The sequence below is a fragment of the candidate division WOR-1 bacterium RIFOXYB2_FULL_36_35 genome (assembly GCA_001771505.1).
Lineage (GTDB): Bacteria > Margulisbacteria > WOR-1 > XYC2-FULL-46-14 > XYC2-FULL-37-10 > XYB2-FULL-36-35.
The window spans coordinates 1-57,671 of the sequence record MEUA01000033.1; the positions used below are offsets into that span (position 1 = coordinate 1).

Genomic DNA, 57,671 nt, shown 5'->3' on the forward strand with positions numbered 1-57,671 from the left:
TTGTCCCTTCATTACCTCTCCGGTACTGCCGTTTAAAGAGACCCAGTCTCCTTCTTTAATAACAGTTCCGCCAACTTCAAATTGTTTTTCTTTGTAGTTGATATTTATCGCGCCGCAGCCTGCGACGCAGCATTTTCCCATGCCTCGGGCAACTACAGCCGCATGAGAAGTCATACCGCCGCGCGCGGTCAATATTCCTTGCGCTGCATCCATTCCGCCGATATCTTCAGGGGAAGTTTCAATCCTTATAAGAATGACTTTCTTCCCGTCTTTTGCCAGTGCTTCGGCTTCATCGGCGTGAAAAATTGCCTGTCCTGTTGCGGCTCCGGGGGAGGCGGGAAGTCCTTTTGCAATAACTTCTTTTTTTGCTTTTGGGTCAAACATGGGGTGAAGAAGTTGGTCTAACTGGTCGGGAGAAATTCTCATAAGCGCTGTTTTTTGATCAATCAATTTTTCTTGCACCATGTCTACCGCAATTTTAAGGGCGGCGGCGGCTGTTCTTTTTCCTGTTCTTGTCTGAAGCATCCAAAGTTTCCCTTTTTGGATTGTAAACTCAATATCCTGCATTTCTTTATAATGCTTTTCAAGTTTTTTGTAGATAGCTTCAAGAGTTTTATATGGCGTTGGCATTACATCTTCCAATGTTTTTTGGTCAGCGGAAGATTTTGTCGATTTGTTTATCGGTTGGGGAGTTCTGATCCCCGCGACAACGTCTTCTCCCTGCGCGTTAATCAAATATTCTCCGTAAAATTTTCTTTCTCCTGTTGCGGGATTTCTTGTAAAGGCAACTCCGGTTCCGGAATCGTCGCCCATATTTCCAAAAACCATTGCCTGCACATTAACAGCTGTTCCCCAATCATGAGGAATCTTGTTGATATTTCTGTATTTTATAGCCCTATCTCCCATCCATGAGCCAAATACCGCTTCAACTGCTCCCCAAAGCTGTTTCCATGGGTCTTCAGGGAAATTAATTCCTTTTCTTTCTTTGATGGCTGATTTAAAACGTTTTACTAATTCTTTTAAATCTTCTGTCGCAAGCTCAAGATCGAGCTTTACGCCTTTTTCTTCTTTTACTTTATCCATTATCTCTTCGAAAGGATCGATATCTGTTTTTGTTTGAGGCTTAAGACCAAGAACGACATCTCCATACATTTGGACAAACCTTCTGTAAGAATCCCAAGCAAACCTTTCATTCCCAGACATTTCAACTAATCCTAAAACGGTTTCGTCGTTTAACCCTAGGTTTAAAACAGTATCCATCATTCCAGGCATCGATATTCTTGCGCCGGAACGGACAGAAACAAGGAGAGGATTTTTCTTGTCTCCAAATTTCGCTCCCATTGTAGCTTCAATATGCTTAATCCCTTCTTTTATTTGGGCATCAAGCTCTTTTGGATATTTGCGGTTCATTTTATAATAAACCGTGCACATCTCTGTGGTAATTGTAAATCCTGCCGGCACTGGGATTCCAAGTGATCCCATTTCTGCAAGATTTGCCCCTTTACCACCGAGGAGGTTTTTCATTTTTGCGTCACCGTCTGTCTTCTTCCCGCCGAACCTATAAATATACTTTGTGTTCTTTCCCGATTTCTTTGCCATTTTTACTACATCTCCTTTTATACATCAATACTAATTAACTTTTACCAGAAGCGCTCCTTTCTTAATATATTATTAAAATAAATTTTGATTATAATTCTCTGCCGATAAAATACAAGTTTATCATGAAGGAAAGCTTAGTTTCAAGAGAAGCGCTGGAAGTTAAGTGTGAGTAGTTAGTATTTAGCTCTAAGTAATTTGTAATTAGCAATTGTAATTTGTATTTGGTTTTTACAAATTACAAAATACTAACTACAAACCACAAAAACTGGAGCCGAGGGGGATTGAACCCCTGACCTCTTGACTGCCAGTCAAGCGTTCTCCCAGCTGAACTACGGCCCCGTATAACCTAAAACCATTAACAGATGACTTATAACAAAATCATTAATGGTATATAATAGCTTTCTTTCCCCACAATTCTTCAAGATTATAGTAACTTCGTTCTTTTTCAAGCATTATGTGGACAATGACCTCTCCTAAATCAAAGATTATCCATCCTGACTTTGTACTCCCTTCCCATAAAAAATCCTTAATCCCTGCTTTTTTTAGTTGGGATTCTATCTCTCTTGCAATGGCTTTAACATGTGGATCTGCATCCCCCGATACCACAATCATATAATCGGTCATTCGATCCAGAAAACTTAAATCCAGGGTGATTGGATTTATTGCTTTTTTATCTTCAGCCCACTTTATTATAAGTGATAAAAGCTTTTCAGTCGATATGTTTTTTGACATATTTTTTGTGCAAGTTTATTATAAACTTATAATAAAAATTCCTCTACAGATTCTTTGATTTTTTCGGGGAATGGTTCCATGTAATATATTCCGTTTATTATATCATCATAACCTGGAAGCGATGTCATCTTTATTTCGCCGTAGTCATAAATTTTTCTCATGTTAAGAGCTAATCCCATAATTTGTTTTGTAGAAAGATTTGTGTCAAGACAACTGAAAAGTTTTAATATCAGTTGTGGAGATTTCATAAAGTTTTGCTTGCTTGTAAGTTGTTTGGCAAACGATCTTACAAATTCTTGCTGTCTTTTAATCCTTTGTAGGTCTCCGCCGTCTGATCTGTACCTAAGATACAAAACAGCATCTTTCCCTGAAAGTTTTTGTAGCCCCGGTTTTAAATCTACAAAAAGATTTTGTGAATGGTCAACATAGTACATTCTTTTCTCAACGTTTATTTCAACCCCGCCTATTTCATCTATTATTGTTTTTAAACCCGGGAAATTAATTGCTATATAAAAAGGAATCTTTACATTTAAAAATTGTTCTACAGTTGATTTTGCAAGGGAGACCCCTCCATATGCAAAAGCGTGGTTTATTTTGTCGTTCCCTCTTGCGGGAATATTTACTCTTAGGTCTCTTGGTATGGAAATTATTCCTATTTTGTTTTTTGACGGGTCAATATTTACTACCATCATTGTATCGGATCTTTTAGCGTAGCCTTCCTGATCAATCCCCAAAATTAAAATGTTTGTTTTTCCGAGAAGTTTTTCTCCGGGCATTAAAGTTAACATGGTTTCAAAAAGCATAAATTTTGAAAATAGTGCGACACCCAAACCGAGGAGGGACGATAAAAAAACGACCAAGAATATTAAAACCCCTATAAAAATTTTTCTTAAAATATCCTTGTGTTTTTTTGGGGTGTTGGGATTAGATTTTTTATCAAAAGTTTCTTCTTTTTTGTATATTTTTTTTATAAGATCAAACCCAGGATCATTATTTTTTTCATTCATTTGTTTTCAAATAATAATTGCGAGTTTTTACAGTTTCGCAGGCAATTGGAAGTTTTTGAAGGAGAAGATCTCTTATCATTGAGCTTGTGCATTTAAATATTGCTTTATCCATATTTTTGAAGGATAACTCTCTGATTGCTTCTATCCCTTTGTATTTTCTTTCTGGTTCTGTATGATCGGCCAAGTATATAATCTTTTCAAGAAGGGACATCTTTTTTGATCCTACAGTATGTTTTTTAATGGCCAGTAAAATTGACTTCTTTTGTACGCCAAATTTCTTTCTTGATAAAACAAAACTTAAATTTGCATGAATTGTGCCAGGATGAGCTTTTTCTTCTGAATTTATCGGAATCTTTAACTTTTTTGCTTCTGTAAGTATTTTTTCTTTTGAGACATATTTCCCGCAATCGTGCAAAAGGCCCGCAATAGATGCGTCCTCTACATTTGCTTTGTGTATTTTTGCCAGCTTAATAGCGGTTTTTTGGACTCTTACGGAATGAGCAAAACGGAGCGGAGAAAGCCATTTTTTTAATTTTTTTTTAATCTTTTCTTCATCCATTTTTTTCTTTTCTTTTAGCTTCGTTAATATTGATTGTTCTTCCTCCTAAAGTAGCTCCATTTAAATTTGTCATGATTTTTTCGGCATGCTCATCATTTACCTCAACAAAACCATATCCTTTAGATCTGCCGGTCTCTTTTTCTTTTATTATGCGTGCGGCAATAACTGGCGCATGTGGTTCGATAAAAGAGCTCAACTCTTCTTCATTTGTTTTCCACGGCAAGTTGCCGAAATATAGCGTTTTTGCCATTTTTTCACCTGCCTCTCTTTTTTAAATAATAAGACTTGGAGCCACGGTTAAAACAATAATTTTCTTTCAATTTAGAACTTTTAAATGATAACGTATGCCGCAATGCTTTGTCAAGAATTTGGAATAACTGAACCCCGATTTCCTAATCGGGGTGAATAATCGGGGCTAATACTTTTCTTTCTACAATCTCATATAAATGATATAATTATTGCCAATGAAAAAAACAGGATTAATAGGATATCCTTTAGGGCATAGTATCTCTCCTGCAATGCACAATGCTGCTTTTAAAGCTTTGGGAATAGATGCTGAGTATTCTCTTTACGAAGTTCGTCCTGAGGAATTAGGAGATGAAGTTGATGATTTCAGAGGGAATGATTATCTGGGTTTTAACGTTACTGTTCCTTATAAATGTGATTTAATGAGATATGTTGATGATGTTACTAAATTGGCCGATCTTATAGGGGCCATAAATACTGTTGTAAATCGTGATGACAAACTCATAGGTTATAATACAGATGGGCCTGCTTTTATTCAATCTTTGAATGAAGACGGAAATTTTGATCCAAAAGATAAAATTGCTGTTGTGTTGGGTGCTGGTGGAGCTGGGCGGGCAGTCTCTGTCATGCTTGCCGAATCTAAAGCTAAAAAAATAATTATTTCTGATGTTATTTCTGAAAAAGCTGAGGAGCTTGCAGGTTATATTAACGCTGAGTTGCATTGCAAATGTAAATTTATCCCTATTGACGGGATAGGAGGGATAATAAAAGAGGCTCAGCTTTTAGTAAATTCGTCTCCGATTGGAATGTATCCAAAAGTTGAAGAGATCCCTCTCCCTTACGATTGCGAATTGCATTCCCATTTAGTTGTATATGATCTTGTTTACAATCCAAGAGAGTCACGGCTTCTTAAAAAAGCTAAAGAGGCTGGCGCAAAAGCTATTTCAGGGCTTGGAATGTTGGTTAGACAAGGCGCGCTTGCTTTTTCTATATTTACTGACGAAGAACCCCCCATTGAAATTATGTGGGAAGCTGCTGAAAAAGCCTTGATAAACCGATAATCTCCTTCTCTTTTTTGAAATCTGTCCCTTTTTCACCTTGATTATTCATACTCGAGTAATGTTTGACAATTTGTTGGTTATTGATTCTGACGTGAACCCCGATTCTCCTAATCGGGGTGAATAATCGGGGTTCACGGGGCGTGTTGCGAAATTAGGCTTAGCCTTTGTAAAAACAAGTTAGTTCTGACGATTTTTTAAACATTTTTGACGAATACCCGCCTTGTAATACCAAATAATTCCTTGGTATGAAAATTGCTAGTAAATATTTGAAGTCACAAATTGCGACCTCAAGTTGGAGCAGGAGAAGAATCTTATGGCGTCGCCTGAAAAGCCAAAAACAAAAATAGGATTTATAAAATGAAAAATTTAATACCCGTGGAAAGAATAGAAAACAAAATTTATTTAATAAGAAATCAAAAAGTAATATTTGATTTCGATTTGGCAGAATTCTATGAAGTTCCTACTAAAAGATTAAATGAACAGGTTAAGCGAAACTTGGACAGATTCCCCGATGATTTTATGTTTCAACTTACTGAAGATGAGTGTGCGGTCTTATTATCTTCGGCGTTTGTTGTAAGTGATAAAGAAAGGGATAAATTGAGGTCGCAATTTGCGACCTCAAAAAAAGGAGGAAGACGATATTTGCCATATGCCTTTACTGAACAGGGAATTGCAATGCTCTCTTCAGTATTGAAAAGTAAAAGAGCAGTCCAGATGAATATATTCATAATGAGAGCTTTTGTGAAATTAAGGGAAGTTTTAGCCACGCATAAAGACCTTGTCCAGAAGTTTAAAAAACTTGAGATGAGAATAGGTAAGCACGATAGAGAGATAATAATTATATTTGACGCAATCAGAAAGCTTATGGCGCCGTCTGAAAAGCCAAAAACAAAAATAGGATTTATAAAATGAAAAATTTAATACCTGTGGAAAGAATAGAAAACAAAATTTATTTAATAAGAGGACAGAGGGTTATGTTGGATAAAGACATTGCTAATCTTTATGGAATTAAAACTTTTGTTCTCAATCAAGCAGTAAAAAGAAATTTAAAAAGATTCCCTTCTGACTTTATGTTTAAATTAGGCAAGATTGAGGCAGAATGGCTGGTATCACAAAATGTGATACCACACAAAAAATATTTTGGCGGACATTTGCCGTATGTTTTTTCAGAAAACGGAGTTGCAATGCTTTCTTCTGTTTTAAAGAGTGAAAAGGCTGTTGAAGTAAATATTCAAATAATGAGGACATTCACAAAATTAAGAAATATATTGTCCGAAAGCAAGGAGCTATCCACAAAACTTGAAAAATTAGAAGAAAGGATTAATTCTCATGACAAAGAGATAGTAGTTATCTTTGAAGCAATCAGAAGACTTATGGCGCTGCCTGAAAAGCCAAAAACAAAAATAGGATTTATAAGCCCCACATCAAAATTCTTTGATAGTGAGGGCAAAAGAATAAAACTTAAATTAATCATCTTGATTTTATTATTTCCGTTTTTTCTTTCAGCCTGCAATCCTTCCGATTCGCAGGTTGATGACAAAGAGAAAAAGAGAGAGGCTCTTAACCAGGAAAATGAGATAGTTGTTGATCAACCGTCAGAAGAGACTGTTTCTCAAAAACCGGTGTTTTTGTATTCTAAACAGATGGGGAATATTATCTCTTTAAAGAGCGAGCCAGTTGAAACACTTCTCGGGTTTGCCCGTGTTGCTGGGGTTATATACGGCACTCCCTCCAGGGCTCTCATCGAAATAGGTGGTAAGGGGGCTTTGGTCGCTAGGGGGGAAGATATTGGCCCGTATAAGGTTGAAAGAATTTCTGAAAAGGAGGTTATTTTATGTTTGGGGAAATAAAAGATCACAATGGGGCTGCGATTAATTACATCTTTACCTTAATAACCTCCTTCTTTATAATTATTTTTTTGTTGATGGGGAATTGTTTTGCGGAAGATATAATTAGAAAAATTGATTTTGATAATGCTAATGTTTTGGATGTTGTAGGAGCGCTTGCTCTTCAGGCAGGATTGGATATTGTTCTTCCATCAGATCCATCCTCGCAGAAAAAGGTAACTCTTCATCTAAGAAATGTTAATCCTTCTGAAGCAATAGATTATATTTTAAAGACAAACGGATTTACTTGTGAAAAGAAAGGAAATTCAATACTTGTATCAACCCTCCCTCAAGATTTGTCACAAACAGGATATGAACGGGTTTACGGGGCTATTGAATTAAAATACCTATCTGCTGATAAAGTTTCTACCATCTTAAACAAGATACTTCCCAATCTCTCTGTTATCGTGGGGGGGATGTCTAATCGTTTAATAGTAGGAGGGAAGGAGAGCGAGGTTTCTGATGCAAAAAGACTTATCCAGAAAATAGATCTCCCTGTTCCCCAGATATTGCTTGAAGGGCAGGTTGTAGAGATATCGAAAAGCGATTCCGTACGAATGGGGGTTGATTACAATAATGGAATTTTTAGATTTATAAATGAAGATTGTGAGGATATAAGGAGTACAATTAACGCTTTAATATCAAAAGGTGAAGCCCATGTTGTAGCTTCTCCTCGAATTGCGACACTTGATAACTGTGAGGCTGTAATAAATATAGGGAGCCGAATCCCTTATGCTGTACCGGTCTCTTCGACCTCTACCTCTACTCAATGGACGATAGAATATATAGATGCGGGAGTAAAACTTAAAATTACCCCTCAGCTTGGAAAAGATTCCCAAATTGTAATGACTCTTGCGCCTGAGGTCTCTTCAATCTCTGAGTGGAGGACTACCCCGGCAGGAGAATTTCCTGTAATTTCGACGCGCAACGCATCTGCGACACTCAAAACCAAAAATGGGGAGATGATTGTTGTTGGCGGGCTCGATTCAGAAACAGAAAGGACAAATGTTGCAAAAGTTCCTATTTTGGGTCAAATACCAATTTTGGGATTATTGTTTCAAAACAAAACAGTTGAGAAAGCAAAGACAGAGATTGTGTTTATGATAACACCGTATGTGATTTAGGTTTGTATGTCGCAAATTTTTATCAAGAGCCTGATAGCCTTAAACTGCTTGCGATATTCGCGTTCTTCACCCCGATTATCCTAATCGGGGTTCATAAGGCATAGAGATGTTTTTTACAAAACACCTTTAGTTGAAGGGATCCCCTTTTTCCGCGGATTGATCTTACATGCATTGGAGAGGGCTACTCCAAATGCCTTGAAAAGCGATTCAATTTTATGGTGTGTATTTTTCCCGCGAATAAGGTCGATATGCAGGGAAATCCCGGCCTTATAAACAAACGATTCGAAAAATTCGCGGAGCATTTCAGGATCTAAAACAAGGTTGATATTCTTTTTTTTGAATTTTGCGAGCAATATTTCCGGCTCAAACTTAACTTTATAGGTTAAATGTGGCCTGCCGCTTATGTCAATTGCCGCTTTGATATCAGACAGCGATTCGTCCATAGGGATTATCGCGTGCCCGTATCTCTCAATCTGTTTTTTATTGCCAAGCGCTTTGGCGAAAGCCTCTCCGAGGCAAATCCCAGTATCTTCAAAGAGATGATGTATGTCTACATCTATATCTCCTGTCGCTTTGAGAGCTATGTCAAAAAGGCCGTGTTTGGCAAAGAGGGTAAACATGTGAGAGAGAAAGGGGATAGGGTAATCGATTTTACTTTTGCCGGTTCCGTCAATCGTAAGTTTTAGGCTGATATCGGTTTCTTTGGTTTTTCGTTTTATTGTAGCGGATCGTTTTTTCATGATTACCCCTTTTTACTTATATTTATTTCTTGAGAAACCATTTGTTTTACGGCTCTTTCGAGCAATTGTTTATTTGGCAATGATAATTTGTATTTTGAAGCAAATAGTTTATTTGAGATGCCACCTAAAGCAAATTCTACAAGCACATGATCTTTTTCCGCACCTAAAACTATGCCTATTGGTTCGTTGTCATCTTTTGCCATCTCTTCTTTATTGAAGTAATTTAGATATAAATTCATTTGTCCTATATCTTGGTGTGTTACATTTCCAACTTTTAGGTCTATCAATACAAAACATTTTAATATTCGATGATAAAACACAAGGTCTACATAAAAATGTTTATTGGCTAAAGATATTCTAAATTGTCTGGCGACAAAAGAAAAGCCTTGTCCTAATTCGAGAAGAAAATTCTGCATGTTATCTATTATTTTTTCTTCAAGTTCTTTTTCTGAAAACTTATAATCTTGAGGGAGACCTAGAAACTCCAGTACATAAGGATCTTTTACTATGTCTTCTGCTTTTTCTATCTCTTGTCCTTTTTGTGCGAGCTTTAGTACTCCTTTTTTATCCTTACTAAGAGCTAGTCTTTCAAACAGCATTGAGTTTATCTGACGGTCAAGCTCTCTTGTGCTCCATTTTTGGATAATACATTCTTTTTCATAAAAAGAACGAGCTAACACATCACTTACTGAAATTAATGATACAATATGCGTCCAAGACAAAAATCCAGGCATTGACTGGATTTTTGGATATGCAAGATAAAATCTTCTAAAATTAAATACATTAGATCTGCTAAAACCTTTGCCATGATTTTTTCTTAAATCGTAGGATATTTTATCTAATAATTGTGAGCCATAATCTGCTTTTTCGTTGGTTTTTTGCTCATAAGTTACGATATGCTCTCCTATTTCCCAATAAGTTTTTACTAAAAAAGTATTTATTTGACGGAAAACATGACTTCTGGCTCTTTTTAAGAGAGAGTCTATTGAATTTAATAAGGTTTTATAGGGTTTTTCTTTTATTTTTTTAGTAATTAATAATCGTTTTTTCATATTATATTAAGGTTCAAGGCTTCGATGTGTTGAGGGATCAAGAAAATCAAAAAATGAAAACTCGAAACCTTTACCCCGATTATTCACCCCAGAATCAATAACTAACAAATTGTCAAACATTACTTACGGGGTGAATAATCGGGGTTTATATAATTTTATCATTAAGTTGAGGGGAAAAATAGCTGAAATTTTTGTGGAGGTGGAAGGATAAAGGATAAAGAATAAAAAAGGAGATGGATATAATGACATTAGTACGAGCAGGAGGGGCTACAGCAGGGAGAGTTTCGGGTTATGCATCAGTGCTTGGTATTCTTTATAGAGGGCGCTATGAAAGCATAAAAATTTCTAGTCGAAATATTACTCCGAAATTATGGTGTGGAGAGTATAAAACAGGGGTAAAAGCCCAAACACTTTTACTTGAAACAAGAAGTATATTGGCTTTAAGTAGAAATGTTTCAGATTATAATATTTTGTCTTGTCTTTATAAAGAACGTTTTTCCAGTAATGATAGAAACTTTCTTAGGGATTACTTTCAAACTTGTCCTCGTCCCTGGTTGAGAGTGTTTTATAGTGATGATTATTCCAGACATTTAAGTGTGGAACCTCATGCTCATCAAAGGGGTCGGTTTGTTGTTGACCTGCTTGCATTTTTTATAAGCAACGGGATTAATGTCACATCTTTACATGATAGAGAAAAAATAAAACTTCTTAAAGCTGTTTCAGACGCAGAAATTACGAATGTGGTTTATGATAAGGCTACATGTGAGCATGCTGTAAAAAGAGATTCTTATGGAAGTTTCTCAGCTACTGTGGCAGAGCTGTATGGAGAAAAAATAAATACTTATTTAAGCAAGCTTGTTGCTGATATGAACCGTGTTTTGAATGGTTCGGGGCATATAGTTTTGACGGATTAGGCTACAACTTTACCCCGATTATGATAATTGGGGTTTATTTAAATATTTTTCAGCTTTGTCTGACAATTTAATGCCGTTGTTCTTGAAATATTGCAGGACTTTTTTTAGGTTCTCGACATTTAGTAAATTAGCGGAAAAAGAAAATGGGGAATCGGCGAAATTAAATCTTATATTTTTTATTCCAATTAATTCATAACAGTCGATGCTCTCTATCTGATCAAGGTTTTTTTTGTGTTTAAGGATAACCCTGTATTCTATTTTGTCGGGAAATATTTTTAAAAAAGGATTGAAAGTGTTGCGCGCTATTGCCCAATAAGGGATATCTTTAATTCCGGTATAAGCTCCAATTATAGGAATCTGCAGCCCTTCCGGAGATAAATTTTCTATAGGCTGAATTTGAACTAAAGCCGGTTTAAATATTTTTTTGTATAACAGAAACAAAATCAAAGGGACTGTAATTAAATTGAATATAAAAACTATTATTACAATAATGGTAATGTCTATATTTTCCATAAAAAGCTCCTTTAAAATAATTTTTCCGCAGTAAAAAGCTCTTTTTTCGCAACAAGACCTAAATGCTCATATGCTAGGGCTGTGGCAACTCTGCCCCTTGGAGTTCTGTTAATAAAACCTATCTGCATTAAGTACGGTTCGTAAATGTCTTCTATTGTATCTGTCTCCTCGGCTATTGAGGCGGCAAGGGTTGAAACTCCGACTGGCCCCCCTTCATATTTTTCTATAATTGTTTGCAAAAGTTTTCTATCTATACTGTCTAGCCCCAGATTGTCTATTCCAAGACTGTCTAGGGCCTCATGAGCAATATTTATCGTTATTATTCCGTCCGCCTTAACCTGCGCAAAGTCACGGACGCGGCGCAACAGCCTATTTGCGATGCGAGGAGTTCCTCTAGCCCTCCTTGCAATCTCTTTTGCGCCATCAGGTTGTATTTGGATTTCCAAAACCTTTGCCGCGCGCATAATTATCTTTTCAAGTTCTGATGACTTGTAAAATTCAAGTCTTCCTAACATTCCAAACCTGTCACGAAGAGGAGAGGATAAAAGTCCAGCTCTTGTTGTAGCCCCAATCAGAGTAAATTTTGGAAGTTCAAGTCGTATGCTCCTTGCGCTTGGGCCTTTACCAATGACAATATCAAGTGCAAAATCTTCCATAGCCGGATACAAGACTTCCTCCACAACCTTGTTTAATCTGTGGATTTCATCTATAAATAAGATATCAAATTCTTTAAGATTGGTTAAAATCGCAGCCAGGTCTCCTGCGCGCTCAATCGCAGGCCCTGATGTCACTTTGATTTCAACTCCCATCTCTTGCGAGATGATATGGGCGAGTGTTGTTTTCCCAAGCCCCGGCGGGCCATAAAATAGAGTATGCTCCAAATGCTCACCCCTGTTTTTAGCTGCCGAAATTGCGATTGTGAGGTTTTCTTTAAGCTTCTTTTGTCCGATAAAAGAATCGAGCCTTTTGGGACGGATTGAGCTTTTGTCTAAGTCTTCTTCTCTTTTATCTAAAGATACAATTCTTGCTTCTTCAGTCATAAATCCTCTTGTATTGATAATAGCTTCCCATTACTTTTTGGACATAATAGCGTGTTTCACGGATAGGTATTTTTTGCACAAATTCGTCAATGTCTAACTTTCCCATATCTCCGCCATACCATTCATTTATCCATTTTTTTACCCTCGCAGGGCCACCATTATATCCTGCCAAAGCCAAAGAGAGATTTCCATCAAATCGTTTAATTAAGTTTGACAAATAATAGGTTCCCATTTCTATATTAAGTCCCGTTTCATACATTTTTCCTCGAGAAAAAGGGCTTATTTCAAGCTGTTTTGCAATTATATTCCCTGTTGAAGGAATTATTTGCATAAGTCCATGGGCCCTGGAACTTGACAATGCTTTTGGGTTAAATCTGCTCTCTTCTCTTATCACAGCAAGGGTAAGATATGGGTCTACACCATACTTGTTTGATGATGCTACCACTTTTTCCCAAAAACCTTTTGGATATGCGATTTGCCAAATATCTTCGGACAAACTGTCAGCATTTCCAGCCAAAATGGCGTTTGAAACTCTTTTTTCCACATATTTCAAAGGGGTTGAAACCTCCCCTGATTTTTGCATTATTTTTGCAAGACTGTATTGTGCCGACTCTTTTTCAAGCCCGTCCGTGTGAGATAAAATATATTTTGCCTCTTGTGCCGCAAACTTTGTAAGTCCAGCGTCTATCAGCATTTTGTATCTTTGTATGGAATCGGAGATCTCCTTCTCACCCAAAAGATGATTATTCCTTTCCTGCCAGTTGTCCATAATTTCTGTAAGTTCGTCTTCTTCGATATCTTCATCGGTTAAAATTTTCTCTTTCCCGTTTTTCTCTTTATTAAATGAAGATTCAGGGGATTTGTATCCAAGTTCGGTTAATTTTTCTTTTGCTCTGTACGCCTGGTATGTATGATCAAACCTTTGTGCCAGATAGTAATAAATTCCCGCAGCGTCTTTTGGGTGACCGAGTTTTTCTGCCAACTTTCCCCACCAGAACAAACATTGTGGAGTTTCACTCCCTACAGGATGATTTTTTGCCTGGGAATAAACCAGGTAGGATTTTTCATAGTCTCCCATTTCGTAATAAATATGTCCTGCCCTCAAAATCGCGCCGTCAACATAATAACTGTTTGGATGATTTATAATCAGTTTTAAATAATAATCTAGAGCAGACTTTGGACTGTCATATTTTTCGCAATACATGCCAAGGTAATATAATGATCTGTCTTTATACTTGCTGTTTGGATAGTTATCAATTGATTTTTTGAGCAGGCTTATCGCTTTGGCATATTCTCTTTTTTGACCGTATTTCCTTCCAAGTTTGTACAGTTGCCATGCTTGTGAGGAGTCTAGGATATCCGGATAATATTGTTCCGTGGAAGAGACGATTTTGTCTGATGTACTTTCTATCTCTCCAAGTTTTATTAGAGCTTTTTTAGTGTAAGCATGTTTTGGGTAGTCTTTTGCAAGTCTGCTAAAAAGCTTTGCGGCGCTTTCATAATCTTTCTGCTTATAAAAAGACATCCCTTTTAAATAAAGTTCTTCCGGAGAAGCTTTGAAGTTTAAATTTTTGTCTTTTTCCGAAAGAGTTTTCATCTCTTCGCGAGCCAATTTTGCCGAATAACTTAGAGGATAGTAAAGGTCCGCGCTATTAAAAGCGGCATAAGCGTTTTGCCAATCTTTTTTTCCCTTAAAAATTTCTCCCCTTATAAAAAACATCCTGCTACCCCATGAGCCATTGGGAAACAAATCGATGTAATTTTTTGTCTGGGTTAACGCATAATCGTCCCTATTCCCTTTAAAGTAACTCTCTGCAAGATAGTAGTTTGCGTCTTCAAAAAGAAGGCTCTCTTTGTATTTTTGAATAAAATCGGCAAATTCAAAAGCGGCACTATCATATTCTTTATTCTGGTAATATGCCTGCGCTAGGCCAAAGAGGGAATAAGGTTTTAAGGGAGCAAAAGATTCTTCAGTGCTGGTTTCCGCCTTAAAGAAGAAATATAAAGCCTCCTTTGGATTCTCTTTATTTAAAAGCTCAAACCCTTGCGCCAGGTCTTGTTCTGTCTGCGCTTCTGCGATCAAGGTTAAACAAAAAAGAAGCATTAAAACGGAGATAAAAAACTTCATTGGATTTAAAATTTTAACACATTTGGAAGAGATATGCTAGAATATTCCTATGCCGGAACTCAGACAAAATCCAGCAACAAAAGAGTGGGTTATAATTGCGACCGAGCGGGCCAGACGCCCCGAAGATTTTCCCCAAAAACCGCCTGAAACAGAAACTCCCGGGCAGATAGAAAAATGTCCATTTTGTGAAGGACATGAGGGTGAGACACCCCCTGAAATATTTGCTTATCGTGCGTATGGAACAGCTCCAAATTCTCCTGGCTGGTGGATTAGGGTTATTCCGAATAAATTTGCGGCTCTTGTTCGTGATGGTTTACCCAAAAGAGAAAAAATAGATCATTTTTTCCGTCGTATGGATGGGGTCGGTGACCACGAAGTTTTGATCGAGCATCCGAAACACGATTTTACAATTGCTACAATGGAGCAGAAACAGGTTGAAGAGGTTTTTTTGGTTTATCGTGAAAGATATTTGGCTTTGTGCAAAGATCCAAAATTTGAGCTCGTAATGATATTTAAAAACCATGGACAGGCAGCGGGGACATCTGTCAGACATCCACATTCGCAGATTATAGCAAGTCCTGTAACTCCCCAGCATTTGCGCCACAAACTTGAAGAGGCGATGAGGTTTTTTGACGACAACGGCGAATGTGTTTACTGTATGATGATCCAAAAAGAACTTGCAGCCAAAGAGCGGATGGTTTTAGAGACGGACAATTTTGTTGCCTTTGAGCCTTTTGCGTCACGTTCTCCCTTTGAGACTTTAATAATTCCTAAAAAACACAGTTCTTCCTTTCAGTTTATAACCGCAGATGAAACAAAAGAACTGGCATATATTGCAAAGACAATCCTTTCCACACTTTATAAGTCACTAAAAGATCCCGATTATAATTATGTGATTCATTCTTCTCCGTGCCACGAGAAGGAGCTTGAATACTATCATTGGCATATTCAAATTTTGCCGAGGATTACGGCGCTTGCCGGATTTGAACTCGGATCCGGTATTTATATAAATACTGTTATACCGGAAAAAGCTGCGGAATTTTTGCGGAATGCATAAAGACTAAAATGCCCATAAAGGTTTAGTATCCTTAGGAAAGAAAATGAACAACTACCTGATTATTTTAGGGCTAGGGATGTGTTTGGGCTTAGTAGGCTTCTACTTAGCATATAAATTCTTATCTAAAAAAAATTCTCTTTCACAGATAGATTACAACTCTAAAGAAGCCGAATCTTTCCTTGAAAAGAGAGGATTTCAAATTATAGAAAAAGGGAGACAATCGTCTGTTGTAATTTATGTGGACGGCAAGGGACATTTGGGGAGTGAGAGAGCTGATTTTATAGTTGAAAGAGAGAGAAAGCGTTATGTTGTAAAGGTCGTAAATGAAATAGGAATTGATCCTGTGGAATCTGCTATGCGTAGGAAGTTGGTTGAGTTTTCAAAGCTTTTTCCCGGCCTTGAAATTTTGTTTTTAGATTTAAATGCTGGAGAACTTCATGAAATAAAATTCAAATTCCCAAAATCTGAAAAAGAGATTTTGTTTATGGTTTTCGTGGGGGTATTTATTATTGCTGTTATTAGCGTTATTGTTGTATTATTAATACAGATGGGATTGTTTTGATTTTATGAAAAAAGTGAGTATTGTTTATAAAAAAGAAGATAAATTAATTGCGGGAACTGCGAAGCAGCTTGCACGAGAGCTTCCTTCTGTGTTTCAATTTGTTGCTGACCCCAAAAAGGCCGATTTTATAATAACTTTAGGCGGTGATGGAACTGTTTTACGCGCGGCTCATATTATTTCAGGGCAAAATATTCCATTGTTAGCAGTTCATTTGGGAGGGCTTGGTCTTTTAACTTCGTCTTCCTTGGAAGAACTTCCTTGTGCGTTGGAAAGTATTAAAAATAAAAAATATCAGATAGATTCTAGATTAATGTTAAGGGTTCAAGTTGTTAGAAAAAATAAAATCTTTAAAGAGCTTGTCGCTTTAAATGATGCTGTTGTTTGCAAAAATGATATTGCGCGCATTATAAAACTTAAGGCTTTTCTGGGTGAGGAAAAGTTGGGTGATTATGCTGCAGATGGAGTTATCGCTTCCACTCCGACAGGGTCAACAGCTTACAACTTTGCGGTTAATGGTCCGATTTTGCCCATTCATTCGAAGTCTTATATTTTATCGCCTATTTGTCCCCACAGAGCGACTGATCGTTCAATTGTTCTGGAAGATGACATTACAATTAAAATTGTAAAAGGAAAAGATGTTTTGTTGACTGTTGATGGGCAGCAGACTTTATCATTAACTTCCGATGATGTTGTCAAAATTGGTGTTTCCAAAGAAAAAACAAGTTTTATCCGTTTTAAAAAGTATGATATTTGGCAGCTTTTACGTGATAAGTTGGGGTGGGGTTAAGTTGGTTGCCCATAATGGAGGTTTCCTCCAAAACAAAATAAGGGAGGGGTAGGTGTTGGAGGCGGAGGTTCTTCTTTGGGGAGTTGCGGTTCAGCTAAAAGAGGTTTAGCAAAAGGTGTTTCTACTTCTACGGATTTGATTACGATGCCCCAATTGGATTTTTTAGGGCTTATGCCATCTATTCTATCTGCTAATGCTTTAAGTAATCTTCCTATTTCTAGATCATTTGCTTTGCAAGTCAACCTTAACGTTATCGTCCTTTTTCTTTTTGGTTTGGCAGGGGTTATTGATTCTATTTCTCCAAAGGATTTAATGTTATCAAAAATAGATGCTAAAGCCTCTTTCATGGGGAGTTCTTCTGATCTTGATTTTATTATCAAGCTTATAGTTCTTGTTGGGAGATCTTTTTCTACGCGTTTGAATCTTAGTTGAGGGCTGACAGGTTTTGCTTTAGCCCTTAAAGAGATAGAATGTGCTCCTACTTGCGGCTCATAGGGAGTAAATATCATAAACTTAGTTTTTATTCCTGACAATTAAATCGCTTACAACATCTAAATTGAGTATTTCAGCAAAGTAGACTGGCATTGATATGTTTGGAGCTCCTGTAATTGGGAATGTTGGGAATAAAACAATCTTTCCGAATTTGACCTTTGTTAGTTGTTGAACATAATCTGTGATTAGGTGATTACTGATATACATTATGGCTTTTGATTGATTTTCCATTTTTATCATCCTCTCTTTTGCTAAACAGCTCTGTTGATTTGTTTTCCTGTTTCTATTGGGCTTGCTTCAAATTTTTTTGATAGGATGTCTACAAATTTTCCGGGAGCATCTGCCGTGCTTTTGTTAAATGCTTTAACGCCAAAAATTGCTTGTGCAAATGTCTCTGTTTTCCCTTTTCTGCGTAAGGTGCAAATATCTTTGGCTTCGCTAGGGTTGTTTTGATTTGTTGTTACTGCCATTTTTTGCTCCTTTCACATATATATCGAAATTTTTTTTCATAAATTTCAGCTTAATTTATGATGAAAAATATTTCTGTGGTAAACTTTTTAAAACGTTGCTACAATTAACCCCGATTATCCTAATCGGGGTTAAAATTATAAGAGAATTCTCTTGGGGGAATTTTATATGACACATTATATACAAGTATTAACAACTGTCAAGCATAGGAAAGAGGGAAGAAAAATAGGGAGAAAACTTGTTAATGACAAACTTGCTGCATGCGTTCAGATTTTAGGCCCGATTTCGAGTATATACGAATGGAAAAGTAAACTGGAAGAGACAAAAGAGTGGATATGTGTAATCAAGACGAGGGGAGATCTGTATCAAAAAGTCGAAGCAGCTATAAAAGAGATGCATTCTTATGAGATGCCTGAGATTATAGCAATGCCGATAACCTGCGGAAGCAAGGATTATTTTGATTGGGCAGATAAGTCAACCCTCTAATTTGTGTGTCTAAAATTCAATCATTAGGGTATTGGATGTTTGATTTTATAATAAGTATTCTTTCCTTTGCCAAACTTTGCAATAAGCTCCATTTTTATGAGTTTGGCAAAATCTATATTGCGTGATGCTTTTGATCTTTTTGTTGCTTTAGAATATTCTTTATTTGTGATACTTCCGTTTTCTTCTATATAGTTTAATAGTTTTATTAAGTGTTCTGGCAGCTTTATATCAGGAGTTTTTATCGCTATTTCCAACTCTTTGCCAACCCTTAAAAGCTCATCTATTATCCCGTCTGTAAAATATTCAAGCCATTCCGTAAAATCTATTTTGTCTTTTATGTCATAGTAATTGCCAAAAACGCCTACTTTTTCAAAATATTTTGAAACATTTTTATTGTAATAATTTTCAAAGCTGAATAAATTAAAAGTGTTAAGCCCCATATCTGCGAGAAGGGCTTTTGTAGCAAGCCTCGATGTCCTGCCATTCCCATCTATAAATGGATGAATTATTACAAATTGCTTGTGAAATATGCCGGCAAGAATTAAAGGATCAATAAAGCCTCTGTTTTTTGATACAAATAAAATTAAACCATTTATAAGTTTTCTTACATCTTGCTGATCCGGAGGGAGATATATTGGCCGCTTGAGCCTTGGATCATTTACAAAAACAGGCTCAACCCTTAGCCTGCCGCATCTGTGTTTTTCAATTAAGCCGATAGTTATTTCTTTTTGGATGCTAAGGATGAGCTTTAAATTAAAAACCGCGTTTTTTCTTGTAAGCTCCTCATTTAGTTTTTCAAGGGCATTATTATAATTTAAAACTTCTTTTTCACTGTCTCTTATATTCTTGGGGACAGATTTTAATATTTTTTTAACTTCCGTCAAGGGGAGTGGATTTCCCTCAATACTTGTTGAGGAATAAGAGGATATTTCACGCGCGCTTCTTTCCATTTGAACCAAAACTAATTTTGAAGGCTTTTTAAGATTTGCAGTTGCCGTAAGGCAGGCAATCTTTTTTATGTTGGCCAGCAATTTTTGCGTAATACTATATTTCGGCTTAAACATTAGACGAATATTAGACGAATATTAGACGAATGTCAAGGGGCTGAATTTCTCAGCAAAACCACATTCTCAATGTGCGGCGTATGGGGGAACATGTCGATCGGCTGAGTTTTTTCGATATGATATCCACCTTCTGAAAGCAGATTAATATCTTCTCTCTGAGTGTAAGGATTGCAGGAGACATAAACTATCTCTTTTGGTTTTGCTTCGACAATCTTTTGTAGTACTTTTTTGTGAATGCCTGGCCTTGGAGGATCTAAAATTATCTTGTCGGATTTTAAATCGAGGCTTTTTATAATATCTTCAATCCTCCCTGCTATTGCAGAGAAATTCTCTATATCGTTTAGTTTTGCATTTTCCAAAGAGAGCTTTGCTGCCGCCTCATTTTCTTCTATTCCTGCAACCTCTTTTGCTTTATCGGCCAGAGAAAGACCGATGCTTCCTGTCCCTGAATATAGATCAAAAACTTTTTCATCTCCTTTTAAATTTGCAAATTCTATTATTATTTGAATTAGCTTTTCCGCCTGTCTTGTGTTGGTTTGAAAGAATGATTGGACTGGAATTTTAAACTTTATTCCGTTTAATGATTCCAAAAGATAGTCCTGTCCGATGCTTTTTTGTATTTCACCATAAGACCTGTCGGCAGGGGAGAGGTTGTGGCTCCATGTGATGCCTTGTATGATATCTTTTAATTCTTCCCACAATTCTTCAAGAGGAAATTCACCCTTATCAGAAGTTAAAATGTTAATGACGGTATTTTTTATATTTTTCCCTTCACGGATAACAACGTGCCTCATTATTCCTTCGGGATAGCTTTTTAAATCTCTTGATTTTACAAATTTTCTCAAGCGGTTTACAATTTCATTGCTCTCTTCAGATAGAAGCCAGCATTTTTCTATGTCTAAAGTTTTGTTTTTATCATCTTTTAGTCCGATTAAAAAATCAGGACCGAATGCAAAGTCCATCCTGTTCCTGTAGAAAAATTCTTGGGGGGCGGGGATTATAGGTTCGCAAAAACCAAAAAGTCCTTTTATTTTGGCTTCTTTTATTTTAAGCTGTTCATCATATCTCATCTGTTGCCAAGCGCAACCCCCGCATTCTCCTGCATATTTACATGGGGCTTTATGGCGAAGAGGAGATTCCTTGACGACTTTTTCTATTCTGCCAAGCTTTTTTCTTTTGCTTACAATATAGCCTTCTATCGTATCTCCGGGGTAAGCAAAACGGAAGATTATTCCTTCATGGCTTACTCCTCCCCCTTTTTTATCAATATCTATTATTTCAAACTGCATAATTTCATTATATAATGTAGAGCATGAAACACCAAATGACTGTAAGAATTGTTTATAAAGATACAGACGCGGGTGGGGTTGTCTATTACGCTAATTATTTGGGATTTTTTGAACAGGGGAGGACAGAGTATATTCGCAACCTCGGGTTTTCCCTTAAGGAATATGAGCAGAGAGGAACCTTGTTTGCAGTCGAGCATGTGGATTGCAATTATAATTCGCCGGCTTTTTATGATGACGAAATTGTAATTGAAACGGAAGTTGAAAAGACAACTGGAGCAAGAATTGTATTTTTGCAGAAATGTTTTAGGGGAAATCAGCTACTTGTTACCGCGAGGACTACTTTATTTGCGATGGACGTAAAAAATCTAAGGCCAATGAGAATTCCACAGGAGTTTTTGGATAAGATTGATGGCGTTTACGGTAAGGGATGAACCCTATATTTTACAGATGTTTTCCATTGTTTTATTTTTTGTGTAAATTTGAGATAGGGCCTTCAGGAGAATTTCGTGATGTAGATTTTTAAGAAAATTCGAAACTAATCCCTCCTACACATTGAATCTAAAACTCAAAATATCCCCGTCTTCGACTAAATAATCTCTCCCTTTAAGATGAAATTTGCCGAGCTCTTTTAGCTTTGTTTCAGAGCCTGCTTCTGTAAGATCGTTGTATTTAAACATTTCGGCTTTTACGAACCCCTTTTGAATATCTGTATGAATAGCGGCCCCTGCCTCCGGCGCCAAAGCCCCGCGCCTTACCGTCCATGCCCGCACTTCATCTTCTCCTACAGTGAAGTAAGAAATAAGTCCAAGTCCTTCATATGTTAACCTATTCATTTTGTTTACAGCTGGCTCATCAATCCCAAGCTCTTTCATAAATTCCTGTTGATCGCTTTCAGGAAGATCGGCAATTTCTTTTTCGATTACGACACTTAATGGAATTGCGGGGATATTAAAAGATGATGTTATTTCTTTGCAAAGAGCATCATCTTTGATTTTATCTTCGGAAACATTTAGCGCTATAAAAATCGGTTTTAAGGTATAAAACTGATAAGTTTTTAAAAGTTTCATTTCTTCTTCTGACCAGTTAAGGGTTTTTATATGTTTTTCCTCATCAAGAAGCTTTTTGCATTTGTCCATAAGCTCTTTTTCTTTTTCTCTAGTTGTTGCGAATTTAGTTGACTTATCTTTTGCCATAGTCTCAATCCTTTTTTCCGCTAGAACAAGATCGGCAATTAAAAGATCTGCCAAAAAGTTTGGAATCTCGTTTTTTGCCGATACCTCTTTTACGACAAAGCATATCTCGTCGGCATTTTTCAGATTGTCCATTATAAGTTTTTTTGTGGGACCTTCCATGTCAAGGTTGGGGAGTAGCAGGTATTCAATTTTTACATAAGTTGTCTTTTTGGGGTTGTACATTTGAACAAGTTTGGTAATTCTCGGATCTTTAACATTACATGCTCCAATATGGGGCTCAAGCGGTTTTTCAGTGATTTGAGGGAGGCTGATTCCCGTTATTAAACTAAAAAGCTCTTCTTTTCCTGACTGCGAATTTCCGATTATTGCGGTTTTCATTTGTTAAATTACTTTTTTTCTATGTTTTCCATCTTTCTAATTCTACCATAAAATAAGTTGTAATAGATGATTTTTTTGATCGGATAGTGTCAAGAATGTTGTGTAAATTCTATTTATGTCATTCCTGCGGAAGCAGGAATCTATGTTTTACTAGAGAAATGGATTCTGACTTTCGTCAGAATGACAATTTACACAACTATTTATACACCATCTTTGATCGGTTTTTGGCGGCGTTGAGGTGAGACAAAGAAACTTTCTTGGTGGGGGTGAATAATCCGAGTGTAGGAACTAATCTATCGGATGAAATTTTAATGTTACCGCGCCTTCCATTTTACTGTTGAATTCGTCAAACAGGAGTTCAATTAGTTCTCGAGTAGTTTTTTTAGGTATTAAGCAGGCGAATTCGGAACTTATAAAGCTTGCGGTTGTAACTGTGATTTTTTGTGAAAGCGCTTTCGTGAATTGTAATCCTTCTTCTGTTGTAACTTCTGTGGCGCCGAAAGAAGAGACGATTTTAAAATTTGTTTTAATGTTAGGAGAAGTCTCTTCTGTTTTTAATTTTGTTAGAGTTTCAATGTCATCTGGAGATGGAAACGCAAGATGATATCTTCCAAAAAAGAGGAAAAAGCTTGAGAGCATTTTTTCTTTTATTAATAAGTCAAACATAGCATTTGCAATTTGTTGGGGGGTTGTTGGTTTTGGGGTATAAACTCCACTTACAATAATGGGTTGTTTTTTCAGCATCCTTACGGCCAAGCTAGTTGCATCACTAAAGAGTGTAGATGAGGGATGTATATGATAGAAGGTTATTTCTAAAGTTTCCAGTCGTTGGGCAGGAATAAGATAGACAGTTGCATTTTTATTCCCCTTTTTTGCTGATACATGATACCAGTTGCCTCTATGGTCAAAAAACCATCCTGCCTCTTTGTTGGGCAGTAATAGCGGTGATTTGCATAACAAGTGTAAATCACTTTCCCCTTCTTTCTGGGAACGATTTAAGACATATGGTGTGTTTGCCACAAATAATCTTTGAGCTGAAGTAGCTCTAAACAAAAAATCCCCAGGAGTTGAATTTCTGTTTCCTGGAACATCAGGAAAAGATCTTTTCACAAACTTGTGGAGTTCTTCATAAGATTTTTTACCTAATATTATTTGCATGATATTTTAACCATATCTCCTTGGATTCTATGACATCCCGATCGGATCGGGACAAATAACAATACAGGGAAATCAACATTGATTACCATATAGTTTTTTATCGTTAAAAATCCTTTTGAATTGCAAGTTTTTTTATAATTGCTAGAATTGTCATATGAACAACAAGATACAGATTCTTTCCTCAGATTTGATAAACAAGATTGCTGCTGGCGAAGTAATTGAACGCCCCTCATCTGTCGTAAAAGAGCTTATTGAAAACTCAATAGATGCGGGAGCAACAAAAATTGAAATAGAAATTCAGGAATTTGGCAAAAAACTCATTAGAGTAACAGATAATGGAGCAGGGATGACAGAGAAGGAGATTGAACTTGCTCTACAAAGGCATTCTACAAGTAAGATCTCATCATCAGATGATCTTTTTAATATCAAAACCTTGGGCTTCCGAGGAGAGGCTCTCCCTTCCATTGACAGTGTTTCTCATTTTGCGATTGAACAAAATCCAAACGGCAAGGGATTAACTGCGATTGTAAAGGATCTTTTTTATAATACTCCTGTAAGGCTTAAATTTTTAAAAAGTAAATATACGGAAATGAACCATATTCAAACTGTGGTCTCCAATTTTATTTTGGGGAATCCGTCTGTTTCTTTTAAGTTGATCTCGGATGGAAAGGAACTCCTTTCATCTATTGGAAATGGAAAGCTTCTTGACGCTATTTATACGGTTTTCGGTCTTTCTATTGCCCAAGAGTTGTTGGCTGTTTACCTTTCCCATGCCGAAAGCTTTGGGGTAAATGGCTATGTTTCAAAGCCGACAATAAGCCGTTTAGACAGGAATTTTGAGGTTTTTTTTGTAAATGGAAGAATAGTGAAGAATTTTACAATTTCAAAAGCGTTAGAAAATGCTTACAGCAACTTGATCCCTGGGAATCGTTATCCCATTGCTGTTTTATTTATGACTCTCCCTCTAAATGAAGTTGATGTAAATGTCCACCCGACAAAAAGAGAGGTTAAATTTTTAAAGACAAAAGAAGTTTCTGATAAGGTCAATTTAGCAGTTCAAAAAGCTTTGTCTTGTTATCCTGTGACGACTACAGACCACAGACTACAAACCACAGGATATGGATTACAGGCCACAGACTACGGACTACAGACTTTACAGGGAGATGGGTGGCGACCAAAGATTGCGGACATGTTGTTTGACGTGCAAAGTGGAAATCCCGAGTTTGTGGTATCAGATATCCAGATGTTGATCCCTTTATATCAACATCTTAATACTTATCTGATTTGTACTGACGGAGAAGAGCTTGTGATCCTTGACCAGCATGCTGCTCATGAGAGGATACTTTTTGATAATCTGAATAAAATTCATGAAGGGGAGACAGTTGTTTCTCAAGATTTGTTAATTCCGGAAACCTATGAATTTAATGCCTTGGATGCTTCTGTCTTCGAGGAAAATCTTGGGATATTAAAACAATTGGGATTTCAAATAGAATGTTTTGGAAAAAATACTTATATTATTCGGTCAATCCCTGCTGTTTTGAGCAATATAAACTCCAAAGAACTTTTTACGGACTTAATTTCAGAATTTAAGACCGGCGAGCATAAAACTCAACCTGAAAAACAACGTGATCGCTTAAACAAAATAATGGCTTGCCGAGGAGCCATTAAGGCCGGGGATAAATTAAACCAAGAGGAGATAAACAGACTGATAAAAGATCTTTATAAAACAGAAAATCCTCTTACCTGTCCCCATGGCAGACCTACGATAGTTAGGATCACAAAAGATGATTTAGAGAAAATGTTTGGGAGAAAGTAATTGTTCTTTTATGCTATAATTTTTCAATATACTGTTAACCCCGATTATTCACCCCGATTAGGAAATCGGGGTTTATACTTGGGAAAATTTTCAACACTCTGCTAGAATTCTGTTCGTCTATGAATAATCGGGGTTAAACGAGATTATGAAAAGAATCTAAAGCTTCATTTGATAATCTAGTGATACCAACACAATTTTCTGCTAAAATAAACATATGGTTAACCCAGCTTCAGAAAAAATCTTGTCGGATGTTAAAGTGATTGTTTTGCGCGTTATTTTAAACTACCTGCCACAAAAAAATGTTTTTATCTTTCTTTTTGGCTCTCAAGTAAGCAAAGAGGAATTTAGCGCGTCAGACATAGATGTTGGACTACTTTGTGATGATAAGGTTGACAATAGTATTCTTGTTAAAATAAAAGATGAAATAGCGGAAAAGGTTAGGACTCTTAGACATATTGATCTAATTGACTTTAATACAGTTAATGATAAGCTCTTTTTAGAAAGTGCTTTGAGGAGGATAATAATATGGCACGAAACACCGAAATCGAAAATATATTTGGACAATTTGAAAAAGCGTTTGGGCGTCTGACGGAACTTACGCAAACAGCTGAAAAGTCGGAAGTTAAACGTGACGCTACCATAAAAAGATTTGAATTTACTTATGAACTTTTATGGAAGATGTTTAAAAGAATCGCGACTGTTGAAAAACTCGAAGCTTTTAGCCCTAAAAGTTCTTTTCAAGCGGCTTTTCAACTTGGATTAATCGAGAACGAGCAGTTGTTTTTGGATATTATTGACGCTCGCAATAAAACTTCTCATGTGTATTCAGAGCTGAATGCTAATGAGATATATGATTTTATTCAAGATCATGCGGTTAATGCCTTCAAACAAGTAGCAGCTAAGATTAAAGAAAAATATATCATTGAAATTTGACGCTTTTCTTATGGACAATAAAGAAACTAAAAAAAATGTTTTCTGGCTTGCGATGACCAGCCTTTTTACTGATATTTCTTCTGAAATGATAATGTCTCTTTTGCCGTTGTTTTTAACCGTCCTTGGAGCTTCGCGTGCTGTGGTGGGGCTGATCGAAGGGATTTCCGAAACTACTGCCAGCTTGTTTAAGATAATCTCCGGATGGCTTTCTGATAAATTGGGAGCTCGTAAAGGGTTAGTCGTTTTTGGATACGCATTATCAACTGTTTTTAAGCCTTTCATTGCTCTTGCAAATGTTTGGCATCAGGTTTTATTCGTCAGATTTATTGATAGAGTCGGGAAAGGGGTCCGCAATGCTCCTCGCGATGCCTTGATTGCCGATTCTGTAGAAGAGCATGAAAGAGGAAAATCTTTTGGCTTTCAGCGTGGAATGGATACTTTTGGCGCTGTTATCGGAACGTTCCTGGCGTCAGCATTGCTATTTTTGCTTGGAAAATATACCCATTTAGATGTTTTACATCAATACAGGACAATCTTTTGGCTTTCTATAATTCCGGGAATTTTGGGCGTTTTGTCTGTTTTGTTTATGGTTAAAGAAGTAAAAAAACAGACTGATGATAAAGAAATCTCTTTAATTTCATGGAAATCATTTGATTTGAGTTTTAAGACTTTTATATTTGTATCTGCGATTTTTGAATTCTCTAATTTTAGTTATGCGATTTTTATTCTTCGCGCTTCAAGTTTAGGCGTTATTGTTACCCTAATACCAATTATTTATCTTATGTACAATCTCGTTTACGGATTCCTTTCGCAACCGCTTGGGGCTTTGGCTGATAAGATTGGCAAGAAAACAGTTCTTTTTTGCGGATATGCTCTTTCTGCCATTATGTGTCTGGGTTTTGCTCTTGCGAGCAACCCTCTACATGCATGGATGCTTTTTGCGATATACGGAATTGTCAGCGCTATAACAAACACAACCCCAAGAGCGATGCTGGCAGATTTTGTTTCTCCCAAATTGCGCGGTTCAGCTTATGGCGCTTATTATATGGCGATAGGGTTGGTTGCTCTTCCAACATCCGCAATCGCAGGCCTTTTGTGGGACAATTTTGGGGCCGTCATTGCTTTTTCTTACGGAGCCGTATTGGCTCTTTCTGCCGCGATTCTTGTTCTTGTTTTTATTCCATCAAAAAATTCTTAGTGAAGAATTCTTCTTAAATTATGTTAAAATAGTATTGTTATGAAAGCTGTTTTAGCCCTAGAAGATGGATCTATATTTGAAGGAAAATCCTTTGGAGCTTACGGTGAGAGCGCCGGGGAAGTAGTTTTTAATACTTCTATGACAGGCTATCAGGAGATATTGACCGACCCTTCTTATAAAGGCCAGATTGTTACGATGACTTATCCTCTTATAGGAAATTATGGAGTAAATGATGAAGATGTCGAATCGGAAAAACCTCATCTTGCGGGATTTGTTGTTTTGGAAAAGAGCGAAATTGCCAGCAATTGGCGATCCCAAATGACACTTGATGATTTTCTGAAAAAACATAAGGTTGTTGGAATTGAAGGGGTCGACACCAGAGCTTTGACTTTGCATATTAGAAACGCAGGCGCGATGAAAGGGATAATATCGACAACCGATCTTGACTCGAAAAGTTTGGTGAAAAAAGCAAATGAGTATGAAGGCCTTTTAGGTATTGATCTTGTTAAAGAGGTGACCTGTAAAAAAGTTTATGAATGGAATAAAGAGGGGAAATATAAAGTTGTTCTTATTGATTGCGGGGCGAAGCGCAACATAATGCGCGAACTTGCCTCCCGCGGCTGTCAGGTTACGGTTGTCCCTGCGAAAACATCCGCGGATGAAATTCTTTCCATGAATCCTCATGGGATTATGCTTTCTAACGGGCCAGGGGATCCTTCTGCTGTTACTTATGTCATAGAGACTGTAAAAAGTTTAATTGGGAAGGTTCCTATCTTTGGGATATGTCTGGGCCATCAGATGCTTGGTCAGGCTCTTGGAGGAAAGACTTATAAATTAAAGTTTGGCCACAGGGGGGCCAATCACCCTGTAAAAAATTTACAGACAAAAAAAATCGAGATAACATGCCAGAATCACGGTTTTTGTGTTGATATAGATAGTTTAAGCAAGGATGAAGTTGAATTAACGCATATTAATTTAAACGATGATACATCAGAGGGATTAAAACATAAAAAATATCCTGTTTTTTCGGTTCAGCATCATCCGGAAGCCTCTGCGGGGCCTCATGACAGCAGATATCTTTTTGATGATTTTATAAGATTAATGGCCAATGAAGAATTAAAAATGCATTAGGCATTTTTAAGTAAGTCATTTTTTATTGTTTTTGTGGAGGAATTTTGTGCCAAGAAGAACAGATATAAAAAGTATTTTGATTATAGGTTCTGGGCCGATAGTAATAGGTCAGGCTTGTGAGTTTGATTATTCAGGGGTTCAAGCCTGCAAAGTTTTAAAATCTGAAGGATTTAAAGTTATTCTTGTAAACAGTAATCCGGCAACAATTATGACCGATCCTGATCTTGCCGATAGAACTTATATAGAACCTATTACTCCTGAAATTGTTGAAAAGATTATTGAAAAAGAGAGACCTGATGCCATTTTACCTACGCTTGGAGGGCAGACCGCTCTTAATATTGCCATCGCTGTTTATGAAAACGGTGTTTTGGATAAGTATAAAGTTAAAATGATTGGAGCAACTCCTGAAGCTATAAAAAAAGCGGAAGAGAGAGAGCTTTTCAAAGCTGCAATGGAAAAAATAGGCCTGGATTTGCCTAGAAGTAATTTTGCCCACAACCTGGATGAAGTTGAAAAAATTGCCGAAGAGATAGGTTTTCCTCTTATTATTAGGCCAAGTTTTACGCTTGGAGGTACTGGGGGAGGCGTTGCTTATAACATAGATGAATTAAAAGAAATTGCTGGAAGAGGGCTTGAAGCTAGTATGACCAGTGAAATTTTAATTGAAGAATCTATAATTGGCTGGAAAGAGTATGAACTCGAAGTAATGAGGGATTTAAATGATAATGTAGTTATTATCTGCTCAATAGAAAACTTTGATCCTATGGGAGTTCATACGGGAGATAGTATAACTGTAGCTCCCGCTCAAACTTTGACTGACAAAGAATATCAGCATATGAGAGATGCTTCTATTTCTGTTATTCGTGAAATAGGGGTTGAAACGGGTGGTTCTAATATTCAATTCGCGATAAATCCTCAGGATGGGAGGATGGTTATCATAGAAATGAACCCTCGGGTTTCGCGTTCATCCGCGCTTGCTTCCAAGGCGACCGGTTTTCCGATTGCGAAAATAGCCGCAAAGTTGGCGATCGGATATACTTTAGATGAGATTCCAAATGATATTACAAAAAAGACTCCGGCCTGTTTTGAACCAACAATTGATTACTGTGTTGTAAAAATTCCAAGGTTTACTTTTGAAAAATTTCCTGGAGCCTCTTTTGTTTTAACGACTGCGATGAAATCTGTTGGTGAGGCCATGTCTATAGGCAGAACCTTTAAGGAATCTTTGCAAAAAGGGTTGAGATCTCTGGAAATTAAAGTTCATGGGTTGGAGGATATAGAATGTAATTTGGATAAGGAGGGGATTTTCAACATTTTAAAGGTTCCTTCTCCTGACAGGATTTTTCATTTGAAACAAGCTTTTAAATTGGGAATGACAACTGATGAAATTTTTAACGTATCAAAAATAGACAGATGGTTTTTGACTAATATTAAAGAGATAGTTGATTTTGAAAAAAAACTCGAAGGATATAAAGACAAAAAAATTTCTGCAACTATTTTGCGTGTCGCGAAGCAATTTGGATTTTCCGATATTCAGCTTGCAAAGCTTTGGGATTTGAAAGAGGAAGAGATCAGAAAGCTTAGAAATGAATTGAATATCTCTCCTGAGTTTAAACAGGTGGATACTTGTGCTGCCGAGTTTGAAGCGTATACTCCATATTATTATTCATCGTATAGTTAGTTTGTCCCGGTTATCATAATGGGGTTCAATCTTGGGTCTGTTGCGTAATGGTCATTCCCGTGCCGTAAACAAGATGGATCCCCTCTTTCGCGGGGATGACAAATTGCAAAAACTATCATTAGGCAACAAGCCCATCTTGCTCAACAGTCTCATATGTGTTTTTGACCGCTATATTTTTTTATGAAAAATTTTATAATTTTCACTAAAAGAGCGTGAAATTTTTAATATTTTGTTTCGAAACTTAATTGGTTTATTTCAACTATATTATTAAAATGGAGGAGTTGACCAATGGCTGATATTAATTTTGGTTCTGTTAGGATTGTAGGGTTTGGAAATACTTTAAAAAAGACATTAGTTTTTCCATCTGAGGGGGGTGTTAATCGAAAGACTCTTCAATTGGGACAGGAGGGAGCTAGAGAAATTTTAACAAGACCTTCAACTTATCAATCTTTGGGGGTGTTGTTGGAGGTTATGGATGAAAATAACTGGAGAGAGATACCCACAAAGAGAGAGGCTGCAACTCTTGAACACTTTTCACTTTTCAGGGATGAGCCGTATGTATCTTTTTGGAAAAATGGGGGAATTGAAATTGATAGTCTTTCGGTTGATACAATTAGAGCCAATTGGAAACCTAATGGTGATAAAGAACTAAGAGAAGTAATCCCTGCTATCGAAGAGGCGCGGTTTTCTTCCCTTCCAGCTTTTTTTCGTGTCTCTTTTTCATTGAGTGAAGTATGTCAAATAGCGGGGCTTAAAATCAAAGAAGAATTTTCGATAAGCGTTGATTCTTTTGCGAGAGCGTTAACAGCTTTTGATGAAACAGCATTTGCATCAGATTCTTTAGCACATCGTTTTGCTAATAACCTTTTTAGTGAATTGCAACTACAACCTGAAGCTTCAATTAAAAAAGACCTTATGACAGCAATGAAAGATGATGCGTATGCAAATGCGATGAAGCTTTTTAATGCCGTTTCCAAGATTGATCAAAATATTGATAGGGTTAAATTAATAAGAGGCTTACTTTCTGAGGAACAAGGAGAAAATGATTTTGGGTTAGCCTTAAAATATGCCATAGGTGTAGGCAACAGCAGAACAGCTTATTTCTTGTCTTTTTATTATAGGCAAGCAAAACAGCCTTTGGACGGCAAAACTTACAAAAGCTGATTAGATGGTAAAAATCCTATCTAATATCCTGTGAGCTAAATCTTCTTTTTTAGCTTTGCAAAAATGCTCAATTCTGCCGTTTTTGTTGATGATGCTTATCTCTGAAAGATCTTCACCGAAAGCTGTGGGTTCGTTGGCAATTATCATATCAAGGTTTTTCTTTGAGAGTTTTTCTTTTGCATTTTCTATAACATTGTCACTTTCTAGAGCAAAACCGACAAGATAAGTTCCGTTTTTGTTTTTCCCTAGCTCTGCCAGAATATCTTTTGTTTTTTTGAGTTCAAGGGAAAATTCATCTTCACTCTTTTTTAATTTTTGGAAGAATTGTATTTTAGGTTGGTAATCTGCTACTGCGGCTGCCATTATAATTACATTGCTGTTGTTTTTATGTTTTATTACCTCTTCAAGCATCTCCTGGCTGGATGTTACTGTTATTAACGTTACATTTTGCGGTGGGGCTTGTAATGCGTTTGCAGATATTAAAGTAACTTCCGCGCCTCGGCCTGCCGCGGCAGAGGCTATAGCATAACCCATTTTTCCCGAAGATCTGTTCCCAATAAATCTTACAGGGTCGATAGACTCTTGTGTTCCGCCGGCAGTTACCAGAACCCTTTTTCCTTTAAGATCTTTTCCGTAAGTCTCTTTGTTCTCTGTTTGCGTTAAAAGCTCAAGAACTTTTTCAACTATTTCTTTTGGTTCAGACATTCTTCCCATTCCCTCATCCCCGCAAGCCAAAAAACCTTTTTGAGGACCGCAGAAGTGATAGCCGATTGCTTTTAATTTTGAGCAATTTTCCTGAACTATCGGATTTTCCCACATTCTTGAATTCATAGCAGGGGCAATTACTTTAGGACATAGCGCGGACATGACAATTGTTGATAACGCATCATCTGCTATCCCCTGAGCTGTTTTCCCTATTATGTTTGCAGTTGCAGGGGCAATTAAAACAAGGTCGGCTTTTTTGGATAGTGCGATATGCGGAACTTTCGACATAAATTCAGCCTCATCAAATAAAGTTGTAACAACCGGATTTTTTGAGATGGTTCTAAAGGTTAAAGGAGATACAAACTTTTTTGCGGATTCTGTCATCACAACCCAAATATCTGCTTCTAATTTTTTCAGGCTTGAAACTATTTCTACCGTTTTGTATGCTGCAATGCCTCCCGCGACCCCGATTATAAATGTTTTACCTTTAAACATAAAAAGTTTTTGTTATTTCTTTTCTTTTTTGGGAGGATTCTTTTTGTTTGTTTTTGCAAGCTTTGATAAAATAGATGTCTCTTCTTTTTCTTCTAATAATTTTATCTCTAAAGGCTTCTTTGATTCTGCTGTAATAAGTTTTATTTTTATCTTATCCCTTGCAATCTCTCTTATAGCTGTAATTATTGGATTTGTAGGATCAAAATCATTTACATAGGGTAGCGATCCTTCTGAGATTTGTTTTGCCCTTGCTGACACGGCATTGCTTAATAAAAACTTGTTTTTTGCTTTTTGAAGTAACACATCAATTGTCTCTTTGTTTTCTTTTGTCAATTTACAAACACCTTCTTTTTAAAATTTTAATGCTAAAACCTGTGCCTAATTTAATAAAACTCTCTCTTTTTCAACATTTATTATAGCTTTAATTTTTTGGGCTGCCGAATCTATTTTGTCGTTGACAACTATGTAATCGTATTTTTCCATCACCTGTAATTCTGCTATTGCCGCTCTTAAACGATAATTTACCACTTCTGCTTTTTCTGTTTTACGCCTTTTAAGTCTAAAGGCCAAAATATCTACAGACGGAGGGATCAAAAAGATAAACACCCCTGCGCATTTTAGCTTGCCTTGTGTTATATGTTCTTTTATGCTTGCCGCCCCCTGTACGTCTACCTCGGCTACAACTATATTGTTTTTCTCGACCTCTTCTTTAACATATTGTATGGGAGTTCCGTAGTAATATTTGTGAACTTGAGCCCATTCTAAAAAACTGCCATTCTTTGCTTGTTTGAAGAACTCCTCTTCGCTCAAGAAATGATAATCAGTCTTGTTCTTTTCCATGGGTCTTGGAGGTCTTGTTGTTGCGGATATCGACATTTTTAATTCAGGAAATATCTCAAATAACCGCCTGACAACCGTTGACTTTCCCACCCCCGAAGGGCCTGAGATTACAACCAGAAAACCACGACGTGTTCCTTTTTTTTTGGGCATAAAGCAAAAATATATTATATCAAAAATAGTTGCTTTTTGCAAACAGCTTGATGCTTGGATTTTGGTGTTGGCATATAGGGAAAAAAGGCAGCTTGATTTTTACCCTGATTATAATAACCGGGGTTCATCGTTTTAAATGCAAGAATTTATATTTTTATTACGATTAAATAAGTAATATGAATAAATATTTTATTGTTTTACTTGGCGTCATTTCTTTTTCTTTTTTAGTTGGGTGTGGCAGGGTGGCCGAAGTTATTAGCGGTTTAGCAGATGATACTGCTCAAGAGTATGCGATGCAAAGCTCCAGCATGTCTCAAGATATTTATGCTTCTGTCGCGGAATGGGCAAATAGCGGAGAAATTTCCGGGCTTAATTTGTCTGATATTAACATGATAGTTATTGTGACTCCGGAAACATCTGGATGGTATCATATTACGGGAACAAATATAAATTCGTCAATAGATTTACATGTCAAACTTGCAATGCTTCCAAATCTTCAAGCTTCTAACCTAACAAAGACTGTTTATTTGTATGGAACATATACTTATATAGGGAGCAATTCGACTATTGTTCAAACTTACGGAGATTCAGTGAATAATTTTACTGCAGAAACAATGTGGTCTTTGGCGACTTCCACATTGCAACAGATATCGTTAGATGGGCAGATTCGTACTAACGTAATTGGCGCAGCCGGAAATACAACTGTAATGAGTCTCACCGTTTCGTCGTTGTCATTGCCATTGACCGAAACAACAAATTATCCCATAGGGGCAATAACTGTAAATACATCTTATGACAATGAGATTCAACCAGCGATAGTTCTTACATTTAATGGAACCTCTACAGTCTCTTTCCAATATGATACGACAATCAGAACCTTTACAATAAAAGGCGTTTCTATATAGGGACTGTTGCGTAATGGTCATTCCCGTGAAAATGGTAATCTATTTTTCACAAAACAACCCCGATTATAATAATCGGGGTTAAGATGGATCCCCGCTTTTGCGGGGATGGCAAATTGCAAAAACTATCATTATGCAACCAGTCCCATATAACATATCCATTCTTTCAACTATGAATAATTGATGTTATAATTTCCTTATATGGATTTGGATATTTTAAGGCATTCTACTTCTCACATTATGGCTGCTGCGGTAAAAGAGCTGTATCCCCATGCCCTGCTTGGTATAGGGCCTTCTATAGAAGAAGGATTTTATTATGACTTTGATATTCCTGGAATTACACTTTCTGAGGAAGATTTAGCCAAGATTGAAAGTAAAATGAGAGAGATTATTAAAAAAAACCTCCCATTTTCAAGATCTGAAATGTGCAAAAGCGAAGCTGTAAAATTTTTTGAAGATAGAGGAGAGAAGTACAAGGTTGAACTTATAAAAGAGATTCCTGACGAAAAAGTTTCTATTTACACCACCGGGGATTTTGTCGATTTATGTAAAGGGCCTCATGTAAAATATACAAAAGCGGCAAAAGCTTTTAAGCTTTTACATACAGCCGGCGCTTATTGGAAGGGATTAGAAACCAATCCCATGCTTCAGAGAATTTATGGGACTGCCTTTAACACCAAAGAAGAGCTAGAGACACATCTTAAAAGACTGGAAGAGGCGGCAAAAAGAGACCATCGAAAGCTTGGAAAAGAGCTTGATTTGTTTAGCATTTATCATGAAGAGGCCGGGGCTGGCCTTGTTTATTATCATCCTAAGGGCGCAATGCTCCGTTTTCTTATTGAAGATTTTCTTAGGAAGGAACATTTAAAACGTGGTTATCAATTTGTTGTTATTCCCCATATTGCCAAAATAAATCTATGGGATACGTCCGGACATAGTGGCTATTATAAAGAAAATATGTATTTTATGGAAATTGATAAACAAAAATATGTCTTAAAGCCGATGAACTGTCCGGGGCATATTTTAATATATAAGTCAAAGCTTCATAGCTATAGGGATCTCCCCATAAAATTTTTCGAGCTTGGAACTGTTTATCGTTATGAGAGATCAGGGGTTTTGCATGGATTGCTTAGGGTTAGGGGGTTTACGCAAGATGACGCGCATATTTTTACCACTCCAGAAAAACTTGAAAATGATATTTTGGATGTAATAAACTTTGCATTTCAGATGCTGAAGACTTTTGGTTTTGAATATGAGGTTTTTTTATCTACCAGGCCTGACAAATATGTCGGCTCCGATGAGAATTGGGAGATGGCGACAAAAGCTTTGAAATTGGCTATGGAAAAGAAGGAAATTGACTACAAGGTGGATGCCGGTGCAGGCGTTTTTTATGGTCCAAAAATTGATGTTAAAATGAAAGATGCTATAGGCCGACTATGGCAAGGGCCTACCATTCAAGTCGATTTTAATCTTCCGGAGAGGTTTGATTTGCATTATATGGCAGAAGATGGGAGTAGAAAGCGGCCTGTCATGATACATAGAGTTGTTTTGGGTAGCATGGAGAGGTTTTTGGGCGCTCTTATAGAACATTATGCGGGTGCGTTCCCTTTGTGGATAGCTCCTGTTCAAGCTACTATTTTGCCTATAGCTGATAGGCATGTTGAGTATGCGGAAGAGATAAAAGAGCGTTTGCTGGAACAAGGTTTTAGAGTTGATATTGATATTAGCCGTGAAAAGATCGGGCTTAAAATCCGTGAAGCGCAATTGCAAAAAATCCCTTATATGATTATCCTGGGGGATAAGGAAATTGAAGCTAAAAAACTTGCTGTCAGAGCAAAAACAGAAGGGGATATAGGATTGTTTTCTTTAGATGATTTTATAAATAAAGTTAAAGTTGAGATAGACAATCGCGCTTAAATAAGATATAATACAAAGGATTAACTGAAAAATTATTTTATTCCTTGATTGATGATAAAAAAATGTAAATGTCGAGGCGAAGGCTTGTTTTTTTATTTTCATGAAATTTATGGAGGTTAGGGCATCTTAAGGAATTACTATGTAAATGAAGGTATTCGTGTTCCAGAAGTACGTCTTATTGATGATGAGGGGGGACAATTAGGGGTGATGCGGACTTCTGAAGCATTAGGATTAGCAAAAGAAAAAGAGTTAGATTTAATTCTTATCTCTTCTGGGGCAAAGCCTCCGGTAGCAAAAATTGGAGATTTTGGTAAATTTAAATATAAACAGACAAAGCATGCTAAGGAATCTAGAAAATCCCAAAAAGCTTCTGTTTTAAAAGAGGTTAAACTTTCTGCCAAAATTGGCGAGCATGATTTAACTGTCAGGGTTAATAGATCTCGTGAGTTTCTTGAAAAAGGGCATAAAGTTAAGGTTAGCCTGTATTTTAAGGGTAGAGAAGTGACCCATAAGGAAATAGGAGAAAGGGTTGTTCAGAAATTAGTTGACAGAGTGGTTGATTTTGGTGTTCCTGAAGGGAAATATAAGATGGAAGGGAGAAGTATGGTACTAATTATAGTACCTAAATAATTTTAAATGCCTAAACGGAAAACAAGAAAAGCGGCGGTGAAAAGATTTAAAATTACAGCAACGGGTAAAGTTATGAGACGTGGCGCTAAAACACGTCATCTTTTGGAAGGCAGATCTCCGGCCCAAAAGAGACGTTATAAAAGAGACAGGGAGATAAGTAAGACTGATTATGAAAGAATAAAGGTGATGATTCCTTATGGTAAGAGTTAAAAGAGGGAATGTAGCGCGCAGAAAGCGCAAAAAGGTTTTAAAAAGAGCCAAGGGGTTTAGGGGGTCTTTAAAAAGGCTATATAGAGTTGCTGCAAAAGTGGCTGTAATGAAAGCTTTGAGATACTCAACTATTGCACGTAAAGATCGAAAGGGTGATTTTAGACGGCTTTGGATTATTAGGATTAATGCAGCGTTAAGACTATTAGGTCTTTCTTATAGCAAATTTATATCAGGGTTAAAAAAGAAAAATATTTTATTAGACCGCAAAATGCTTGCAGAGCTTGCAGTCTCTGATTCCAAAGCATTTGAAAAAGTTGTGGAAACTATAAGATGATTCAAATGTCTGTTGGTGGACTGGGTTTTGATCCACGCAACTTATCTCCGGTTGTCTTACTTCGTGATTTAGAAGAATTTAATTTCCTTCCTATTTGGATAGGTGTTTTTGAGGCCGCAAGTATTGCTACTGTTCTTCAGGGGATTACTCCTCCTCGTCCTATGACTCATGACCTTTTTAAGAGTGTAATAGAGGGTCTAAACGCTAAAATAGACAGAATTGTGATTAATGATGTAAAAGAGGGGACATTTTTTTCAAAAATAGAATTAATAGCGGCAGATAAAAATAGAGTTGCAATTGATGCGCGACCTTCGGATGCAATTGCGTTGTCTTTGCGTGCGGATGTTCCTATTTTTGTCGCTGAAAATGTTATGATGCAGGCAAAGTTGGTTAATTCCGAAAAAGACGCGGAAGAGACTCAAAAATTTAAAGAGTTTATTAATAATTTAAAACCCGAAGATTTTACTAAGTATTTTAAAAAGGATTAACCCCGATTATTCATACTACGAGTAAACCCCGATTATTTATAGACGAACAGAATTCTAGCAGAGTGTTGGAAATTTTCCCAGGTATGAACCCCGATTAGGAAATCGGGGTGAATAATCGAGGCTAAAAGTGACTGCCAATGCGTATCTTTTTGTTGAATTTTAACTTCTGGAGATAAGGAAAACTCCGAAACATATTATAAATATGCCAAGCCACCTAATAAAGCTCACACTCTCTTTAAATAAAATCATTGAAAGAAAAGCTACCGCTACATATGCCAGGGAGACCATGGGATATGCAAACGAAAGATTCATCCTGGATAAAACAGCCAGCCAGAATATTGAGGATAGACCAAAAAGAGCAAAACCTGTAAAGACCCAGGGATTAGACAACATTGGCGCTATTTTTGACAAAATTTGTGTAACCTGGAAAGAACCAAATTCATTCATCCCATGTTTCATGCTTAATTGGGCTATGACTGCAAGCGAGATAGAGACCATAATTAATAATATGTTGGTCATTTTTTACTCCTTTTGTTTTTGTACTTTGAAATAAATTGATCTTTGCAAAGAAGAATAATTTGTCCTAAAAATTCAAGATAAATTTTTATTCCCATTTTGCTTTTACTGCCGCTTCTGTTTGCAAATATTATCGGAATCTCTTTTGCTTTTTCATATTTACCTTTTGCCAGAATTTCCAAGCAAATTTTATAGCCTATGGGATTTAACTCTACTCCCTGGATAACGCTTCTTTTGAGCATGAAAAATCCTGAAGTTACATCTTTTATGTCGGTTATAAATTTTGCCGGCCATCTGGCTATATCAGAAATTAACCTTTGTATGAAATTCTCTTCTCTTTGGCCCCCTCCTTTAATGAGACGACTGCCAATAACAAAGTCAGCTTCTTTGTTTTGTATGGTACTTAACATTTGAGAAAGAATTTCAGGGGGATGTGATAGATCTGCATCCATTACACAAAGTATATCTCCATTTGCTATTTTAAATCCATCAATAACGGCGGAAGCTAGTCCTGTTCTTGTCGGCCTTATAAGTGTTAATAACCCTAGGTTTTGGGCGAATTGCGCAGTTCCATCGGGTGAATTATCGTCTACTATTATTATTTCGTTGTTTGGAGCCGAAATTTTAATCCTGTTTATTAGTTCCGGTAAATTTTGTTTTTCGTTATACGTAGGAATTATAATGGAAAGCATTTATTCAAGTTCCTCAAAAAAATTATTTTGCAGTTTTATTATAGCACAAGACTTACCATGATATCCTATTCCGTAAAGGATAGGCGTATTATATTCTTTTACGATTTTTAATGTATAACCATCTTTTGGAGATTTTGTAAGCCCTTTTGCTGTGGTTTTTAGCCAATTTATTAAGTCTCCCTGATGATTTAAGTCTGTATACCAAAAGGGATTGTCATGTAATTGTTTTTTTCCAAGCTCTATTGCAGCTTCAGCAAGATAAAAGGAATAAGTATATTCTTTTTGAGCGTGCAGAGACGCAGTTGTTGAAAATATTATACTTGCCAACCCTGTTCCTAAAGCCAATAGTAAGCTTGTAATTAATATTGTGTATATTAAAGCTATTCCGTTTTTGTTCATTTTTTTAGTTACAACCGCTTAGCAACGTTTTCCTTTTTTAATCTGTGCACGTCTCTTTCCCCGATTATTCACCTAGATTATGATAATCGGGGTTTAATTTCTGCAAAAAACCTCAGTTGTTACGCCGTCTACAGAAAACGCTAAAAGCTTAGGGGCTAACAACTTAAACTCTAAAATTTTTATTTCTCCTTCATCAGTTAAATACGCGGTATAGCTGTCTTTTCGCCTGCGAACCTTTTTGTCTTTAATATCGTATGAAATGGTTGATCCTTTTTGTGCTAACACAGCAGTGTTATAAGCTACTGAAATATTTGAAGAGAGCCTGCAATCTTTAGTTATTTCCCTTGCAACAATTTGTATTGTTTGTATTGAGCTTGTTTTTTCTGATACTAAACGAAATGATCTAATATGGGAAGAAAGAATTGTTGTCCCTGCCATGAGGAGAATTGAAAAAAGCGATATTGCTATTATTGTTTCAAGTAAAGTAAATCCTCTTTTTTTCATTAATATTTTGACCTCATTGTATAAATTTCCATAGGAGGTTTGTTCTTTTTCCAGTTATATGAGAACTTTAGTTGGATTAAATCTTGATAAATATATATGACTTCCACCTTGCCTTTTTTATTGTCAAAGTCATAAGGGTTGATTTTGGAAAAATTTTTAGATCGTATTTCTTCTGCTTGTGATTTAACAACATTCAGGGCTGTTAAGAATTCCTGGTCACTACCCGTAAGTTTAGCGCTTCTTGAAAAAAGGAGAGAAAAGGAGCCTGCAATTAATGTAAGAATCAACGCGGATAGCAAAAGTTCTATTAAGGTAAAGCCGTGAAGGCTTGTTTTATTTCTCATTCAACCCTGATTCTCCCTATTGCTGATACAATGATTTTTATGGACTGATTTTTTGACTCCAAAATAATTGTTCCGAAATATCCTGGCTGAGGGTTTCCAGAGGATGAAAACCGGATTGTTTTTGGGTTTTTTATATTTATTAAGGAGGGTAAATGTTTTTTTTTGTTGTTAATTATGTAATAATCTTTTTCAAAAATAGTGTCGCAGGATTCTTTTTGGCTTATCGCGTTTTGTTGACATAACCGCAGATCAGAAACTATAGTTTTTGTAATAGCTTTAAATTCCGCCTTAGTTTCGAAATTTCCAAAATTAATAGAGACAAAAGCAAAAAAAATCCCTATTATTGAAATTACAATGATTAGTTCTAAAAGTGAATAGCCTTTTTTCATTTTTTTTTAGAGCAGTTAACCCCGAGAATCATAATCGGGGCATTACTTTGGCGTTACTATCATGCTGTCGATTAATCTTGTTTTTCCGATTCTTCCTGCTATGGCAATGAGAACTTTTTCTTTTCCTATCTCTTTTACTTCTTCCAATGTTTCAGGGTTGACAATGTTTATATAATCTACCCTTACAATTGCCTCAAACCCTATTAACCGACCCAAGCCTACTATTATTTTCCTGCAGTCTGTTTCTCCTCCCTCAATGTCTTTCTTTGCCCTAATTAGCGCTTTATATAATACGGTTGCTGATTTTCTCTCTTTTTCTGAAAGATACTGGTTCCTGGAGCTCATTGCCAAACCATCATATTCTCTTACAGTAGGGCATGTTGCTATTTCAATGGGATAATTTAAATCTCGGGTAATCTTTTTTATTATTAATTGCTGTTGGTAGTCTTTCTCCCCGAAAATTGCGTAGTCTGGTCTTACAATATTAAACAACTTGGTTACAATTGTCGTAACTCCTTTAAAATGGCCAAACCTGAATTTCCCGCACAACCTTCGGCTTAATGTCCCTTCTTCTACCCAGGTATCAAATCCGGAAGAATATAAATCTTTTTCTGATGGAGCAAAAATAATTATAGGGTCAAAAAGCTTGAGGGCTTTTTGATCTTTTAATAAATTTTTTGGATATTTTTTTAAATCTTCGGTTGGCGCAAATTGGGTAGGATTTATAAATATAGAGACAATAACGATATTTGCTTTTTCTTTTGCGGATTCTACAAGGGATAAATGCCCTTCGTGAAGAGCCCCCATTGTTGGCACAAGCGCCAATGTCTGCCCTCTCGCTTTTGCGCGATTGGAAAAAGCTGACATCTCTTTAGCTTTTTTGATCGTTTTCACTGAATTATCCAGCCGCGAGCTAATATCCAAAGTAAAATCGCCAAAGCAAAAGACAAAATTTTTAACGTCCAGTTTTTTGTAAAAAATTCTTTCATTTTTTTATAAACTTTATTTTGTTGTTTCTGTGTTTTCTTCCGGTTGTTTGTCTTCTTTGAAGTCGCATTCTTTGTTGCTGCATTTTATGTATATTTTACTCTTTGTAAATTTTTCTACAAGTGGTTTTCCGCATTTAGGGCAATATTCTCCAGTCGGTTTATCCCAAAAAGCTTCTTTGCATGTTGGATATTTGCTGCAAGAATAAAAGATTTTTCCTTTTCTTGTTCTTCTGACCAGTATTTCTCCGTCACAACCTTCCCTTGGACATTTTATGTTTAAGCTTTGAACTATTGCTTTTGTGTATTTGCAATCCGGGAACCCCAAGCAAGCTTTAAATTTACCGTATCTACCTGTTTTTATGACTAGAGCTTTTCCACAGGTGGGGCATTTTTCATCTGTGGGAATATCCTGATTAAGTTTCTTCATCTTTTCGCCTGCAATTTTTAAATTTTTTTCAAAAGGCCCGTAAAATTCTTTAAGAATTGAGACATAATCCATTTTGCCGGTTAGTATGTCATCTAATTCGTCTTCCATATGCGCCGTAAACTGGTAGTCCATAATTTCCGGAAAAAATTCATCAAGAAGTTTTGTAATTGTTTGTCCAAGTTCGGTAGGGAAAAAAGTTCTTTGTTCTCTTAATACATACCCTCTTGTTTCTATTGTATGTAGCGTTGGCGCATATGTTGAAGGACGTCCGATTCCCCTTGCTTCCAATTCTTTGATAAGTGAAGCTTCGTTAAATCGCGGAGGTGGTTCCGTGAAATGTTGTTTTGGCTCGATTTTTTCCAGATTCAATATGTCTCCGATTAAAAGATCAGGCAGAATTATCCTTTCCTCCTGTTCCTCTTTTTCCTCTTTTTCTTCCATCGATTCAAAATATAGTTGTATAAAACCCGCAAATTTGATTACGGATCCTGTTGCTCTGAAGATATGTTCTCCGGCGCTTATATCTATTGTCGTTCTATCCATTATTGCGGGATTCATCTGACATGCGACAAACCTGTTCCATATAAGAGTATAAAGTTTTAATTGGTCTTCCGTTAAAGTCTCTTTGATTGTGTTTGGTATATTTGCAATGACTGTTGGGCGTATGGCCTCATGTGCATCCTGCGCTGATTTTTTTGTTTTGAAAAACCTAGGTTTGTCTGGCATAAAATTGGGGCCGAAGGTTGAATCGATGTAATTTCTGACAGCATCAATTGCTTCTTTTGCAATACGAACAGAGTCTGTTCGCATATAGGTTATATGTCCTTCTTCATAGAGTTGCTGTGCGATGGACATTGTTTTTCCTGCGGAAAAACCCAGCTTTCTTGCGGCATCCTGCTGAAGCGTAGATGTGATAAATGGAGGGGATGGGTTTCTTTTTTGTTCTTTTTTCTGGATATCTTTGACTATAAACTGGCTGTTCTTAGATTCGGATGTTATTTTTTGCGCGGAATTTTCATCAGGAATGATCTCTTTTGAAAAATATTTGGCTTGAAAAAAGCGACGATTCGAATCTTCACCTTTGTCGGAATTTAAAGAGGCTTCAATGCTCCAATATTCTTGAGGTTTGAATGCTTTGATCTCATTTTCCCGCTCACAAATTAATTTTACGGCAATTGATTGAACGCGGCCTGCCGACAATCCTCTTCTTACTTTTTTCCATAAAAGAGGAGAGAGTTTATATCCGACAAGTCTGTCTAAAACACGTCTTGCCTGCTGAGCGTCAACTCGTCTTATATCTATTTTTCTTGGATGTTTTACCGCGTTTGTTACCGCTTCTTTTGTAATTTCATTAAACTCTATTCTCTTGATTTTGCTGTCGGAGTCAAGTAAAAATTTAAGATGCCAGGCAATTGCTTCTCCTTCACGGTCCGGATCTGGCGCAAGGTAAATTACAGCAACCTTTTCTGCCGCGGTTTTAAGGGTTTTTAATATTTTCCCTTTTCCTTTTATGGGAATATACGTGGGTTCAAAGTTGTTCTCAATATTTACCCCAAGTTTGCTTTTTGGGAGATCTCTAACATGACCTGCGCAAGCCAATACTTTAAAATCTTTACCCAAGAATTTCTCCAAAGTCTTTGCTTTTGCAGGTGATTCAACGATTACAAGGCTTTTCATTATATATAGATGGTAACATGCTCTCTTTTAATCTGTCAAATTTTAAATAAATTCATAAAAAAATGATTTGCCTGTTTCCAAGAGGGAGTAACAACCTCCTCTTTTGGTGCTATAATTGTTAATGTGAAGAAAATTGATATTAAAAGTTGTACTCTTTCTGAATTGGAAAAGACATTAAATCTTCCAAAGTTCCGTTCGAAACAGATTTTTCATTGGTTGCATCAAAAGCATGTTACTTCATTTAATGAGATGACAAATATTTCTTTTGAGCTTCGAAATGAGCTTGAAAACAGATTTTATATTTATACTCCTAAAATTAAGAAAACCATAAAATCTAAAGACGGCACCATAAAATATCTTTTGGAGCTTGAAGATTGTGAACATATAGAGTGTGTTGTTCTTAGGGATAGAAAAGGGCGTCAATCAGTTTGCGTTTCCAGCCAAGTTGGCTGCGCGCTAGGATGCCATTTTTGCGCTACCGCGAAAATGGGGTTTACGAGAAACCTTTCCGTCTCTGAAATATTGTCCCAAGTCTATCTGATTGCCGCTCAAAATTGCAAACCCCACAACCATAAGACCATAAATAATATAGTATTCATGGGGATGGGTGAACCGTTTTTGAACTATGACAATGTTTTGAAGGCAATTAAAATCCTTAATTTCAGTGAAGGGATAAATATTGGAGCCCGCAAAATTACCATCTCTACCTGCGGATTTGTCGATGGAATTAGAAAACTTGCCGAAGAGGAGATTCAGGTTAGATTGGCGGTATCATTAAATGCTGCTGTCGATAAAATTCGTTCATTATTGATGCCTATAAATAATACTTACCCTTTAAGGAAATTGAGAGAGGCTATTTTGTTTTATCAGAAAAAAACAGGACGGCGAGTTACATTGGAATATATTTTACTCGATTGTGTTAATGACTATCTTGAAGATTTGGAATCTTTAGCAGATTTCTGCAGGGGGTTAAACGTTAATGTAAACCTTGTCCCCTACAACTTTTTAAAAGGGACGTTTAAAGGATCTCCAAAGAAGATTGTTGAAGTTTTTATCAATGAGTTAAGCAAGCGGGGAATAGAGGTTGTTGAACGTATAAGTAGAGGGGGGGATATAGAAGCGGGGTGTGGGCAGCTTGCCTTCAGAGCGTAGGAGTTTACCCCGATTATGAGACTGTTGCATAATGGTCATTCCCGTGAAAACGGGAATCTATTTCTCAGAAAACAACCCCGATTATAATAATCGGGGTTAAGATGGATCCCCCGCTTTTGCGGGGATGACAAATTGCAAAAACTATTATTACACAACAAGCCCATTATTTGCATTTTTATCTTCTCTGATTTTACGACAAAATTGTCTAAAATATGATACAATATTGTAGCTATGGTTATAAGCAAAATAAAAGGAAAAATTTTGATTAATATAAGCAATGCTTTGTCTTCTTCGTTAAATCTTGAAGAGACGTTAGGGTCTATTTTTAGAGTGTTGTCCGAGACTCTTGAAATGGAAAGAGGGACGATTACACTTGTTGATCCTATAACCAATGAATTAAAGATAGAAGTTGCTCATGGTTTAACTAAAGAAGAAAAAGAGCGGGGGAGATATAAGATTGGAGAAGGGGTTACAGGGAAGGTTGTAGAAACGGGGGCGCCTATGGTTGTGACAGATGCTAAATCAAATCCTCTTTTTTTGAACAAAACGAAAGCCAGGAAGGGGCTTGAGGATAAAAATTTTACATTTTTGTGTGTTCCCATTAAAGTTAGCAATAAAGTTATAGGAGCTTTGTCTGTTGACCGTCTTTTCGAAAAAGATGTTTCTTACGAAGAGGATCTTAATCTTTTGACGATTATTGCTTCGATGGTGGGACAGGCTGTCAAAGTGCGTGAACTTGCAGAAAAGGATAAACAGGCAGTTGTTTCGGAAAATGTAATGTTAAGAAGGGAACTTAAGGGGAAATATAAATTTGACAACATAATTTACAGCTCTTCTGTTATGCATAAGCTTTTGGAAGGGGCCATGCAGGTTGCGGAAAGCAACGCGAATGTGCTGATAAACGGTGAATCCGGAACCGGAAAAGAATTAATAGCTTCTGCTATACACTATAATAGCGCAAGAGTAAACAAACCTTTTGTTAAAGTTGCGTGCGCGGCGCTTCCCGAAAGTTTATTGGAATCGGAGCTTTTTGGCTATGAAAGGGGCGCTTTTACAGGAGCGCTTGACCGTAAAATAGGCCGATTTGAGCTGGCGGATCAGGGGACGATTTTTCTTGATGAAATAGGCGATCTGACCCCTGCTACGCAGGTTAAACTTTTAAGAGTGCTTCAAGAGAGGGAGTTTGAACGGCTTGGAGGGACAGAGACAATAAAAATAAATGTTAGGGTTATTTGCGCGACCCATAGAGATTTGGATAAAATGGTAAGAGAAGATAAATTTCGTGAAGATTTATATTATAGAATAAATGTTTTTTCCCTTGTTATCCCTCCTTTACGTGATAGAAAGGAAGATATATCTCTTCTTGTTGAACACTTTATAAAAAAATATTCGAAAGGCAATAATAAAAAACTAAAAGGGATAAGCAAGGCCGCGCTTAATATTTTAATGAACCATAATTGGCAGGGAAATGTTCGTGAGCTTGAAAATGTTGTAGAGAGGGCTGTTGTTTTGTGTAAAAAAGATTTAATTACACCGCAGGAACTTCCGCCGAATCTAGTTTCAAAAGAAAAGCTCAATAATCTGGAGTCGGGAGGGATAACTCTTCCTGAAATTGTTGAAGCGCTTGAATCTCAAAAGATAAAAGACGCTTTGGAAAAATGTAAGACTCAAAGGAATGCCGCTAAATTTTTGGGGATTACGGAGAGGATGTTGGGGTATAAAAGACAGAAGTATAAGATTGGTGGTTGATTATTATTTGGAGGTTTATATGTCCCAAATTTTCTCTTTAATTAGAGAAAGGGCATTTGGGGTAATTAGCGGGGACTGTTGCGAAATATATAATTAGGGTGACATTTTGCAACAGTCCCTAGTGATAAAATTATGGAGAAACAGCAATTATGAAGCTTGCTTTAGCGCAAATTAATCCGACAGTTGGTGATCTTGACGGGAATACTCGAAAGATTATTGACTATATAAATAAGGCAGAAAAAGAGAGAGCAGATATTGTTGTATTCCCTGAACTTGCAATTACAGGATATCCGCCGGAAGATCTTCTTTTAAAAGATCAATTTGTCATGGATAATTTATCCTGTTTTACAAAAATAAAACAAGCATCGGATAAAATTGCTGTTTATATAGGGTTTGTCGATAAGAAGGGAAAAGATCTTTTTAATGCAGCTGCTTTTATTGTTGATTGCGAAGTCAAAAAGTTGTACCACAAAATTAATCTTCCAAACTATTCCGTCTTTGATGAGAAGCGATACTTTAAAGACGGGAAAAACTATTCTATCGTAAATTATAAAGGGGAAAAAATTGGACTTGGAATTTGTGAAGATATTTGGGTAAAAGATAGTCCTTATCTTGAGGCTTCAAAGGCTGGAGCCTCGATTATGCTTAATATAAATGCTTCCCCTTATCATCTTGGAAAGATTAAAGAGCGAGAAAAAATTTTAGGGAAATTAGCAAAGAAGACAAAGGCTTATATTGTCTATCTTAATATGGTAGGGGGGCAAGACGAGCTTGTCTTTGATGGCGGAAGCATGGTCTTTGGCCCAAAAGGGGAGAAGGTTGCTTCTGCTATCCAATATAAAGAAGAACTGCTGTTTGTTGATCTCGGGCAAAAGAACAAAACAGCGCCATGGCTTGACCGATCTTCTGAAATATATAATGCTCTTATTTTGGGGACTTCTGATTATGTCAAAAAGAACGATTTTTCTGATGTTTTAATAGGTTTGTCGGGGGGGATCGATTCCGCATTAACTCTTGTTATCGCCTGTGATGCTTTAGGAAAAGATAAAGTTCATCCTGTTTTTATGCCTTCGCAATATACGGCGAATCAAAGTTATAAGGATGCCAGAAAACTTTGTGAGAATTTAGGGATTGAAATGATAGAGATTTCAATAAAAGATCTTTTTAATGTTTACTTAAAAGAACTCGCGCCTCATTTTAAGGGGATGGTTCAGAATATCGCAGAAGAGAATCTTCAGGCTCGTATTCGCGGCAATTATTTAATGGCGTTATCCAATAAATTTGGTTGGCTTGTTTTGACTACCGGAAATAAATCGGAAATGTCGACAGGCTATTGCACGCTTTATGGGGATATGTCAGGAGGATTTTCGGTTTTAAAAGACATTTCAAAGACTTTGGTGTATGAATTGTCTAACTTTCGAAATAGCGCGTGGAAAGAAAAAGGCTTAATTCCTCAATCTATAATTGATAGACCTCCGACGGCAGAGTTGAAGCCCGATCAAAAAGATCAGGATACCCTTCCTCCTTATGATATTTTAGATAAAATTATGCACTCTTATGTGGAAGAGAACAAATGTGGATGGGAGGTTTGTAAGATTCATGGAATAGATAAGAAGATTGTTGATAAAATTGTAAAAATGATAGATTTTTCTGAGTATAAGAGGCGCCAAACCCCTCCCGGGCCTCGCATAACCCCTCGTGCGTTTGGCAAGGATTGGAGATTGCCGATTACTAATAGGTATTTCCGTTGAGTCTTTGGACGGTTAACCTCGATTAGGATAATCGGGGTTAATGAACAGGAAGGCTTATATGATGGATTAACACTTCTTTGACTTCATCAATTTTATTGCTTAAATTTGTTTCAACTCTATCCATTTTTTGATCTAGTCCATCCATTCTTCGATCTAGTCCATCTAGTCTTATTTCAACGCCATCGATTCTTTTGGATAGTTTTTGATCAACATCATCTATTTTATTAGTTAATCTTATTTCAACATCATCAATTTTATTATTTAATGCTTTGATTGCGAAGCTATTTGCTTTTATAGCGAGGCTATTTGATTCAATTTTTTCCATCAATCTATCTTCTGTGTTTTTAAGGTCGCTTTTTGTAACATAGTCCTTTTTAAGTATGAGATTGATCTTGGAGTTGATATCTTCCAGTATAATTTCAAAATGTTCTTTTTTTAGTTTTTCTTTCGGCATATTTTTAGTTTTTTTATTCTATCATAATTGCGTAAAATTTTCATTTTTTTAAGTTTGTTCACCCCGATTAGGAAATCGGGGTTAGATCTATTTGTTAGTTGGCCCCCGACTGGCTAAATGTTGTTTTTAAACGGGCTTATCTTTTTTTTAACGAAAAAACAAGCACAAAATCTAAAACCAAAAAGAAAAACGTTATAATATAGAGAATATAATCTTTCATAAAGTTAAAAACCCCTTCATTTTTTTACTAAAAACACCCATAAAAGTACTATAAAAGCTAATATGGCTGCTGCCAAGTAAAAAGTTAAAAGATCCATATTTATTATTCTCCTTTTTTTGATAGGTTTACAGCTATTACTAAAAATAATGCTGTCATTATAATTCCCATCAAAAAAGTAAGCCAAGGCACTTTTCCGACGGCACTTGGCACAAAAACTCCAACTACTAAGGAAGCAAAGATTAATTTTGCACAATCGAGGAAGAAATCTCCTAAAACCTTAGATTCTTTTTTGTCTAGCATTTGTATAAATTCTATATTTTTTTTATGCATAATGCAAGTTTTTTAGATTTGATTACGATAATACAAACGAGAGAAAAACTAAGTAGCGCCAGATTGTAAATCGCCTGTTATTTAGAATTTGGTTATAGAATAGACAAGAATGTTTTGACAGGCTTGTCTTTGTTTTTATGGAGGTAAATTATGTCAAATCCGTCAGGCCCGATTTCTGTGAAAATAGATTCTTCAAAAACTTCTTCTATACATGATGGATCTACTCAAGGATTAGTAACAGGGCTTGTTAATCTTGCTAAACTTGGTTTAATTGTCGTAATTTCAGGCACAGAGATCTCTATAGGATCTGATGGTGTTGATACTCCCGCTGAAAGACAAAAGATTATAAATGCGCTGGAAACGTATTGCAGGGACAACAGATTATCAGGTCAAGCTAAAAAAGATTTTTATTCTAAAATTGCGGGTAACTTGAAATTTATTTCAGAAGCACTCAGCAATAATCCTGAAAGCAAATATAATCTTGAAGTAGTGCAACGCGCTTTAAAAGATACAAAAATATCGATTGATTATATTGCAAAAGTAGATACAACGAAGGAGGCAGATTCTTTTATTGAAATACTTATTGAAGGAAAAAAATGGACACCTAAGCAATTTGAAAAAACAATTATTGACGCGTTAAATAAAATTGACCTGGGGAGTGGCGCTACGATAGAGTCAATAACTTCAAATGATGCATATAAGGCTCTAAAAGATACTGATGTCTCTGGGTTGTGGCAAGGGACAGAAAGAATAATTTATGATGCAAAGAAAAAAGTTGAAGGGTTGGAGTTAGCAGCAAAAACAAAAGCTGCGCAAGAAGAGATTCAAAAGAAAGAGGCAAAAAAGACCGCTTTTTCTGATCATGTTAAAAATGATCCGGATTTGACTACTATTAATGAAAGATTAGGATCTGACGGCAAAATAGGGGGGCAAGATTATACCGTGGCAGAGATAAGTGAATATCTTCAGATTTCAGATAATAAAACTGTTCTTCGTGACAAAGTTTTGGCCGCTGTAAAGGCAAATCCTTCAATATTAACATCGCTAAATAATCTTGCTCCCCTGGTTTTGGACTCAGGGGAGGTTTTAGTTGCGTTTAGTGATAAAGGGAAAAACTATGCTTTTGTTATAAAAAAAGAAACGGGTAGTTGGACAGGTTTGCCGGAAGGATATGTTGCAAAAGATGGAACTGATAGCAAACCAGTCATATATAGATCGGGAAAAACACTTAGCAAAGGGTTAAATCGTATTGCCAGAGCGTTGACTCCTGATTCAAAAGAAGAAAAATTGTTAGGATCTTATCCAGACCATCGCATTTTAGCTACTGTTGTAATGGGAAGTTCTTCTGGTTCTACGGGTGCTACCGTGGGATTGACTTCTTCATCTTCTTCATCTGATCCGTCTATCCCTGCCGAATATTTTAGAGATTATTCAAAAAGTGGCAAAACACTTTGGGTATGGAGGGATGTTGATAGAGACGAAAAAATTGACAAGGGGGAGGAACAGCATAGTTTAACCGTTTATGTAAGGGGGAGAGATGGAAGCTGGATAAAAATAGAGACCGGATTAAATGATGTAAACTTTGACCTTTCAGACGCAAAGATGAACGCGGAAGCTTCATCTGTTGAAAGAGATGGCGAGATAGACAGTGGGGAGAGGGATGAGAGGGAGAGGATGATTCTTGAGTATGCAGGTTACTACGGAATTTCATACGAAAAGGGATCGGAGGCCTTTGCCAAAGCGACTTCATTCTTTATGGTTTCGCGAAAAGCGTTGCGTGAGGCAAGGGGCGAAATTGTAGTTAAATCTTCTGAACTTGTAGGATTATCTGCGGAGGATGCACGAAAAAAACTTGAAGCTCTTAAACTCTATCATAAAGATATAATTGATGTGGTTATAAAATCATGGGATGAGATTAAAGATAGCGCGGATAGAATAGCGGGAAAGATACTCTCTTGTTTTGCCGCCAAAAAGACGGGGCTTTATGACATATTCGAAATAAATAGAGACGATCTCAAAAATATGATCCCTTATAATAATGAGATATACACTAAAGAGAAATTGCTGGAATATTTGAGGGGGGGAGAGGTTACAAAGAGTGGGGAGGGGAAGAAGCCGGAAGAGAAAAACGCTATGGATAAGAATATACGTTCTGTTAGAATGGCTTTGGCTCAGCGTGATTATGATCAGGCTACAGATAACTTAATTAGTATTTTATCACAATTGAGGGAAAATAAATCGGAGAAGGTTTCTATTCCGCTTGGAGATAAAGAGATACCTGAGTGTTCATGGCGTTTTGCTTATGGTTATTTTCTTGAACAATTTTTGTATGCAGAAGAGGGCGGTAAAATAGATTTCAGTTCTTTGGCTCCAGAAAGAAAAACAAAATTAATAGCTGAGTTGGATAGCTATTTAACAGAGCCATCCTCCTTTATTACTTCTGAAGGAAAGACAAATCTGGATTTAGTTAAGCAAAAAATTAGGATTGTATTGCTTGTCGCCGGATGGAAAAAAGATGGAAAAGAAGATCCTAGTGCAATTCAGACGTTTATCGATAGACATCTCTCCAGCGTATGGTCTTTGCCTATCTGGGCAGGACACGAAAAAGAAAGAGGGAGCCTTGCTAAACAGCTTGCAGAGTTTAAGGCGGGGCTTTTTATTTCTAAAAAAGGAGATAACTTTGAGGTTGCCAGCGGGTTAAATATAGAGCGGGAGCTTGAAGTAATAGTTGAAAATTGGGGAGAGACATTTGTTGCTTCATTCAAAACTCAGGAGGGTGATCAACAATCAATGAATACCACTATTGGTCTATCAATATCCACTCAAATTTCTCTTGCTAATGGTAAATTAACAGGCGAAAGTCCGACGCCTCCTTCTCAGGACGATGCTGTTGCAGCTTATATTGCTCAAGGATTGTATGGCAATGAATCAAGAGGAGCTACAATAAAACAAAAAGATGGAGATAAACTTTTCACTGATACAAAAGAGTCGCAAGATGAGAATTATAAGGCGGTTTTTGAGCCTGGGGAGAAGAAACCATCCAAGCCGAAAAAAGGTAATGGAAAGGGCGCTGTAAAAGATGGGAAAGACAATAAGAAAGGAAAAACAGGTGCGGAGAAAGCTGGGGAATCACCATCACTTCCTGGTGTTCCACCAACCGAAGAAAAAAAGGAGGAAGTAGCCAAGGAGGCAGTACCCACAACCATTACGTTGTCGAATAATATTAGTGCAATATGTACTTTGCGTGGGGATAAGATTACCGCGAAAATTGGAAATAACGAACGAGTTGTGGCAAAGAAAAAAGGAGATAAATGGGTAAGTGATTTTCATAGATATGGTCTTGGGCTAGGAGAAAATTTTAGAATAGAATTAGAAAATGCGATAAACTCACAATTTGGAATTACGATTGACTGGAAGTAGATTGCCAAAGGATAAAGATTAACCCCGATTATCATCTAAAAAATCCATTTTTTTGACATTTTCGCGCAAGTTTTTAGGCTCTAAAACCGATTATATCAGTGTAGAAACCAGATAAAGAGACCTTTTTTTCGGATTGCCTGTTTCTGAAAATAAAGGGTAAGATTATTATTTTTTGGGTTTAAAGCTCGCAAATTAACAGGCGAGCTTTTTGTTTTATAAGCGGAGAAAAATATGAGCGAAGCCGGAAAAATAGAAGGACAACAAGGTGTAGTACAAAAGAGTGTTGACGACACACTTTTAAATCTTGCCAGTTTACTTGTAAATCCTCTATCTGAGTATGGGATAGATCTTTTTTCAAGGGATGATATTTTAGATGATATAAAACAATTTTTTTCTGGTGAAGGGATAGCAATTACAAAAGCTTCTGTTGAAAACTACATAAAATGGTTAATTGCGAATAGAGATAAATTTGAGATTATAAAAAGACTAAAGAATGATTTCGGTGTTGATTTATATGTCAGTAACAATGGAGTAAAATCTCTTAAATCTACGCTAGAACAACTTGATCGGTTTCTTTCTAATGTTTTTGGCGATAAAAAACCCTCAAAAGATGATGTTGATATCCTTTTTTCCCGCTATGAAAATTTTCAAAAGGGATTGAGAGTCTATTCGTATCTTCCTCCGGCGGAAGAAGCCCCCTCTTCATTGACAGACCAGGATAAGCAATCTATGCGTGAAAGGGCCTCCAGCTTGATTCCTTTCGGTCTCGATTTTTTTAGCGAATCAGACAGTGATGAAGTTATAATTTCCAGAATTTACGGATTTATGCGGAGCATGGGGGTGGAAGAGGTAGAAAGTTTTGATAAATTTGTGAGTTTTCTAAAAAATTTAAAGAGTGGAAATGCTGATGAACAGGCAGAGGCATTGAAGCTCCTTTTTCAAGCCAAGGTCGACTCCAAAGAATCACCTAGTTTTATAACCGCGGCGTGGAAAAAAGGATCGGAGGTTACAAATCTTGAGCTTTTGGGAGAAAAAATATCTCAAGGCTATAATCTTTTAGTCTTTCAGAAAGAGGACAAGAGCAATGTATACTTTTGGATCTCTTCCGGTGGGGAGATTTCCGCCTTAACGAAAGATGAAAAGGACATTCTTGAGAAGAGTAGTTTAACCCCTCTTTTGCAGAAAGGGATATTTACAAGAGAAAATGATCCTCTTTCAAGTTATATATCAATTAAAAAGGCCGGATTAGAGACTGTTTTGGCTTATCAGGCGCTTATAAACGGGGTTAAGCCAGAGACCATAAGAGGATTGCAGACACTAAAGACCGAAGGGCATACCATAAAAGAGATTATGAAGCAGTTGGAAGAACTCGCGAAAAAGGTCTCTGATTCGGTTGATGTCGCAAACAGGGCAGCGACTCCCGCAAAAGAGGCTATAGAGGCATATCAGAAAGCTAATAAAGAATTAAATGAAATTTTTAGCCAGAGGGGAAGAATTGATGGCAGGCAATTTGCAAGCAAACTTGCTGAATCTACCAGAATTAGAAGAGAAGCGCTTGAGAAAAGGGATAAGGCTATAGAAGCTGAGAACAGGGCAAAAGGAAATCAAAAAGGTTATTTGAAGGAGATAGAAAATCTTTGCGAGAGACTTGGGGTTGAAAAAGAAGAACTGGAAGACAACAAGCTTTTAGGTTTTTTGCAGGCGCTTGATGATTCGGACAGCTTTGCCGCAGATGTCGATCTTTTATCTGTTGCAAACAGGGTTTACGGGCTTGGAAAAAAATCTGGAATTTCTGTTGATGAATCGGGTTCTCTGGTAGCAGTTGTCGACAGAGATGTTTTTGCAGCAATACTCCCTCAAAAAACTTCAGCCTCTGATAAATTGAAAAAGGCTGAAAGGGATGGGATGAAAGGGGTCTCCCTTTCAAACCCCCAGATATTAAAAGATTTTCCTATAATTTTAATAAAGGCGACTCTTTTGGGAGTTGAGGGCGATCCTTATTTGGATAGAGTCGATCTTTCGACAGAAAGACTTTCATCTCAAGAACTTGGGTGTGTTGCTGATCTTTTTTCTCCGAAATACAGCGTCTCTTCACTTGCCTTTTCTGATGATGAAGGGCTAAATCAGAATCTGGCTGATAACTTAATACAGGAACAGATCAGAAATGCTCCGGATGAAAAGACAAAAAAAATCTTTGTAAAGCTTTTAGCCTGTTTAAAGTCAGATGACAAGACCTCTTTTTCCGCGGATGAATTAAATTTATTAAGAGATTTTTTAATCGCTTTAATAAAAGACGATAAGGACTCAGATGCTACCCATAACCCCCTATTAGGAAATCGGGGTAAAGAGATATGGACGACCCTTTATGATAAGGTTTTTACCGATACGGGTTTTTCTTTCAGGGTGGTTTGTGGCAGAGGGGGGTTGAGCGCCGAAGACAGAGAGAGACTCCTTGTTTTTACCGAAGATTATCCGACTTTTGAATTTACTACATTTGATCCCGAAGAGAACGACACAATAGAGATTATTAGAGTAAAAAGTATTTTGAGAACTATTGCTAAACAACTCAGTTTTTATGTGGGAAAAGATAAGGTTGAACTTCCTAAAAGTCTTGATGATGTGAGGGGGGTTATCGGGGGGATTGTGAGCGCGCTTGATGGCGTAATGCAGCAGATAAGGGATGCCGGAAAAATTACACAAGAGATTGAATTGCCTCAGGGGGTTGAAGAGCACCTCTGGTCTCTATATGTGTGGGATCATTTGGATGAGCCTGTAAGAGAAAGCTATCGAGAAGTTGTAGAAAGATTAAGGGTTTATAAAAATGATTTTGACCAAGCTGTTAAAGAGATAGAAGCAAAATCTAAAGAGATAGAAAAAAAATCAGAAGAGCTTGAGGCGGCTGAGAAAAACAATTCGGGCGTTCCAGCCAAAGACAAAGAAAAGCTTAGGAATGAATTAAAAAGTTTGAAAGATGACTTTAAACAGTTGCAGGATGCCGCAAAAGAGATAAAAAAATTGTTGCAAAAAAAGCAAGATTCTTTAATGGAGATATCCTGGAAAAACGGTTTGGACGGGAGGATTTCAAGCGAGAATGTTGGGATCATTTTAAGAGAGGCCGCGGAAGACGGAATCTTAGCTCAGCTTATCCCCGCTTTGCCGGCCTTGATGGTTGACCAGGATGATATGCGTTTAAACAGTGTTAGAGGGATAGACAGTCTCTCTGAGCTTGAGGCATTTGTTTTGGAGAAAATAGGCGTAGACGGCTGGGATTCTCTTATAAGGGATCCCGGAGAGAATATAGAAATTTCTATAGCAAAGAAGATTGTTTCTATATTACTTTCTCAGAAATATTTTAATAAGATAAGACAGGGAAATTCTGTCTTATCCGTTTTTTCTGTTCTCCCCCTTGTAAATACTGCTCGAACAGCGATCATGACGACTGTCGGATTTGCCAGTGTGGGTGTAGACGGATGGACAGAAGGGAGCGCCCCTAAAGATACGGTAACTTTTCCTCCGTATTTTTATAACACAATACTTTTAAAACAGTTGACGACTTTAACTCAGACCCTTCAGGCCGAACCTAATACAAACATTGCCCCATATGTCCACTTATTGTTAATTCAGCTTGGAATTAAAGACCAGTTCTATTTTTACGATCTGATAATGAGCGACGGGATGGGTAAGGTGACTTTTGAAGAGGTTAAGATGCTTGTTGAAGGACTGGTAAAACAGATAAACGGGTTTTCGCAGAATACGGACATATTGAAATTAATAGAGGGAAAACTTCCAGGTTATTTAAGGGACGGACTCTGGAAGGAACTTAGGGGCGCTGATCCTTGGGGGGCTATTTTTAAACCTGAAGGAGACAGTAAAACAGGGTTTGAACTTTACTTAAGTGATAAATTTGGAGAGAAGGTTTTCGAACTTATTAAACTCTGTTTTTCTATTTTGGAGGCCGAGTCGGACTTTCTCTCTCCGTCTCTTAAAACGACATCGGGGGGACATATAGGGGCTCAGGAGATAGACAGAAGCCTGAAAAACGGCATTGTCTTCAGGCCTAACCCTTCACAGGGATTTATTGCCAGATCGATTGATACTGCGGTTGATATATATTCAACTCCTGAGGTTGGTTCTCTAGTGCTTGGAAGCGCTTCAGAAGTTTTGCGTTCAGGATTGGATGCTACTACGGGATTTATAAGCGGATCGATTGATACTGCGGTTGATATATATTCAACTCCTGAGGTTGGTTCTCTGGCGCTTGGAAGCGCTTCGGAAGTTTTGGATGCTATCCCATCATTCTGGGATGGTGTAAAGTTTGCCGGGAATTTCTTCTATGGGATGACAGACACAGCTTTGACTTTCTGGTCCATGCCTCCTACATTCTTTCAATTAGGAGCCCAGTACACAAAAGATATTGTGGAGGGGATATTGGAAGTTAAGAGGACGGGGGATTGGTCAAAGCTTCTTGAAGCCGGAAAATCTTATGTCGGATTAGTAGGCGGGGTTATTACATGGATGACTTATCCCGT

General features: G+C 36.9%; 56 protein-coding genes, 1 tRNA gene and 2 pseudogenes (1 of these 59 running past the window's edge). 28 read left to right on the plus strand and 31 right to left on the minus strand.

From position 1 onward, the window contains the following. The 6 genes and pseudogenes from A2290_01110 to A2290_01135 all read right to left on the minus strand — a co-directional run bounded on the left by A2290_01110 (window position 1) and on the right by A2290_01135 (window position 4,147). Window positions 1-1,599 (minus strand): annotated as a pseudogene (locus tag A2290_01110) (pyruvate, phosphate dikinase). A gap of 266 nt (window positions 1,600-1,865) precedes the next feature. Further along, window positions 1,866-1,938, minus strand: a tRNA-Ala gene (locus tag A2290_01115). 42 nt (window positions 1,939-1,980) lie between these two features. Then, a complete protein-coding gene (locus A2290_01120) occupies window positions 1,981-2,319 on the minus strand; it encodes a ribosome silencing factor (GenBank protein OGC14687.1) in 339 nt (112 codons plus the stop codon). Window positions 2,320-2,357: 38 nt separating this feature from the next. Then, entirely contained in the window at window positions 2,358-3,338 is a 981-nt protein-coding gene (locus tag A2290_01125) for a hypothetical protein (GenBank protein ID OGC14633.1), read from the minus strand. Beyond that, window positions 3,331-3,897 (minus strand): hypothetical protein, encoded by a 567-nt coding sequence (locus A2290_01130; GenBank protein OGC14634.1) that lies wholly within the window; start codon window positions 3,895-3,897, stop codon window positions 3,331-3,333. The genes A2290_01125 and A2290_01130 overlap by 8 nt, the downstream gene beginning before the upstream one ends. Next, entirely contained in the window at window positions 3,890-4,147 is a 258-nt protein-coding gene (locus A2290_01135; GenBank protein OGC14635.1) for an RNA-binding protein, read from the minus strand. The genes A2290_01130 and A2290_01135 overlap by 8 nt, the downstream gene beginning before the upstream one ends. A gap of 214 nt (window positions 4,148-4,361) precedes the next feature. Between A2290_01135 and A2290_01140 the strand changes: the two genes are divergently transcribed. The 4 genes from A2290_01140 (at window position 4,362) to A2290_01155 (ending at window position 8,214) form a co-directional block, all read left to right on the plus strand. Next, the gene (locus tag A2290_01140; GenBank protein OGC14636.1) at window positions 4,362-5,204 is read left to right on the plus strand and encodes a shikimate dehydrogenase; all 843 of its coding nucleotides are present in this window, start codon (window positions 4,362-4,364) and stop codon (window positions 5,202-5,204) included. 357 nt (window positions 5,205-5,561) lie between these two features. Further along, window positions 5,562-6,116 (plus strand): DNA-binding protein, encoded by a 555-nt coding sequence (locus A2290_01145; GenBank protein OGC14637.1) that lies wholly within the window; start codon window positions 5,562-5,564, stop codon window positions 6,114-6,116. Further along, window positions 6,113-7,054, plus strand: a complete 942-nt coding sequence (locus tag A2290_01150; GenBank protein OGC14638.1) for a hypothetical protein — start codon at window positions 6,113-6,115, stop codon at window positions 7,052-7,054. Before A2290_01145 ends, A2290_01150 begins: the two co-directional genes overlap by 4 nt. Then, window positions 7,039-8,214: a hypothetical protein gene (locus A2290_01155; GenBank protein ID OGC14639.1), complete on the plus strand. Its 1,176-nt coding sequence runs from the start codon at window positions 7,039-7,041 to the stop codon at window positions 8,212-8,214. The genes A2290_01150 and A2290_01155 overlap by 16 nt, the downstream gene beginning before the upstream one ends. 113 nt (window positions 8,215-8,327) lie before the next feature. Here the strand turns inward: A2290_01155 and A2290_01160 are convergent, their stop codons facing one another. Both A2290_01160 and A2290_01165 read right to left on the minus strand, forming a co-directional pair. Beyond that, window positions 8,328-8,954 (minus strand): hypothetical protein, encoded by a 627-nt coding sequence (locus A2290_01160; protein ID OGC14640.1) that lies wholly within the window; start codon window positions 8,952-8,954, stop codon window positions 8,328-8,330. 2 nt (window positions 8,955-8,956) lie between these two features. Further along, window positions 8,957-10,006, minus strand: coding sequence for a hypothetical protein (locus A2290_01165; GenBank protein ID OGC14641.1), 1,050 nt, complete (start codon window positions 10,004-10,006; stop codon window positions 8,957-8,959). 233 nt (window positions 10,007-10,239) lie between these two features. Between A2290_01165 and A2290_01170 the strand changes: the two genes are divergently transcribed. Further along, a complete protein-coding gene (locus A2290_01170) occupies window positions 10,240-10,920 on the plus strand; it encodes a hypothetical protein (protein OGC14642.1) in 681 nt (226 codons plus the stop codon). 18 nt (window positions 10,921-10,938) lie between these two features. On the opposite strand, the gene A2290_01175 is transcribed toward A2290_01170, so the two are convergent. From A2290_01175 to A2290_01185, 3 genes are read right to left on the minus strand one after another with little or no spacing between them, the layout of a single operon-like run. Then, window positions 10,939-11,433 (minus strand): hypothetical protein, encoded by a 495-nt coding sequence (locus A2290_01175; GenBank protein OGC14643.1) that lies wholly within the window; start codon window positions 11,431-11,433, stop codon window positions 10,939-10,941. An 11-nt stretch (window positions 11,434-11,444) separates the two neighbouring features. Next, window positions 11,445-12,473, minus strand: coding sequence for a Holliday junction DNA helicase RuvB (locus A2290_01180; protein OGC14644.1), 1,029 nt, complete (start codon window positions 12,471-12,473; stop codon window positions 11,445-11,447). Next, window positions 12,466-14,601 carry a hypothetical protein gene (locus tag A2290_01185; protein OGC14645.1) on the minus strand — a complete coding sequence of 712 codons (2,136 nt, stop codon included), beginning with the start codon at window positions 14,599-14,601 and terminating at the stop codon, window positions 12,466-12,468. Before A2290_01185 ends, A2290_01180 begins: the two co-directional genes overlap by 8 nt. 49 nt (window positions 14,602-14,650) lie before the next feature. Between A2290_01185 and A2290_01190 the strand changes: the two genes are divergently transcribed. From A2290_01190 to A2290_01200, 3 genes are read left to right on the plus strand one after another with little or no spacing between them, the layout of a single operon-like run. Then, window positions 14,651-15,658: a galactose-1-phosphate uridylyltransferase gene (locus tag A2290_01190; protein OGC14646.1), complete on the plus strand. Its 1,008-nt coding sequence runs from the start codon at window positions 14,651-14,653 to the stop codon at window positions 15,656-15,658. A gap of 43 nt (window positions 15,659-15,701) precedes the next feature. Then, window positions 15,702-16,220 (plus strand): hypothetical protein, encoded by a 519-nt coding sequence (locus A2290_01195; GenBank protein ID OGC14647.1) that lies wholly within the window; start codon window positions 15,702-15,704, stop codon window positions 16,218-16,220. 4 nt (window positions 16,221-16,224) lie between these two features. Further along, complete coding sequence (locus tag A2290_01200; GenBank protein ID OGC14648.1) at window positions 16,225-17,007, plus strand: hypothetical protein; 783 nt, start codon at window positions 16,225-16,227, stop codon at window positions 17,005-17,007. Here the strand turns inward: A2290_01200 and A2290_01205 are convergent. From A2290_01205 to A2290_01215, 3 genes are read right to left on the minus strand one after another with little or no spacing between them, the layout of a single operon-like run. Next, a complete protein-coding gene (locus A2290_01205; protein ID OGC14649.1) occupies window positions 17,004-17,516 on the minus strand; it encodes a hypothetical protein in 513 nt (170 codons plus the stop codon). The two genes, A2290_01200 and A2290_01205, sit on opposite strands and share 4 nt — an antisense overlap. Before the next feature lie 4 nt (window positions 17,517-17,520). Then, complete coding sequence (locus A2290_01210) at window positions 17,521-17,730, minus strand: hypothetical protein (protein OGC14650.1); 210 nt, start codon at window positions 17,728-17,730, stop codon at window positions 17,521-17,523. A 20-nt stretch (window positions 17,731-17,750) separates the two neighbouring features. Beyond that, on the minus strand, window positions 17,751-17,969 hold the full coding sequence (locus A2290_01215; protein OGC14651.1) for a hypothetical protein: 219 nt from the start codon (window positions 17,967-17,969) through the stop codon (window positions 17,751-17,753). Between the two features lie 166 nt (window positions 17,970-18,135). Between A2290_01215 and A2290_01220 the strand changes: the two genes are divergently transcribed. Beyond that, complete coding sequence (locus A2290_01220; GenBank protein OGC14652.1) at window positions 18,136-18,453, plus strand: cytochrome C biogenesis protein CcdA; 318 nt, start codon at window positions 18,136-18,138, stop codon at window positions 18,451-18,453. 23 nt (window positions 18,454-18,476) lie between these two features. Here A2290_01220 and A2290_01225 read toward each other — a convergent pair whose 3' ends face one another. Together A2290_01225 and A2290_01230 are read right to left on the minus strand one after the other, a co-directional pair. Then, window positions 18,477-19,517, minus strand: a complete 1,041-nt coding sequence (locus A2290_01225; GenBank protein ID OGC14653.1) for a hypothetical protein — start codon at window positions 19,515-19,517, stop codon at window positions 18,477-18,479. A gap of 32 nt (window positions 19,518-19,549) precedes the next feature. Continuing rightward, the gene (locus A2290_01230) at window positions 19,550-20,806 is read right to left on the minus strand and encodes a 23S rRNA (uracil-5-)-methyltransferase RumA (GenBank protein ID OGC14654.1); all 1,257 of its coding nucleotides are present in this window, start codon (window positions 20,804-20,806) and stop codon (window positions 19,550-19,552) included. Window positions 20,807-20,829: 23 nt separating this feature from the next. On the opposite strand from A2290_01230, the gene A2290_01235 reads away from it, so the two are divergent. Further along, a complete protein-coding gene (locus A2290_01235) occupies window positions 20,830-21,237 on the plus strand; it encodes a hypothetical protein (GenBank protein ID OGC14655.1) in 408 nt (135 codons plus the stop codon). A 114-nt stretch (window positions 21,238-21,351) separates the two neighbouring features. Here A2290_01235 and A2290_01240 read toward each other — a convergent pair whose 3' ends face one another. Both A2290_01240 and A2290_01245 read right to left on the minus strand, forming a co-directional pair. Continuing rightward, entirely contained in the window at window positions 21,352-22,377 is a 1,026-nt protein-coding gene (locus A2290_01240; protein ID OGC14656.1) for a hypothetical protein, read from the minus strand. A 288-nt stretch (window positions 22,378-22,665) separates the two neighbouring features. Continuing rightward, window positions 22,666-23,535, minus strand: coding sequence for a hypothetical protein (locus A2290_01245; protein ID OGC14657.1), 870 nt, complete (start codon window positions 23,533-23,535; stop codon window positions 22,666-22,668). A 154-nt stretch (window positions 23,536-23,689) separates the two neighbouring features. Between A2290_01245 and A2290_01250 the strand changes: the two genes are divergently transcribed. From A2290_01250 to A2290_01280, 7 genes are all read left to right on the plus strand, one after another. Further along, a complete protein-coding gene (locus tag A2290_01250; protein OGC14658.1) occupies window positions 23,690-25,351 on the plus strand; it encodes a hypothetical protein in 1,662 nt (553 codons plus the stop codon). Between the two features lie 214 nt (window positions 25,352-25,565). Further along, window positions 25,566-25,940 carry a hypothetical protein gene (locus A2290_01255; GenBank protein ID OGC14659.1) on the plus strand — a complete coding sequence of 125 codons (375 nt, stop codon included), beginning with the start codon at window positions 25,566-25,568 and terminating at the stop codon, window positions 25,938-25,940. Beyond that, window positions 25,877-26,284 carry a hypothetical protein gene (locus A2290_01260; GenBank protein ID OGC14660.1) on the plus strand — a complete coding sequence of 136 codons (408 nt, stop codon included), beginning with the start codon at window positions 25,877-25,879 and terminating at the stop codon, window positions 26,282-26,284. The genes A2290_01255 and A2290_01260 overlap by 64 nt, the downstream gene beginning before the upstream one ends. A 10-nt stretch (window positions 26,285-26,294) precedes the next feature. Then, complete coding sequence (locus A2290_01265; GenBank protein OGC14688.1) at window positions 26,295-27,482, plus strand: hypothetical protein; 1,188 nt, start codon at window positions 26,295-26,297, stop codon at window positions 27,480-27,482. 39 nt (window positions 27,483-27,521) lie between these two features. Next, window positions 27,522-28,613, plus strand: coding sequence for a carbamoyl phosphate synthase small subunit (locus A2290_01270; protein OGC14661.1), 1,092 nt, complete (start codon window positions 27,522-27,524; stop codon window positions 28,611-28,613). A gap of 46 nt (window positions 28,614-28,659) precedes the next feature. Further along, complete coding sequence (locus A2290_01275) at window positions 28,660-30,294, plus strand: hypothetical protein (protein OGC14662.1); 1,635 nt, start codon at window positions 28,660-28,662, stop codon at window positions 30,292-30,294. 288 nt (window positions 30,295-30,582) lie between these two features. Further along, complete coding sequence (locus tag A2290_01280) at window positions 30,583-31,458, plus strand: hypothetical protein (GenBank protein ID OGC14663.1); 876 nt, start codon at window positions 30,583-30,585, stop codon at window positions 31,456-31,458. On the opposite strand, the gene A2290_01285 is transcribed toward A2290_01280, so the two are convergent. Genes A2290_01285 through A2290_01295 form a run of 3 tightly spaced genes read right to left on the minus strand, consistent with a single transcriptional unit; the run spans window position 31,459 to window position 33,648 of the window. After that, entirely contained in the window at window positions 31,459-32,658 is a 1,200-nt protein-coding gene (locus A2290_01285; GenBank protein OGC14664.1) for a hypothetical protein, read from the minus strand. Window positions 32,659-32,670: 12 nt separating this feature from the next. Then, window positions 32,671-32,991: a hypothetical protein gene (locus tag A2290_01290; protein OGC14665.1), complete on the minus strand. Its 321-nt coding sequence runs from the start codon at window positions 32,989-32,991 to the stop codon at window positions 32,671-32,673. Between the two features lie 45 nt (window positions 32,992-33,036). Beyond that, a complete protein-coding gene (locus A2290_01295; protein OGC14666.1) occupies window positions 33,037-33,648 on the minus strand; it encodes a guanylate kinase in 612 nt (203 codons plus the stop codon). A gap of 176 nt (window positions 33,649-33,824) precedes the next feature. On the opposite strand from A2290_01295, the gene A2290_01300 reads away from it, so the two are divergent. From A2290_01300 to A2290_01325, 6 genes are all read left to right on the plus strand, one after another. Further along, entirely contained in the window at window positions 33,825-34,553 is a 729-nt protein-coding gene (locus tag A2290_01300; protein ID OGC14667.1) for a hypothetical protein, read from the plus strand. 198 nt (window positions 34,554-34,751) lie between these two features. Further along, window positions 34,752-36,467, plus strand: a complete 1,716-nt coding sequence (locus tag A2290_01305; GenBank protein OGC14668.1) for a threonine--tRNA ligase — start codon at window positions 34,752-34,754, stop codon at window positions 36,465-36,467. 123 nt (window positions 36,468-36,590) lie between these two features. Then, window positions 36,591-37,097 (plus strand): translation initiation factor IF-3, encoded by a 507-nt coding sequence (locus A2290_01310; GenBank protein ID OGC14669.1) that lies wholly within the window; start codon window positions 36,591-36,593, stop codon window positions 37,095-37,097. Window positions 37,098-37,103: 6 nt separating this feature from the next. Continuing rightward, on the plus strand, window positions 37,104-37,307 hold the full coding sequence (locus A2290_01315) for a 50S ribosomal protein L35 (GenBank protein OGC14670.1): 204 nt from the start codon (window positions 37,104-37,106) through the stop codon (window positions 37,305-37,307). Next, a complete protein-coding gene (locus tag A2290_01320) occupies window positions 37,294-37,641 on the plus strand; it encodes a 50S ribosomal protein L20 (GenBank protein ID OGC14671.1) in 348 nt (115 codons plus the stop codon). The genes A2290_01315 and A2290_01320 overlap by 14 nt, the downstream gene beginning before the upstream one ends. Next, window positions 37,638-38,129, plus strand: coding sequence for a hypothetical protein (locus tag A2290_01325; protein OGC14672.1), 492 nt, complete (start codon window positions 37,638-37,640; stop codon window positions 38,127-38,129). The genes A2290_01320 and A2290_01325 overlap by 4 nt, the downstream gene beginning before the upstream one ends. A 159-nt stretch (window positions 38,130-38,288) precedes the next feature. On the opposite strand, the gene A2290_01330 is transcribed toward A2290_01325, so the two are convergent. From A2290_01330 to A2290_01365, 8 genes are all read right to left on the minus strand, one after another. Further along, a complete protein-coding gene (locus A2290_01330) occupies window positions 38,289-38,648 on the minus strand; it encodes a hypothetical protein (GenBank protein OGC14673.1) in 360 nt (119 codons plus the stop codon). Then, on the minus strand, window positions 38,645-39,337 hold the full coding sequence (locus A2290_01335) for a hypothetical protein (GenBank protein ID OGC14674.1): 693 nt from the start codon (window positions 39,335-39,337) through the stop codon (window positions 38,645-38,647). Before A2290_01335 ends, A2290_01330 begins: the two co-directional genes overlap by 4 nt. Beyond that, the gene (locus tag A2290_01340; GenBank protein OGC14675.1) at window positions 39,338-39,736 is read right to left on the minus strand and encodes a hypothetical protein; all 399 of its coding nucleotides are present in this window, start codon (window positions 39,734-39,736) and stop codon (window positions 39,338-39,340) included. It abuts the gene before it with no gap. A 93-nt stretch (window positions 39,737-39,829) separates the two neighbouring features. Beyond that, window positions 39,830-40,240, minus strand: a complete 411-nt coding sequence (locus A2290_01345; protein OGC14676.1) for a hypothetical protein — start codon at window positions 40,238-40,240, stop codon at window positions 39,830-39,832. After that, complete coding sequence (locus A2290_01350; protein OGC14677.1) at window positions 40,240-40,584, minus strand: hypothetical protein; 345 nt, start codon at window positions 40,582-40,584, stop codon at window positions 40,240-40,242. The genes A2290_01345 and A2290_01350 overlap by 1 nt, the downstream gene beginning before the upstream one ends. Next, window positions 40,581-40,973, minus strand: a complete 393-nt coding sequence (locus A2290_01355) for a hypothetical protein (GenBank protein OGC14678.1) — start codon at window positions 40,971-40,973, stop codon at window positions 40,581-40,583. Before A2290_01355 ends, A2290_01350 begins: the two co-directional genes overlap by 4 nt. A gap of 42 nt (window positions 40,974-41,015) precedes the next feature. Further along, on the minus strand, window positions 41,016-41,867 hold the full coding sequence (locus A2290_01360; GenBank protein ID OGC14679.1) for a pantoate--beta-alanine ligase: 852 nt from the start codon (window positions 41,865-41,867) through the stop codon (window positions 41,016-41,018). Between the two features lie 108 nt (window positions 41,868-41,975). Beyond that, window positions 41,976-44,066 carry a DNA topoisomerase I gene (locus A2290_01365; GenBank protein OGC14680.1) on the minus strand — a complete coding sequence of 697 codons (2,091 nt, stop codon included), beginning with the start codon at window positions 44,064-44,066 and terminating at the stop codon, window positions 41,976-41,978. A gap of 111 nt (window positions 44,067-44,177) precedes the next feature. Here A2290_01365 and A2290_01370 point away from each other — a divergent pair, with 111 nt between their 5' ends. The 3 genes from A2290_01370 (at window position 44,178) to A2290_01380 (ending at window position 48,718) form a co-directional block, all read left to right on the plus strand. Then, window positions 44,178-45,218 (plus strand): 23S rRNA (adenine(2503)-C(2))-methyltransferase, encoded by a 1,041-nt coding sequence (locus A2290_01370; GenBank protein ID OGC14681.1) that lies wholly within the window; start codon window positions 44,178-44,180, stop codon window positions 45,216-45,218. A gap of 231 nt (window positions 45,219-45,449) precedes the next feature. Next, the gene (locus A2290_01375) at window positions 45,450-46,967 is read left to right on the plus strand and encodes a sigma-54-dependent Fis family transcriptional regulator (protein OGC14682.1); all 1,518 of its coding nucleotides are present in this window, start codon (window positions 45,450-45,452) and stop codon (window positions 46,965-46,967) included. 149 nt (window positions 46,968-47,116) lie between these two features. Continuing rightward, entirely contained in the window at window positions 47,117-48,718 is a 1,602-nt protein-coding gene (locus A2290_01380; protein OGC14683.1) for a hypothetical protein, read from the plus strand. A 37-nt stretch (window positions 48,719-48,755) separates the two neighbouring features. On the opposite strand, the gene A2290_01385 is transcribed toward A2290_01380, so the two are convergent. Together A2290_01385 and A2290_01390 are read right to left on the minus strand one after the other, a co-directional pair. Continuing rightward, window positions 48,756-49,172, minus strand: a complete 417-nt coding sequence (locus A2290_01385) for a hypothetical protein (protein OGC14684.1) — start codon at window positions 49,170-49,172, stop codon at window positions 48,756-48,758. A 322-nt stretch (window positions 49,173-49,494) separates the two neighbouring features. Next, complete coding sequence (locus tag A2290_01390; protein OGC14685.1) at window positions 49,495-49,722, minus strand: hypothetical protein; 228 nt, start codon at window positions 49,720-49,722, stop codon at window positions 49,495-49,497. A gap of 150 nt (window positions 49,723-49,872) precedes the next feature. Here A2290_01390 and A2290_01395 point away from each other — a divergent pair, with 150 nt between their 5' ends. Further along, window positions 49,873-53,142 carry a hypothetical protein gene (locus tag A2290_01395; protein OGC14686.1) on the plus strand — a complete coding sequence of 1,090 codons (3,270 nt, stop codon included), beginning with the start codon at window positions 49,873-49,875 and terminating at the stop codon, window positions 53,140-53,142. 231 nt (window positions 53,143-53,373) lie between these two features. Next, window positions 53,374-57,671 (plus strand): annotated as a pseudogene (locus A2290_01400) (hypothetical protein) (it continues 4,782 nt past the right edge of the window).

Excerpts from the sequence above, each read along its gene's own strand:
- A2290_01190 (OGC14646.1), top strand. The coding sequence starts at position 14,651 with ATGCCGGAACTCAGACAAAATCCAGCAACAAAAGAGTGGGTTATAATT.
- A2290_01250 (OGC14658.1), top strand. The coding sequence starts at position 23,690 with ATGAACAACAAGATACAGATTCTTTCCTCAGATTTGATAAACAAGATT.
- A2290_01380 (OGC14683.1), top strand. The coding sequence starts at position 47,117 with ATGAAGCTTGCTTTAGCGCAAATTAATCCGACAGTTGGTGATCTTGAC.
- A2290_01320 (OGC14671.1), top strand. The coding sequence starts at position 37,294 with ATGGTAAGAGTTAAAAGAGGGAATGTAGCGCGCAGAAAGCGCAAAAAG.
- A2290_01300 (OGC14667.1), top strand. The coding sequence starts at position 33,825 with ATGAATAAATATTTTATTGTTTTACTTGGCGTCATTTCTTTTTCTTTT.
- A2290_01280 (OGC14663.1), top strand. The coding sequence starts at position 30,583 with ATGGCTGATATTAATTTTGGTTCTGTTAGGATTGTAGGGTTTGGAAAT.
- A2290_01150 (OGC14638.1), top strand. The coding sequence starts at position 6,113 with ATGAAAAATTTAATACCTGTGGAAAGAATAGAAAACAAAATTTATTTA.
- A2290_01140 (OGC14636.1), top strand. The coding sequence starts at position 4,362 with ATGAAAAAAACAGGATTAATAGGATATCCTTTAGGGCATAGTATCTCT.
- A2290_01175 (OGC14643.1), bottom strand. The coding sequence starts at position 11,433 with ATGGAAAATATAGACATTACCATTATTGTAATAATAGTTTTTATATTC.
- A2290_01395 (OGC14686.1), top strand. The coding sequence starts at position 49,873 with ATGTCAAATCCGTCAGGCCCGATTTCTGTGAAAATAGATTCTTCAAAA.
- A2290_01330 (OGC14673.1), bottom strand. The coding sequence starts at position 38,648 with ATGACCAACATATTATTAATTATGGTCTCTATCTCGCTTGCAGTCATA.
- A2290_01130 (OGC14634.1), bottom strand. The coding sequence starts at position 3,897 with ATGGATGAAGAAAAGATTAAAAAAAAATTAAAAAAATGGCTTTCTCCG.
- A2290_01185 (OGC14645.1), bottom strand. The coding sequence starts at position 14,601 with ATGAAGTTTTTTATCTCCGTTTTAATGCTTCTTTTTTGTTTAACCTTG.
- A2290_01270 (OGC14661.1), top strand. The coding sequence starts at position 27,522 with ATGAAAGCTGTTTTAGCCCTAGAAGATGGATCTATATTTGAAGGAAAA.
- A2290_01385 (OGC14684.1), bottom strand. The coding sequence starts at position 49,172 with ATGCCGAAAGAAAAACTAAAAAAAGAACATTTTGAAATTATACTGGAA.
- A2290_01265 (OGC14688.1), top strand. The coding sequence starts at position 26,295 with ATGGACAATAAAGAAACTAAAAAAAATGTTTTCTGGCTTGCGATGACC.
- A2290_01200 (OGC14648.1), top strand. The coding sequence starts at position 16,225 with ATGAAAAAAGTGAGTATTGTTTATAAAAAAGAAGATAAATTAATTGCG.
- A2290_01165 (OGC14641.1), bottom strand. The coding sequence starts at position 10,006 with ATGAAAAAACGATTATTAATTACTAAAAAAATAAAAGAAAAACCCTAT.
- A2290_01195 (OGC14647.1), top strand. The coding sequence starts at position 15,702 with ATGAACAACTACCTGATTATTTTAGGGCTAGGGATGTGTTTGGGCTTA.
- A2290_01125 (OGC14633.1), bottom strand. The coding sequence starts at position 3,338 with ATGAATGAAAAAAATAATGATCCTGGGTTTGATCTTATAAAAAAAATA.
- A2290_01325 (OGC14672.1), top strand. The coding sequence starts at position 37,638 with ATGATTCAAATGTCTGTTGGTGGACTGGGTTTTGATCCACGCAACTTA.
- A2290_01335 (OGC14674.1), bottom strand. The coding sequence starts at position 39,337 with ATGCTTTCCATTATAATTCCTACGTATAACGAAAAACAAAATTTACCG.
- A2290_01235 (OGC14655.1), top strand. The coding sequence starts at position 20,830 with ATGAAACACCAAATGACTGTAAGAATTGTTTATAAAGATACAGACGCG.
- A2290_01160 (OGC14640.1), bottom strand. The coding sequence starts at position 8,954 with ATGAAAAAACGATCCGCTACAATAAAACGAAAAACCAAAGAAACCGAT.
- A2290_01180 (OGC14644.1), bottom strand. The coding sequence starts at position 12,473 with ATGACTGAAGAAGCAAGAATTGTATCTTTAGATAAAAGAGAAGAAGAC.
- A2290_01390 (OGC14685.1), bottom strand. The coding sequence starts at position 49,722 with ATGCATAAAAAAAATATAGAATTTATACAAATGCTAGACAAAAAAGAA.
- A2290_01215 (OGC14651.1), bottom strand. The coding sequence starts at position 17,969 with ATGGCAGTAACAACAAATCAAAACAACCCTAGCGAAGCCAAAGATATT.
- A2290_01155 (OGC14639.1), top strand. The coding sequence starts at position 7,039 with ATGTTTGGGGAAATAAAAGATCACAATGGGGCTGCGATTAATTACATC.
- A2290_01205 (OGC14649.1), bottom strand. The coding sequence starts at position 17,516 with ATGATATTTACTCCCTATGAGCCGCAAGTAGGAGCACATTCTATCTCT.
- A2290_01240 (OGC14656.1), bottom strand. The coding sequence starts at position 22,377 with ATGAAAACCGCAATAATCGGAAATTCGCAGTCAGGAAAAGAAGAGCTT.
- A2290_01285 (OGC14664.1), bottom strand. The coding sequence starts at position 32,658 with ATGTTTAAAGGTAAAACATTTATAATCGGGGTCGCGGGAGGCATTGCA.
- A2290_01230 (OGC14654.1), bottom strand. The coding sequence starts at position 20,806 with ATGCAGTTTGAAATAATAGATATTGATAAAAAAGGGGGAGGAGTAAGC.
- A2290_01210 (OGC14650.1), bottom strand. The coding sequence starts at position 17,730 with ATGGAAAATCAATCAAAAGCCATAATGTATATCAGTAATCACCTAATC.
- A2290_01305 (OGC14668.1), top strand. The coding sequence starts at position 34,752 with ATGGATTTGGATATTTTAAGGCATTCTACTTCTCACATTATGGCTGCT.
- A2290_01350 (OGC14677.1), bottom strand. The coding sequence starts at position 40,584 with ATGAGAAATAAAACAAGCCTTCACGGCTTTACCTTAATAGAACTTTTG.
- A2290_01340 (OGC14675.1), bottom strand. The coding sequence starts at position 39,736 with ATGAACAAAAACGGAATAGCTTTAATATACACAATATTAATTACAAGC.
- A2290_01375 (OGC14682.1), top strand. The coding sequence starts at position 45,450 with ATGGTTATAAGCAAAATAAAAGGAAAAATTTTGATTAATATAAGCAAT.
- A2290_01355 (OGC14678.1), bottom strand. The coding sequence starts at position 40,973 with ATGAAAAAAGGCTATTCACTTTTAGAACTAATCATTGTAATTTCAATA.
- A2290_01145 (OGC14637.1), top strand. The coding sequence starts at position 5,562 with ATGAAAAATTTAATACCCGTGGAAAGAATAGAAAACAAAATTTATTTA.
- A2290_01135 (OGC14635.1), bottom strand. The coding sequence starts at position 4,147 with ATGGCAAAAACGCTATATTTCGGCAACTTGCCGTGGAAAACAAATGAA.
- A2290_01260 (OGC14660.1), top strand. The coding sequence starts at position 25,877 with ATGGCACGAAACACCGAAATCGAAAATATATTTGGACAATTTGAAAAA.
- A2290_01255 (OGC14659.1), top strand. The coding sequence starts at position 25,566 with ATGGTTAACCCAGCTTCAGAAAAAATCTTGTCGGATGTTAAAGTGATT.
- A2290_01315 (OGC14670.1), top strand. The coding sequence starts at position 37,104 with ATGCCTAAACGGAAAACAAGAAAAGCGGCGGTGAAAAGATTTAAAATT.
- A2290_01245 (OGC14657.1), bottom strand. The coding sequence starts at position 23,535 with ATGCAAATAATATTAGGTAAAAAATCTTATGAAGAACTCCACAAGTTT.
- A2290_01170 (OGC14642.1), top strand. The coding sequence starts at position 10,240 with ATGGATATAATGACATTAGTACGAGCAGGAGGGGCTACAGCAGGGAGA.
- A2290_01220 (OGC14652.1), top strand. The coding sequence starts at position 18,136 with ATGACACATTATATACAAGTATTAACAACTGTCAAGCATAGGAAAGAG.
- A2290_01345 (OGC14676.1), bottom strand. The coding sequence starts at position 40,240 with ATGAAAAAAAGAGGATTTACTTTACTTGAAACAATAATAGCAATATCG.
- A2290_01225 (OGC14653.1), bottom strand. The coding sequence starts at position 19,517 with ATGTTTAAGCCGAAATATAGTATTACGCAAAAATTGCTGGCCAACATA.
- A2290_01295 (OGC14666.1), bottom strand. The coding sequence starts at position 33,648 with ATGCCCAAAAAAAAAGGAACACGTCGTGGTTTTCTGGTTGTAATCTCA.
- A2290_01365 (OGC14680.1), bottom strand. The coding sequence starts at position 44,066 with ATGAAAAGCCTTGTAATCGTTGAATCACCTGCAAAAGCAAAGACTTTG.